Raw genomic sequence first — 57,671 nt, forward strand, 5'->3', positions numbered from 1 at the left:
GGTTGGAAACAAACAGAATGCTATCGCTGCATAGTTGAACAGTGATGTTCAGCAGTGTTCAGCGTAAATGTATCAGCGCCGGACATCCCTATTCTCCTTCAGACGGGAGGGATCCCTCCCCTGAGGGACAGGGATCCAGTGGCGACGGCGGGACAGAGTCCTCCGCTGCTGCAGCAGAAGGGGAATCGGCGCCCGGTCGTGTCAGCAGTGGGGAACTGTCTGCGATCCCGGCTGCCCCGCCAGGGTTTAAGTCGGGGTTTGTGGGGCTGATCGGGCGGCCCAATGTGGGCAAGTCCACCCTACTCAACGCCCTGGTGGGACAAAAGATTGCCATCACCTCTCCCGTGGCCCAGACCACCCGCAACCGCCTGCAGGGGATCCTCTCCCTACCCCAAGCCCAGATCATCTGGGTGGATACCCCTGGCATCCACAAACCCCACCACCGCCTGGGGGAAATCTTGGTACACAACGCCCAGGCAGCCATTGCCGCTGTGGACGTGATCCTCTTCGTGGTGGATGGATCGGTGCCGGCAGGACGCGGGGATGCTTTTATTGCCGAGCGGATCCCTGCTGCTTCCCCCTGCCTGATCGTCTGCAACAAAGCGGATCTGCTGCCTCGGGATGCTGCCGTGCGCCAAGCTCACCAGGAGAGCTACCAAGCCCTGCGCCCCGGCGCTCCTGTCGTTTGGGTGTCTGCCTTGGATCCCAGCAGTTTGACACCCCTGATCCAAGCCACCATCGATCTGCTGCCCACCGGCCCCTACTACTACCCGCCGGATCTGGTGACGGATCAGCCGGAGCGGTTCATCATGGCGGAGCTGATCCGAGAACAGGTGCTGCTGCAGACCCGCGAGGAAGTGCCCCATTCCGTGGCCGTGACCATCGACCAGGTGGAAGAAACCCCCAACGTCACCCGCATCTTGGCCACCCTCTATGTAGAGCGGGACTCGCAAAAGGGGATCCTCATCGGCAAAGGGGGGGAAAGGCTCAAGCGGATCGGCCAGGCAGCCCGCCTGCAGATTCAAAAGCTGATCCTGGGCAAGGTGTACCTGGAGCTGTTTGTCAAGGTGCGGCCCCACTGGCGGCGCTCTGAGCACCTTCTGCGCGACTTGGGCTACAGCGCTACGTCCCCCTAGCGGGAATAAGCCATTTGCGTCAGCAGGACGGAGTTCTTATGCCCCCCTCTCCCCTTGTGGGTAGGAGACTGGGGTATTCGCGCAAGCAGCACGGCGTGCCTGGGGGAAATGCTGCAAAAATGCCCTAGACCTGCTTAGAACAGATACTGACTGGGATCCCTGCGTTAGCTTGGATAGCAAAGCCTCTGGAGTCCCACAGCAGTTTTTCTTATCGCTGCTTTGCCCCATGACCGCTTTCTATCCCGCTACTGTTCAACCGGGCGCCCGCACCCTGCCTGGCCACTACTATGTTTCTTCCAGCCGTTTTGAGGCGGAGATCGAGCGGATTTTTTATCGGCAGTGGTTCTGCGTGGGGCGCAGTGCCGATCTGGCCCAACCCGGAGACTTTTTGCAGGTGCAGGTGCTTAGAGAAAGCCTGATCCTGGTACGGGATCCCAAGGGGCAAGCCCATGCCTTCTTCAACCACTGTCGCCATCGAGGAACCCGACTCTGCAGTGAGCCCCAAGGCCATTTTGCCGATGGGATCCCTTGCCCCTACCACGCCTGGCGCTATGGGCTGGATGGACAATTGTTGGCGGCTCCCCAGATGCACGAGGTGGAAGACTTTCGCCGTGAAGACTATCCCCTCCACTCAGCCGCTTTGGTGGAATGGGAAGGCTTTGTCTGGGTCAATCTCAGCCGCCATCCTCAGCCCTTCGACGAGGTTTTTGCCCCATTGCAAGGCCGCTTCCGAGAGTGGAACCTGTCTGCTTTGCGGCGAGGTCATCGTATTGAATACAACGTTCAGGCCAACTGGAAATTGCTGTTTGAAAACTACTCTGAGTGCTACCACTGCCCCCTCATTCACCCGGAATTGGCCCGTCTTTCGCCGGCTCGCAGCGGTCGCAACGACCTGATGGAAGGCCCCTTTTTGGGCGGCTACATGTTGCTCAACCCAGATGTTACCAGCCTAAACATGAGTGGCCAACGCAGCTTGCCCCTGATCTCCACCGTGCGCGGAGAAAACCAACGGCGAGCCTACTACTACACCCTTATGCCCAATCTATTCTTGAGCCTGCAGCCGGACTATGTCATGACCCACACCCTGTGGCCGCAGGGATCCGACCGGACGCGGGTTGTCTGCGATTGGCTGTTTGAGCCGGAGACCTTGGCGCTGGATGGTTTTGATCCCAGCGAGGTGGTGGAATTGTGGGATCGCACCAATCGACAGGATTGGCACCTGTGCGAGCTCACCCAGCAAGGGGTGGGATCCCGTGCCTATGAAGCAGGGCCTCTTTCCCATGCAGAAGGGTTGCTGCAAGCCTTTGGGCGGGAATACCGCCGGCAGATGCAGGAGTTGGAAGAACAAAGCTGCTAAAAAAGTGTTAGGGACAGAGGGTTTTTGTTGATTGGGTTGCCGTTGGCGTTGTTAGGACGAAGTTCTTTGTAAGGTGCTTTGGGCTGAGGTTAACCACAATGTTGCGACTGTACGGGATCCCAACCTCCGGAAATTGCTACAAAGTGGAATTGCTCCTCAAGCAATTGGGGATCCCCTATGAGACGGTTGAAGTCAACTCCAGGGCCGGAGAAAACCGCCGCCCCGAGTACCTGGCCAAAAACCCCCTGGGCCAGATCCCGGCTTTGGAACTGGAAGATGGAACGGTCTTGGCCGAGTCCGCCGCGATCTTGGTCTACCTGGCAGAAGACACCCCCCTCTACGGCCAAAACAAGTTGGAACGGGCCGAGATTTTGAAGTGGTTGCTTTTTGAACAAACCCGCATTGCCCGCTACATCGCCACCACTCGCTTCTGGGTGCGGGCCGGCCAAGCAGAGGCCCATGCTGACATGATCGCCCAGAACTTGAAATCTGGAACAGAGGCCTTGGAGATCATGGAAGGCCACCTGCAGGGGAAAGCATTTTTTGTGGGCAACCGCTACACCATCGCCGATCTCGCCCTTTTCACCTACACCCATGTGGCGGAGCAGGGCGGGTTTGACCTCAAGCCCTTTCCTCAGATCCGAGCCTGGTGTCAGCGGGTGAAAGCCACCGACCGGTTCTTCCCCCTACCCGGAGCATGAAACATTTTCTCCTAATTGCTGGCTCCCTCCATGCCCTCTAGCAACTGGCCCAGATACCAAATCTCGACCTCGCTGGCCACATCTCCCTCAGCCAAGAAGGGCGTGCCATCTTGAAAGTTGAGCGGCCCCTTGAAGAGCTGAATGCTGCCATTCCCCAAGCCGGCGATGAACTCCTCCAACTTAGCCCTATCTTCTGGCTCCAGGGCTTCTCCCATGATGAACCCTGCCGAAGACGTGTCCGGGTTGTTGATATCCGACCAGTCGATGGGCGGACGTAGGAATTGGCTCTCGAAGGTGCCCGCGCGAGCTGCCTCGATCAATTGCTTGTATCCTGGCCCCCAGTTGTAGTAGGAAACCCCCAGGCAAATTTCGGGCGCAAAGTTACAACCGCTGGCCAGGCCGTAGTGGGTGTAGCGCACTCGCTTTCCGGCCTCAGCAGCCCGCTTGCCTTGCACCGCCGCCTCCGGCGTATCCAACCCCGACATCACCACATCAAAGCCGCTGTTGTAAAAGTCATCGGCAACCTTGCTTGGATCCAGAGTAACCCCTGGAATGTTGAACCAAAAGCCAATCCAGGTCACTCGGAATTGCAACTCCTCGGGACGATCCCGGTAAGTATCCCAGCAGTATTTGGCTCCCAAGTAGGCGGCAGCAGCGTAACGGCGGGTTTCGTCGTTGATCAGAGGCCCCAACAGGCCAATTTTGCCGGTTTCGGATCCCAGAGCCGCGGCACATCCGGCCACCATGCGCATCGCTTCCATCTGGGGCATGATGTTGGCCAAGTTGGGCAGATCGATGTAATTTTTCCCTTCCTTCCAGGCCATGTCCCCAGAAGCATGGATAACTGCGATCTCAGGATGCTTGCGGGCCGTTTCAATCGCATCGTCTTTGTGGTCATCGGAAGTAAAGATGATAACCTTGGCACCTCGGGCGATCATGTCATCCGCCACCTGGGAGGCGCGCACATTGGGCCGATCCGCCGGGTTCACCTTATCCAGGTAATCAAACTCGACACCGGGCAACTTGGCCTTGACGTATTCGCTGCCCTCCACATGCGCCTGGCTCCAGCCGCCATCCTGCATCGGCCCCACCAGCACCATGCCCACTTTGAAGGTCTCCTGCGCCGTTGTGGGGGTGGATCCCAGTAAAGCGGCGACTGCCAGGCCAATAGCCCAGCCTCTCGAGGGAGAAAAAGCGCGGGTAAGATTCCAGTTCACAGGCAGCTCCAACAGAACAGGGATCCAAAGCCGGAAGACTACATCCATCATCGGGATCCCGCTGCAGATCGCTGTATCTGAGAATACAAAAAGGCGCTTGGCAAACGACGTGGAAGCCAGCAGGGGCTCAGGGAGAAATTTATCGTTCCTTCAGTTCCCGCTGAATCTCCCGCTGGGTTTGCCGCTCTTTGATGGCTTGTCGCTTGTCGTGGAGCTTTTTGCCGCGGGCCACGCCCAGATGGGCTTTGATCCAGCCGCGGTTGAGCACCAGCTTGAGGGGAACCACGGTCAGGCCCTTTTGTTCCACCAAGCCCCGTAGGCGGTCGATCTCGCGGCGGTGCAGCAGCAACTTGCGGCGGCGGGTAGGGTCGTGGTTAAACACTTTGCTGGCGGTGTCATGGGGGGAGATGTGCAGATTGTGCAGCCATGCTTCCCCATCCCGAAAGAGGGCAAAAGCGTCTTGCAGGTTGGCTTTGCCCGCTCGTATCGATTTCACCTCTGTGCCGGTCAGTTGGATCCCGGCCTCATAGGTCTCCAAGATGTCGTACTCGAAGCGGGCGCGACGGTTGTCAACCAGGGTTTTGACGTTGGGATCCACAGCCATAGGCTTTCAGTAGACCAGAGGGCCTAACGAGAGGTCAGGGATCCCTCCAATTTTCGCACCGCCCGCCCAACCAAGCGCTCGGATTTGCCGCGCCAGAGAAAGCGAATGGGGGTACCGGTAAAGTCCAGGTTTTGCCGGAAGTGCTTTTCCAGGAAGCGGCGGTAGTTATCCTTAAACAAATCGGGATCGTTGACAAACAGAACAAAGGTGGGGGGCCGATCCGCCACCTGGGTGCCGTAGTAAATTCTGCCCTGCTTGCCCTGGCGGTTGGTGGGGGGCGATTGCCAGGCAAGAGCATCCTGGAGCACTTCGTTGACCACAGCGGTGGGAACCCGTTTGCGGTGGGCGGCCACCACGGTATTCACCTGCTCAAAGATTTTGTGGGTGCGTTGCCCGGTGAGGGCGCTGACAAACAGGAGCGGCGCCCATTCAATAAAGTAAAGCCTGTCGCGAATCTCGCGGGTGAACTCGTTGATGGTGTGGGTATCTTTGTTTTCTACTGCATCCCACTTGTTGACGACGACAACGCAGGCGCGGCCCTCTTCTTCGATGCGCCCGGCCAGCCTCTGATCCTGTTCGGTAACCCCCTCCAAAGCATCGATCACCAGCAGCACTGCATCCGAGCGCTGGATGGCCTTGAAGGCCCGGTTGATGCTGAAGAACTCAATGCCGTACTGCACGCGGTTTTTTTTGCGGATGCCGGCGGTATCGATGAGGCGATAGGGCTGCCCTTCCCAGGTGACCACGGTGTCGATGGCATCGCGGGTGGTGCCGGAAATGGGGCTGACGATGGCCCGCTCGGATCCTACCAGGCGGTTGAGCAGGCTGGATTTGCCGACGTTGGGCCGTCCCACAATCGAGACGGCGATGGGATCCGGCTCACCCACCGTTTCTTCGGTCACTTCGGGCAAGTGAGCCAGCACCGCCTCCAACAGCTCGGCTACCCCATTGCCATGGATGCCGGAACAGGGGATCGGATCCCCCAGCCCCAGCTCCCAAAAGGCTGCTGCCTGAGCCAGGCCCATCTGCCCCGACTCGCACTTGTTTACGGCCACCACCACCGGCAGGGGTTGTTTGCGCAGCCAATCGGCCACTTCTACATCGGCGGGTGTCAGTCCCTCTCGGCCATCCACCACGAAGATCACGGCCTGCGCCTCGGCCATGGCTGCCATCGCTTGCTGGCGAATGTGGGGCAGAAATTCGCTGTCGTCGCCAAAAACCAGGCCGCCGGTGTCCACCACCCGCAAGCGGCGCCCGTTCCACTCCACCTCCTGGTACAGGCGATCCCGGGTCACGCCGGGCTCATCGTGCACAATGGCCGAACGCACCCCCGCCATGCGGTTGACGAGGGTGGATTTGCCCACGTTGGGGCGGCCCACAATGGCCACAAGAGGTAGGGGCACTGTTGGCTCGTCGATAACTTGGGATATCTATCCTAGCTGTTCGGGATCCCGGATGCCCAAAGCCGCCAATCTCGATCATTGCTTTGGATGCAGGTCTGGCGGTAAGTTAGGTACCTATCCTCCCATCAGGCACCGGCTGTGCCCCTTCCCCATTCTTGCCATGAACCGCGCTCTCGTTCCCGCCCAGCGGCTGAACAAGCTGCCCGCCTATGTCTTCGCCCGCTTGGATGAGCTGAAGGCCCGCGCCCGCCAGCAGGGGTTGGATTTGATCGATCTGGGCATGGGCAACCCCGATGGTCCCACCCCACAGCCGGTGGTGGAGGCGGCGCAGGCGGCCATTGCGGATCCCGCCCACCACGGCTACCCGCCCTTTGAGGGCACGGCCAGCTTCCGCCAGGCGATCACGGATTGGTACTGGCGCCGCTACGGGGTGGAGCTGGATCCCAATGGAGAGGCGCTGCCTTTGCTGGGATCCAAAGAGGGGCTGACCCACCTGGCTCTGGCCTATGTGGATCCCGGAGATCTGGTGTTGGTGCCCAGCCCTGCCTATCCAGCCCATTTTCGCGGCCCCATGATTGCCGGCGGGCAGATCTACCCGATGATGCTGCGCCCGCAGAAGGGGTGGTTGATCGATCTGCAAGAAATACCGCCGGAAGTGGCCCAGCAAGCGCGGGTGCTCTACTTTAACTACCCCAATAACCCGACGGCGGCAGTTGCGCCCCGCTCTTTTTTTGAGGAGGTGGTGGAGTTTGCCCGCCGCTACGATCTCATCCTGGTGCACGACCTGTGCTATGCCGAGCTGGCTTTTGACGGCTACCGGCCCACCAGCCTGCTGCAGATCCCAGGTGCCAAGGACTTGGCAGTGGAGTTCCACACCCTCTCCAAAACCTACAACATGGCCGGCTGGCGGGTGGGATTTGTGGTGGGCAATCGCCAGATCATCCAGAGCTTGCGCACCCTAAAAACCAATCTCGACTACGGCATTTTTGCCGCCATCCAAAAGGCCGCCGAAACTGCCCTGCGCCTGCCGGATAGCTACCTGGAGCAGGTACAAGAGCGCTACCGCCGCCGGCGCGACTATCTGATCGGCCGCCTAGCGGAGTTGGGCTGGCGGATCGAGCCGCCACGGGCGACGATGTATCTCTGGATCCCTACCCCCCGCGCTGCCGACGGCACCCCTGAGGGATCGACGGAGTTTGCCCTGCGGGTGCTGGAATCTACAGGCGTGGTCGTAACCCCCGGCAGCGCTTTTGGAGAGGGAGGAGAGGGCTACGTGCGGATTAGCCTAATTGCCGATTGCGAGCGCATAGGTCAGGCTATCGATCGCTGGGCGGAAGCTGGGATCCGCTACTGCTGAGCCTCAGTCTTGCGGGAGTTGGTACTGCTCCACAATCCGCCGGGCAAAGGGGGGCACGTGCTGCTCCAACTTCTGGGGATAGTGGCGGCGCACGTAGAGGTAGTTGCGGGTGAAGTGGGAATCGATGGAAAAACGGGCATATTCCAAACCGCGTGGCCCAAAGCGCTGGATTGCCGCCCCCAAGAGGCGAGCCAGCCACATTGGCAAACTCAGGGCTTGGTCGTAGGCAGGGATCCCCTGTTGCACTGCCGCCCGCCGGGATCCCTGGGAGATCACCGGTTGGGTTTCCAGCTCTTCCCAAACCAAGTCCAGCAGCTCTTGCCCCCGCTGGTTGCGCACCAGCAGCCACTGCCAGCCCAAGGGGGATCCCATGTAGCCCACCACCAGATCCGCCAGAGCATTCACATAATCAAAACAACTGAGGCAGGAGGGGGCAAACACGTCCTTGAGTTCTTTGGTCTTGAGGCCGAAGAAGGGCACCTTTTCCACCGAGCCATCTTCGTGTTTGAAGTGGATGTGGAAGTCTTGCATAAACTCGTAGTGCACCACCGTCTGTGGGGAGCGGCTGGTGGTTTCTAGAAACTTTTTCAGCCCGGCACGGCTGACATTGTCCACACAGGGCGTGCCCAACACGTACAGCTTCTCCAGGCCCAGTTTTTTTTCCACCGCCCGCAAAGCCTGAATTTGGCAGCCCACCCCGATCACCAATAGGCGCTTGAGGCCGCTTTGCTCCACCTGCTCCAACACAGACAAGTTGGGAGAAAGAGTTGGCTTGTTAACTCGCGCCGCCCAGACCGCTTCGGGGGTACGGGCCAGGATGGGCCGTGGCTGAAAGCGATCCCGCTCATCCGCCTGCACGCACACCACCCCTTCCACCAAGCCAGTGGTGAGGGCCTTCATGCCAATGCTGCTGACAATGCCCGTCCACTGGGCCCCCGGGATCGGATCCCGCTTGCGGGCTGTGTACATCGCCTCGTAGACACCGAAGTAATCGGTATCAGTGACGGCAAGGGATCCTGAGCGCAGCGATTCCCGGGATCGCCCGTGGGTCTGTTCTTCCAACTGGGTCAGTTGCTGGTTCAAGAACGCACAGGCTTCTCTGACCTGGGCCACGTAGCGGGTATCGCAAAGGCCACACTGGCTGCACAGCTCTTTGGCCGGATAGTGGCCGGAACGGATGGGCCGGGCTGGACGTGGTGAACGGGATCCCATGATTTCTAGTGTTTGCGTAAGCGGAATGGAGTCCAATGGATCTTTTGAGCTTTGCTATTTAAGCTTTACTTTGAGATCTAAAGACACAGGCACCTCAGGCGTTCGCAGCAACGGCAACCAAGGTGCTCTCTTCAGTTTGCGGCCAAAACGGCAGATAGCGGCAAAGAACTTCGAGGGATCCCTGCTAAAGGAGCGCAAAATTTCAGAGCCTCTATAGATTGCTGTAGCGTTCTTCGGCCCAGGGTTCACCGCCCATGTAGTAGCCGTTGCTCCCCCAAAAGCCCAGCTGATCTTAGGGGGGAAACTCCAGGCATATGGGTGAGGGATCAAAGTGCGCACCGGCCCTACCGGGAGCGGTTGTCCTTCCAGGGTATGAACCAGGTAGTTTTCGGGGCGGGTGAACTCCTCCAGAGTCAGGTTGGTGGTGTAGCCGCCATAACAGTGTTGCATCACCGCCTTGGCCTCAGGAGCAATGGATACCAACTGCAACCCATCCGGGATCCACACCCCTGTCCAGTTGACATCCTCCATCTCCTTTCGGTACAACGCAAAGACTGGAGACACGGCACAGCTTGCCCACTGCTGTCGCCCCCATCTAGCCCCACCACTTGGCCGGTGTACTCCGTCATCCAAGGCTTGGTACTGCGCTGGAGTGGCCTTGAGGAGTTTGGCATCTCCGACCAGCGTGGGTGTATCTTAATTGCAGGTCTAACAGGGCAAAAGTCGTCCTGGAAGGGCGGGGCTTTGGACCTAGCTTTTTGGTAAAGGTATGGGCTCTAGGGTGGAATCTTGTCCGTGACGGGCCTGTAGGATCGGGGCAACTGGGAACGAGGACTGGCGCTGCTTCAGGATCGGGGAGAATGGATCCCTGTTGGAGCCTGTGAATGGCTGCCGGGGATAGGGGAGAAGAGCCCGGAAGGAACTCCGTCCCGCTAACCCAAGCGGGTGAGGTTGATAAGGCCGACTCGTGGAACTGAGTTGAGCAATTTTGGGGTGCAGAGCGTGTTGTCGATGAACCTATGGAGTGCAGGGCTGTTGGGCCTTACCTTCAGCTCACCGGGAGAATTTGTCTTCCGCTTTCCCCCCGGCACCCCGCTGGTGGGAGGGCTGGGCCTACGCTGGTATGGCCTATTGATGGCAGTGGCCGTGTTGGTCGGCTTGATCTTGACCAAAGCGTTGGCAGAATCTCGTCATCTAGAGAAAGAGCCTGGCAAAGCCAGTGAACGAGTGGAGCTACTGGCCCTGTGGTTGGTAATATCTGGGTTTCTGGGCGCCCGCCTCTACTACGTCCTCACCCACTGGTCAGAGTTCCAAGACAACCCCCTCTCGGCCTTTGCCATTTGGCAGGGGGGTCTCATCATCCACGGTGGGGTGTTGGCCGGCGCGCTTGCCCTTTACCTCTATTGCCGCACCACCGGGATCAACGGCTGGAAGTACGCCGATGTGCTCACGCCGGGGTTGATTTTGGGCCAAGCCATCGGGCGCTGGGGCAACTTTTTCAACTCTGAGGCCTACGGTGCCCCTATTCCTCCCGACAGCCCTTGGCCGCTGCGGGTGTACATTCCTCCCCAAGCCCGCGAGCCGGAATACAGCCAATTTGAGTTTTTTCACCCCATCTTTTTTTACGAAAGCGTCCTCAACCTGCTTCTATTTGCCCTCTTGATGGGAATGTTCTGGCGCTTTCCCAAACTCAAAGATGGCACTTGGGTTTGGACCTATGTTGTCGGCTATAGCCTGATCCGCATCCCCTACGAAATCTTGCGCGTGTCGGCGGTGGCCTATCTGCCGGGAACTTCCATCAAAGCCGCCTATGTAGCCAGTGGCTTGGGCTTGGTGATCGGGATCGGCATGTTGATCTACATGTACCGGCTGCGCTTCGACCCCGATTTGGAACAACTGGCAGCGTGGTTATCGGAGCAAGCGGGATTAGCGCCAGAAGCAGCCCAAAACCTTCTGGAACGGGCTTGGGCTATTCAACAGAGACATCGCCGCGCCGACCTGTTGGATCGTGTCACCCTAGCCATGCCCCACTTTCCCAGCGCCCTTGCCCCTCACCTGTCTCTTGGCCAACGGGAGCTGCTCATGCGGCAACTGTTTTGTCGCCTGGAAGGCAGGGATCCCTCTGAGGAAGGGCTGGCCCAAGCCAGTTAGTGCCGTGGCCATCAGGCTGAATCAGGGTCATTCCCTCACCCCCAAGGAGAAAGCAGGGCCAGGGAGCAAAACCTTTAGGCCAGCAGACCTCGGGCCAGCAAACCCGCCCCCCCTCCCATCAACACCAACAGCCAAGTGGGCTGGCGAAAGCGCATCAAGGCAATGAAGGCCGCTACCCCGATCCCCAAAGCCACCAGCGAAGCGGGAGTTGTTTGTTGTAGCAGCGCATTTTGGGCCAAGGGCACTGTAGCCGCAGCAACAGCCCCCAGGGCCGTTGGGGTAATTGCCTGCAGGGATCCCTTCACCCAAGCATTGTGCCGTATGCGCAACAGAACCGGAGCTGCCAGCAAAATAAAGGCAAAAGAAGGGGCAAAGATGGCCACTGTTGCCGTCAGGGCCCCCAGCACCCCTGCCACCTTGTAGCCGATAAAGGCTGCCGTCAGCACCACCGGGCCAGGAGTAAATTGCCCAATGGCCACCCCATCCAAGAACTCTGTCGGCGTCAACCAGCCCAACTGATCCACCACCTCGTCGGCGATGAAGGGGATGATCACCAGCCCTCCCCCGAAGATGGTGCCGCCTACTTTCAGGAAAAACAAGGTCAAAGGCCAGAAATAGGCACCAATCCGCTCCAGACCCCAAAAGCTGCTCAGGATAAGGGTTTCCGGTGGAACCGTGGCCACTACCGTCTGGGCCAACGTCAATACTGGCCAAGGGAGTAAAATCGGGATCCCCGATAGTGGGCCTTTTTTGGGCCCATACAGCAGCAGCCCCACCAGAGCCGCCAGCCCGAACAGCAACAGGATATTCACCCCCCCAATCAGCAGCAGGGCAAAGGCCGCCACCGCGATCAGCCCCCGGCTCCAATCCTTCACAGCTTTACGGCCCAGTTTCCAGCAAAAGGCCAGGATAATGGCGATCACCACCGGGGCCACCCCAAAAAACATCCCCTCTAGCTGCGGCACCCCCTGAAAGCGAAAGTAAAGCCAAGAAAAAATCACCTCGATCACAAAAGCAGGGGCAATGAAGCAAATCCCCGCCAGCACCGCCCCCAACCAGCCTGCCCGCACATAGCCGACATAGATCCCCATCTGGGTAGAAGCTGGCCCTGGCAACATTTCACATAGGCCCACCCCTTCGGTAAATTGTTCCTGGCTCATCCAGCCCCGCCGGATCACCGCCTCATCGTGTTGCATGGCGATGTGGGCTTGGGGGCCGCCGAAACCCAGGGATCCCAGCCGCAGGAATACCACGGCAATCTCTTTCAGGCGCGTTGAAAGGGAGGGCAAGTTGTCGGGGGCGTTTTCCGGCCTGGGGAACTGACCGGGAGCAGACTCAGAAGACATGGGCAAAGCCCGGCAAGACAACCCCGCCTATCCTGCCATCTGTCCGGGATCCCTTCAAGAGGACAACACTCACCCGTTTATCCTTTCACCCAAACTGCCCCCTCAGGTCTTCAGGCTTCGCAACCACTCTTCCAGAGCGCGGATCGGCGCGGGATCCCGGTAGACGCGATCTTGACGTGCTTTCACCTGCTGGCCCATTTGCTCTCGCCACTCTGGATCCAAGCCCAACTGACTGGCAATCTGGACGTATTCATCGAGGGTGTGGGCGATGGTATCCAGGATCCCCATCTGCTGCAGGATGGCGTAGGTGTGGCGGCCCCGCAGCAGGGATCCGGGCAAGGTGACGATGGGCAGGCCGTGGGGCAGGGCTTCCAGGGTGGTGTTGCCCCCTGACCAGCCGAGGCTATCCAGGTAAATATCCCCCAGGGCGTTGTAGGCGGCATATTCTGCAGGCGAGAGTTCCGGTAGGAGCACCACATACTCTTCGGCAGCTAGGTCATAGGCCTGAAAGGCTCGTCGCAGCCGCTGCCAAAAGCGCTCGCGGATCCCTTGGGAGAGACGGCCCCGCAAAAATAGAAATTGACACTTCCCCACTTCCCGGGCGATGCGGGGGAACACCTCGTCGTACTGAGGTAAGTACTTGAATAGGGATTGGGCGCAGAGGTAAAGCACCCTGTCGGGATCCACCCCCCAAGCTTGCCAGTCCACAGGGGCGGGGTCAACTTCTAGGGGAATATAGTAGGTGCCGATGCCAGGCAGGGGCAGGAGCTGCTCGGTGTAATGGCCGGCCCCGTCCGGCGGCTCCATCAGCTCGCTGCTGAGGAAAACGTCTATTGTCGGCAGGCCAGAAGTTTGCGGGTGGCCCCAGGCCGTCGCCTGTACCGGCGCCAAGCGGAGGGCGGCCAGTTGGGCACAGACCGGGTCAATGCCCACTTCCGGGTAGAGGAGCACATCCAGCTGTGCCTCTCGAATAGCCGCTTGCCATTCTTCTATGCTGCGGGATCCGGCCACAAAGTGCTCAAAACGAGGGGGCAGGGAGCACGTGACCTCATCTTGGATGACCGAGGTGTGGAAGCCGTAGAGGGCCACTTGAGCACGATTCAGGGCTTCTACCCAGCCGCGAGTCAGGATCTTCCAAACGGAGTGATCCCGAAACAGGCCGGAGACAATGCCCACCCGCACTCGGCCAGGATGTCGCTGCCAGAGGACGGAGGGCTGGGGATAGCGGGCCGCCATCACGTCCCTCACCAAGGATCCGTAGAGCTGCTGCAGATCGCGGTCGTTCTGGCCTTGGTAGGGCAAAAAGAAGGGTTGGACGGAGCCGATCCCGGCAGCTGCTCGCTCCAGGGTTTCGGGATCCCGCGGCAGGTGTTCCCAGCGGCCCTTCACCTGTTGTAGGGCTTGGCGGTAGCGCTCCCGAGCCACGGAAACTTGGTCTGCCGAGGCGTACAGCAAGGGCAACTGGCTAACACACCAGCCCAGGGCCGCGGCCAAGTCGGCGGGATCCGCTTGCCAGAGTTGGTAGAACAGCTCCGCCGCTTCCTCCTCCCGGCCACAATCCCGCAGCAGGATGGCCAGGGTGTAGGCGGCATCGGCAAAGTCCGGCTGCAGCTCCAGGGCCTGTCCCAAGGGGACAAGGGCCGCCTCCAAATCCCCCTGCTGCCGCAGCACCAGCCCCAACTGGTAGAAGACTTCTGGATCCGGCCCCCCCTGCTCTAGGGCCAGTTGCAGGTGAGTTTTCGCCTCCGCCAGCCGCCCCGCCTGCTTGAGAACAATTCCCAAATTAAAGTGGGCGTCGGGAAACCAGGGCTGGTGGGCAAGGGCCTGCCGGATCAGGGCAATCGCGTCGTCCAGGGATCCCTGTTGCTGCCGACAGACCCCCAAGAGGTGCAGTGCCTCGGGGTGGGTGGGCTGGGCTTGCAGCACCTGCTGGTAAAGTGAGACAGCCTGTGGCCATTGCCCTGCCTGGTGATGGCGAACGGCTTGGGCCAACAGACGCTGCAGGTGCTCTCCTCTGTCCTTTCCAGCTCTGCCTAGGCCAAAGCCTTTCCCCGGTCCAGACACAGTGAGCTCCTCTCGCCGGCGGATCCTGGGCCTCTACCCCATCAGCCGTTGGGGAAATTGAGAAAGCCCGCCAAGGCCGGAGCAATCGGCAACAGGGTCATGACCATCAAAAAGAGGGCCAGCAATGCCAAAGCATCCCGCTGACCGTCGGTTTCAGTAATCTCATCCTGCGGTGGACGCTCTGGCTCGCGGGCGATGAACAGGATCAGCAGCGCCCAGTAGAGGGCCAAGACGTTGCTGATGGCCGCCACCGCCAAGGCAATCAGGGTGATGAAGGTGGCGCGGGCCGCCGTCTTCCGCCCGTACACCGCCTGCACAATGCGACCCCCGTCCAGCTGCCCTGCCGGCAGCAGGCTCAAGGCGGTGATTGCCAGGCCAATCCAGCCCACGGCAACAAAAGGATGAATGGGAACCAGCTCCGCCTGCAACTGGGATCCCAGCACCAGCCGGGCCAGAGTGCCCACTAGGATGGAGCTGCGGAAGATCTCCGTGGGCACATACAGACCCTCGGAGCCGGAGAGCTTCAGGCCAGCCAAGAGCACCAGCAGCGACAGGATCCCGCTCGCTGCCGGGCCGGCAAAGGCAATGTCGAAGAGGGCCTTGCGGCTGGGCACCGGCGATTGGATGCGGTTTAGGGATCCCAGCGTGCCAATCCCCAAGCTGGGGATAACAAAAGCAGGGCTGAGGCGCACGCCGTACTTGCCCGCCATCCAGCGGTGTCCGGTCTCGTGCACCAGCAAGATGGCGAAGATCCCGGCTGCCACCGGCAGGGCTTCCACCCAGCGCCCCGGCGCATCCAACAGCCGGAAGCCCAAGAGATTGGCCCCCACCTCCAACGTGGCGACGAAGCTGAAGACCAGCAACGCCCCCGCCAGGATCTGCGCCCCCACGGAAGCGCGGTAATTGACGATGGGATCCGGCAAGACCACCACCGCCGGCTTTTCCGCCGGATCCTCCACCAAAAAGAGCTGGTAGCGACTGCCCACCTGCTCTTTGAGCTTCTCCACCAGCAGGGGTACCACCACCTCCGCCTCCTGGCGCAGGTTGCCCTTAAAAATCGCCCCTTCCCCATAGGGGACGGTCTCGGTGACGAAAAAGGTATCGAGGCCGAAAATAGACTGAATGGCCTGCAGATCCTCAGCCGAGATCCGCTGCAGAACCGCAGGCGCTTCCAAAGGCGCCTCCCCTGCCGAAGGGGCTTCCCCCTGCTCTTCCAGACGAGCCAACTGCTCGCGACGGGCCTGCAGCTCCTGCTGGGCCAACTGGCGGGTCTTGCGCCCCACAGCAATGTAGAGCCCCGTAAACACCAGCAACAGCAGCAGGAAACCGGCAAAGTTGAGGTAGATTCCCAGCAGCAACAGCCCTAGGAAGACCACCCAGGGCAGCAGCAGCAGGGATCCCTGTAACCACACCCAAACGGCTAAGGATCCCCGTCGACGGGCTCTCCAGAAGCCCCAACCCAAAAAGGCCAGCGTTCCCAGCAAAAAGAGCGGCGTAATCTCAGCGGCAATGTTCATGGCTGACCTATGAGGCTGTACGGGTACCAAGCTGAGGGCAAGACGGCTCAAGCAGAAACAGCCGTTCCTTCAAAACGGGGCTCCGGCTGCTCCCACAGGTAGAAGCCAGCTTTCCGAGGTTTCAGGAGGAACAGCCGCAAAAACTGATAGAAGTTATCCAAGTAGAGGGGCAGCTTGCGCAAACCCTTGAAGGGGCCGGATCCCCGGGCAATCTCCCTCAGCTTAGCGTTGTTGGCCACACACTTCTGCAGCCGCCGCATAAACTCAGGGTTTTCCACATCCAACACCACCGGAAACACCTTGGCCGCCTCGCGGTTGGTCTTGTAGATTACCTCCATGTCATAAGTATGGGGATCCAGCCCGATGAGGCGGTAGAAATCCGGGCGCTCTCCCACATCGTTGAGGTACATAGTGGCGAACACCGACAGCAAGAAGAAACGGCACCACAGCTTGGCCACCCATCCCTTGAGCAGCCGCGGCTGGCTTAGGAGCATGAGCGCAAAGAAATCGCCGTGGCGGTTCTCGTCCTGGCACCAGTTCTTGAAGAAGTTGAAGATGGGGTAAACGCGATCCTCGGGGTGGGCCTCCAGGTGGCGGTAGATGAGAATGTAGCGCCAGTAGCCAATCTTCTCCGAGAGATAGGTGGCATAGAAGATGAAACGCGGCGCGAAATAGGTGTAAGACTTGTGCTTAGTGAGAAAGCTCAGGTCGAAGGCCATGTTGAAGTCGCCCATGGCGCGGTTCAGAAAGCCGGCATGGCGGGCCTCATCGCGGCTCATCAGGGCAAAGCACTCGGCCAAAACGGGGTTAGTCTCTTTTAGCTTGCGCGACAGCTCCTTGTAGAGGAGAAAACCGGAGAACTCGGCTGTACAGGAGCGCTCCAAGAACTCCACAAACAACCGGCGCGCCTGCGGATCCAGGCGGCTTTCCCAGTCTTGGTTGAACTCCTCACCCCGGACGAAGTGATGGCGGTTGTAGTCGGCGCGAAACTCCTGCAGGATGGCCCGGAAATCGGCCTCTCGATCCCCTAAGCCCATTTTGCCGATGGCCTCGAAATCGGTGGTGTAGAAGCGCGGCGTCAGGATGGTCTCGGTGGGCACTCGCGCTTGAGTTTGAGCAGCTTGCAAACTGGGACTCATAGTTGATTTAAAGCGGATGAAAAGGCCAGGTATACTCTCGCAGTTTACCAGCCTCTCTGGCCGTCGTGGGGATAAGAAGTGTTACCGGCAGGCTCTGAGAGATCCTTAAGACTCCACTGCCAGCGGCTGGGATCGCAAGGGATCCGTCAGCTCGCTGCCCTCCTCCGAAGGCGGGATCACCTGCCAAAACAGAGGCAAATAGGATTCCCAATTTTGCAGAATGTGCTCCGCTTTGGGGGAATGGGTGCGGCGATAGTGCTCTTGGATCAGGCTCTTCAGTTGTGCCTCTGCTGCTGCTGTCTGCACCCGCTGAATGCGCACGATCTCCCCGTTGACCTTGGCGGGGAAGTTGCCCTCCTCATCCAGCACATAGGCCAGGCCGCCGGTCATCCCCGCTCCCAGGTTGCGGCCCACCCGCCCCAGCACCACCACCACCCCACCGGTCATGTACTCGCAGCAGTGGTCGCCGGATCCCTCGATCACCGCCTGCGCTCCCGAGTTGCGCACCGCAAAGCGTTCCCCCGCCTGGCCGTTGGCAAACAGGGATCCGCCCGTGGCCCCGTACAAACAGGTGTTGCCCAGGATTACATTTTCCGCCGGATCGCGGGGCGCCTCAGGGGGAGCCAGGATGACGATCTCGCCGCCACACATGCTCTTGCCCACGTAGTCATTCGCTTCTCCTGTCAGGGTCAGGCGCATCCCCGCCAGTGTAAAAGCGCCAAAGCTCTGGCCGGCGCTGCCGACAAAGCGCAGATCCAACTGCCCCCCCTGTTGGGCGAAGCCGGTATCTCCGTACAAGCGGGCCAAGGTTCCGGCAATGCGCCCGCCCACACAGCGGTCGGTGTTGGCGATAGGGATCTCCACCGTGGCCGTGCCGCAGGTTTCCACCGCCTTCTGCACCTCCGGCTGAGCCAGGATCTGCTCATCCAGCACCGGGCCGTTGGAATGCACCGGCTCATGCTCCAACCAGTCGGGCAGGGTGTTGGGATCAAAACCGGGGGGAGTTCGCAGCAGACACTCCAAGTTCAAGGATGGGGTTTTCTGCAGAACGGCATCGGCCCGCGGACAGAGCAGATCCACCCGTCCAATCACCTCCTTCAGAGAGCGGTAGCCCAGTTGCGCTAAGACTTGGCGCACCTCCTCCGCCACAAAGGTGAAGAAGGTCACCACGTGATCTGGCGTGCCGGGGAAGCGCTTGCGCAACTCCTCCTTCTGGCTGGTCACTCCCACAGGGCAGTTGTTGGTGTGGCACACCCGCGCCATGATGCACCCCTCCGCAATCATGGCCACCGTGCCAAAGCCAAACTCTTCTGCCCCCAGCATGGCCGCCATCACCACTTCCCAACCCGTGCGAATGCCGCCATCCACCCGCAGGATGGAGCGCTGCCGTAGGCCGTTTTCCAGCAGGGTATGATGCACCTCCACCAGGCCCAACTCCCAAGGTGCCCCGGCATGTTTGATGGAGCTCAAGGGGGAAGCCCCTGTGCCCCCTTCATGGCCGGAGATTTGGATGATGTCGGCGTTGGCCTTGGCTACTCCTGCCGCCACCGTGCCGATGCCCACCTCCGCCACCAGCTTCACCGACACCTGTGCCTGGGGGTTCACCTGGTGCAAGTCGAAGATCAACTGCGCCAGATCCTCGATGGAGTAGATGTCGTGGTGGGGCGGCGGCGAGATCAAGGTCACCCCCGGCTTGGAGCGGCGCAGCTTGGCGATGTAGGGGCTGACCTTTTTGCCCGGCAGTTGCCCGCCCTCGCCCGGCTTGGCCCCCTGGGCAATTTTGATCTCAATTTGCCGCGCGTTGAGCAAATACTCCGGTGTCACGCCAAAGCGGCCCGAGGCCACCTGCTTCACCGCCGAGCTGGCGTTGTCCCCCATGCGCAGCCCCTTCAGGTGGGGAAAGCGGGCCGAGGTGCCATCTGGGCCTACATCGGTGATGGGGAGGTATCGTTCCGGATCTTCCCCGCCTTCACCGGAGTTGGACTTGCCGCCGATGCGGTTCATGGCAATGGCCAGGGTCTCGTGGGCCTCGCGGCTGAGGGCCCCCAAGGACATCCCACCTGTGGCAAAGCGTTTGAAAATCTCCGACACCGGTTCCACTTCCTCCAAGGGAATGGGATCCCGGTCGCTGCGGAAATCCAGCAGGTCTCGCAACGCGGTGGGGGTGCGGCTGCGCAGGTGCGCCCTGTAGATCTCATAGTGGGCAGGCTGACCCGATTCGATGGCCTTGTGCAGCAGTTTGGCCATTTCTGGACTGTTGATGTGGTATTCGCCTTTGGGCCGCGCCTGGATAAAGCCAAAGTTCTCCAGCTTTTTCGAGGTGAGTTCGGGAAAGGCCCGCTGGTGATTCACCATGCCCTCGCGGGCCAGATCCGCCAGCGTCATGCCTCCCACCCGCGACACCGTGCCGCGGAAGGCCAGATCGATCACCTCTTGGCTCAGGCCAATGGCCTCGAAAATCTGCGCCCCGTGGTAGCTGGAGAGCAGAGAAATGCCCATTTTGGAAAGAATCTTGAGCAGCCCTGCCTCAATGGCGGCGCGGTACTTCAGTTGCACCTCGGCCAGGGAAAGCTGGGGCAACTTGCCGGCAGCCATCTGGGTTTGCGTCTTGGGCTTGTGCCACCACTGCCGCACAGCTTCATAGGCCAGATAAGGACAAACGGCGCTGGCCCCGTAGCCGATCAAGCAGGCAAAGTGGTGGGTGCTCCAGCATTGGGCAGTCTCCACCACCAGGGAAGCGCGTAGGCGCAGCCCCTCCTGGATGAGGTGATGGTGGATGGCGCCCACCGCCAACAGAGGTGGGATCAGAGCCTGCTCGGCATCAAGGCCGCGATCCGAGAGGATTAAAATCTCAGCTCCCCCCCGCACTGCCTGAGCCGCCTGCTGGCAGAGGGCCCGTACCTGGACCTCCAGTCCTTCTGGGCCGGCAGCCACCGGATAGAGAATCGGGAGCGTGTGGCAGGGAAAAGGGGTATGCTGCAGAGCGGCCAGCTCCGCTTCGTTGAGCACCGGGCTGCGCAACTGCAACAGGCGGGCATGCTCAGGGCGGATCTCCAGCAGGTTGCCCTTGGATCCCAGATACACATCCAAAGACATCACCAGGCTCTCCCGCAGGGGATCGATGGCAGGGTTGGTGACCTGGGCAAAGCGCTGCTTGAAATAGTCGTAGAGGGGATGAGGCTGGGTGGACAGCACAGCCAGCGGCGCATCATCCCCCATGCTGAAGGTGGGCTCCTTGCCCGTAGCCGCCATCTCCTCGATGATCATCTCCACATCTTCTGAGGAGTACCCGAAGGCGGTTTGGGCTTGTAACAGTTGTTCTTCCGAGAGGTGAGGGGTATTTTCAAAGCCTTGGGTGCTGAGCTGAACGCGATGGGCTTTGAGCCATTCGCCGTAGGGGTGCTGGGCTGCCACCTGGGTTTTGATCTCCCAGTTTTTGCAGATTTGCCCGCTCTGCAGATCCACCGTCAGCATCTGCCCTGGGCCTAGCCGCCCTTTTTCCAAAATGTCGGTCTCCGGCAGAGGAACCACGCCAGCTTCCGAGGCCACCACCAGCAGACCATCGCGGCTGCGAGCGTAGCGGGCTGGGCGCAGGCCATTGCGATCCAACGTGGCCCCGATGGTTTTGCCGTCGCAGAAAACCACCATCGCCGGGCCATCCCAAGGCTCCTGCAGGCCGCCGAAGAACTCGTAGAAATCCACCACTTCCGGGTGATTCTGCAGTTCTGGCTGGTTGCGATAGGCTTCCGGGATCAGCACCATCATCGCCTGCTGAGTGGAGTAGCCCGACTGAATCAACAGCTCAAACACAGCGTCCAGACCTGCTGAGTCGCTGGTGCCCGGGTCAATAATCGGCTTCAGATCCTCGACCGCTGTACCCCAGCGGGGATGGGAAAGGGTTTGTTCGCGGGCGGCCATCCAGTTGACATTGCCCAGGTAGGTGTTGATCTCGCCGTTGTGGCAGAGGTAGCGGAAAGGCTGAGCCAGCGACCAACGCGGCAGGGTATTGGTGCTGAAGCGGCGGTGGTAGGTGGCGTAGGTGGTGGTGTAGAGGGGGTTTTGCAGATCTCGATAAAACTGGCCCAGAACCGACGATTGCACCATGCCTTTGTAAACGACAACCCGGCAGGACAAAGAGGCAAAATACAGAGCATAAAAGCCAAACCGAGCCTCTACCCGCCGCCGAATGCGCCGCCGCAACAGATAGAGCTGCTGCTCTAGCTCGTCTCCTTCCAGCGTGGGATGGGTGAGGAGCATCTGCCAAATGGAGGGCATGGTCTGCCGCGCCATCGGCCCCAGGCAATTGGGATTGACCGGTACCTGCCGCCAAACCACCCGCTGCCAGTCGGTGGTGGTCAAGTACTCATCGATCACCTGCTGCACCGCCTGACACTCAGCAGGATCCTGAGGCAAAAAGACCATCCCCACCGCGCTGTGAGTGGGATCCCAAGCTCGAATTTCTTCCCTCTCTGCCTGCAACAGCGACCAGGGGATTGCCGTTGCAATGCCCGCCCCATCACCGCTCTGGCCGTCGCCGCCACAGCCACCCCGATGTTCCATACAGGTGAGGGCCTGAAGGGTTTTCTGCAAGAGGTCGTGGCTGGCTCTCCCCTGCTGATTCACCAAAAAGCCGACCCCGCAAGCATCCCGCTCTTGAAAGTGCCAGTTTTCCTGCAGGATAGGGGCCGAGACCTGAGAGGGATGGGGATTCATAGGAGTAAAAACAGTTTGGAATAAATCACGCTTTCAGAGGTGGAAAACCAGCATATCGCACTCCAATCCGACAGGAAAAGGGGGGCAGTCTCAAGTCACGGCTGGCTCTTGCCAACAGGGCAACCGTTGGGGCAATCGGCTCAGCGAAGTAAAGACAAAAAAGCTCGCCATGAACAGATTTTTCGAGTTTCTTCTGCAGCTTTCCCCGACGGACTGCGGACGATCTGAGAAAGCTAGGGCGAATGCGCCAGCTCACACCGGCTCCGCTCGCTGGCAACTGGCCCTGTGGAGAACTGCGGTAGGGAGACAGCCGTAGGGTATGTCCAGGAAGAGGGCAACCCCACAGATGTACAACAGATGTACAAAGTCAGGCGTGCAACGGTCTATCGCTGGCTGAACCTAGAAGACCTCAGGCCGACAAAAGTCAAGACCCAGAAGCCAAAGATAGACTTGGCCGCCCTGCAGCAAGACATAGGCCAGGATCCAGGAGCTCAATTGTAAGGATAGAGCTCAGAGATTCGGGTCGCGCCAGCGGGACGGAGCCCTTGCCCTATTGACTATACTGGTGGTGCTCTGGGAGCAATGATACTATTACCCTAGATTTTTCGTGTTTCTGAGTAAGCTCATGCTGACTTGCCCAAGCCGTCATTCTTTTAACTTAGATACGACAAGATCCATAATGGAAAGCAGCATTATCGATGCCAGGATTGTCACAGGCAATTTATACCTGAATCTACTCAAAAGATTGTCTCAGAAGTCAATATATCCCTAGTTAATAAACTTAAGCGACTTTTCATTGCTGCTATATCTTATGTAAATGAACTACCAGAACTCTGGACAAAATTATGTTAATCACAAATCAACTTATCCTTCCCAAATCATGGAGGTCTACCCGTCAAAAGAGGTACTTTGATCCTGCGATGCGACGAGCTATTGCCATTTGTGCTAGCAGGTTGGAGCTTGAAAGCAGGACGAGCTTCCCAAACTTGTTCAGAATGATTGTTCAGAATGACTGTGTCTCCACATGGGTTGGAGTCAGTGTTGCCGAGAAAAGCCATATCCTTGCTAGATTGAAGTCATGGGATCCCTGACTCTACCCGGTAGAACTGAACTTTATGACCGTCCCTCTGATTCACAGCCGTGACGTTCTAGAGAGCCGTCTCAAGGAGATTCCTGCTGAACCCGGCGTATATTTAATGCGAGATGCCACGGATCAGATCCTCTATGTAGGCAAGTCCAAGAAATTGCGCTCTCGCGTGCGATCTTATTTCCGCTTCACCGGCGACCTGTCCCCTCGCATTCAGCGCATGGTAGCTCAGGTTTGCGAGATCGAGTTTATCGTTACCGACAATGAAAGTGAAGCCCTAGCCCTAGAAGACAATCTGATTAAGACCCATCAGCCCCCTTATAATGTTCTCCTTAAGGACGATAAAAAGTATCCCTATTTGTGTATTACCTGGTCGGAGCCTTATCCCCAGCTTTACATCACCCGCCATCGTCGCCTTGATCGGAATCAAGACAAATACTATGGCCCCTACACCGATGTTGGCCTGTTGCGCCATACCCTTGGGTTGGTCAAACGAATTTTTCCCTTGCGCCAACGGCCCAAACCTCTGTACAAAGATCGCACCTGTTTGAACTACGACATTGGGCGCTGCCCCGGGGTATGCCAAGGCTTGATCAGCCCAGAAGAGTATCGCAAAACGCTGACTCAAGTGGCCATGATCTTCCAAGGCCAGACAGATGAGCTGATCCGAGAGCTGCAGGAGAAGATGATCCAGGCCGCCGAACAGGAAAATTACGAGGCAGCCGCACGATATCGGGATCAAATTCGCGGTTTGGAACAATTGGGAGAATCCCAGAAGGTCTCTTTGCCTAACTCTACCGTCAGCCGTGATGCTCTGGCCTTGGCCATGAATGATTCACGAGCCTGCATTCAATTGTTTCAGGTGCGGGCAGGCAAGTTGGTGGGGCGGCTGGGGTTTGTGGCCGAAAACCGCGGTGACGACCCAGGCCTTATCTTGCAGCGGGCTTTACAAGAGCATTATCAATACTGCGATCCGGTGGAAATTCCCTCTGAGATTTTGACCCAGTATGAATTGCCCGATCACGATTTTCTGGAGTCTTGGCTGAGTCAGAAAAAAGGCCGCAAGGTCAGCCTTGTTGCCCCCCAACGGCAGAGCAAAGCCGAGCTGATCGAGTTGGTTGAGCGGAATGCCCAACTGGAGCTAACCCGCACTCAGCGCTTGGCGGATCGGGATGCCGCGGCCTTGGAGCGCTTGGCAGAAGTCTTGGATTTGCCGGATGTGCCCCGCCGTCTAGAAGCCTACGATATTTCCCACATCCAGGGATCCGATGCTGTGGCCAGTCAGGTGGTGTTTATCGATGGCCTGCCTGCCAAACAGCACTACCGCCGCTACAAGATTCGCAACCCTGAGGTGCGCCCCGGTCACTCCGATGATTTTGCCAGCCATGCAGAAGTGGCCCGGCGTCGCTTCAGCAAAATGACCCCTGAGGATCAGCCGGATTTGGTGCTCATCGACGGGGGCAAGGGGCAGTTGTCGGCAGTCATGGCCGTCTTGGCAGATTTAGGGCTGGATCACCTGCCGGTGATTGCCTTGGCCAAACGAGAAGAAGAGATCTTTCTGCCGGGGGATCCTGTGCCCTTGCGGTTGCCGGCCCAAGATCCGGCTCGCTTGTTGTTGCAACGCCTGCGAGATGAAGCCCACCGATTTGCTCTCGCCTTTCATCGCCAGCAACGGAAAGCGCGTCAACATGCCTCTACGCTGGACGAGATCCCCGGCTTGGGCAAGTATCGGCAAAAGCTGCTGATGGAAGAATTTCGGTCGATTGCCCGCATTCAGGTGGCCTCAGAAGACCAGTTGGCTCAAGTGCCCGGCATTGGCCCGAAGATTGCCCGGCAGATTTACCGCTACTTTCACCCGGAAACTCAGGCGGAATCCCCGGAGACAGCGCAGGTGGAGTAGTTGAGAATCCGCGCAGGGATCCCTGCTCCCCCAGCACTCGGTGGGGTGATATCCACAGAAGCCTGAGCGCCCTTCCTCGCCCGTGATTTTACGGGGTTAGGGGGGAACTTGTAGTGCGGGAAACATCGCTTAAGGCAGAAATGATACATAATCCCAAGGACAGGTGTTCTCAGTGCCCTGGTACTGCTTGCCAATAGGGGATCCTGATGCTGGCCGAACTTGATGTGCTCCTGGAAAATGCCCCCATTGGGGTCTTTCGTGTGGATCTGCAGGGACGATACCGGTTTGCAAATGCCAAGCTTGCCGAGATATATGGCTATGCCTCCTCCGCTCATCTGATGCGCCATCTGTCGGATTTTGGCCATCGTCTTTATGTCGATGCTGCCGGTCGTCGTCAGATTTTCCAGGATCTGCTTGCAGGCAAAGTCGGCGACGGGAGAGTGGCGCGAGAGTTTTTGATCCACAGTCGCAAGGGCTTGGACTTGTGGGTGCGAGAACAAATTCAAGTTGTCCGCAATCCGGCAGGGGATCCCCTCTGTTTTGAGGGGTATGTGGAAGACATCACGGCACAGAAGCGGGCTGAACAAGCGCTTGCAGAGAGCCAACTCCGCTACAAAAGGTTGGTTTGTGCTATCCCACAAGCCTTAATGATCTTTAGCCAAGAAGGCAAATGCCTGGAGCTGATTTCTTCCCCGGAGAATGCTTGTGTTGCCTCACTCCCAGCAGAGCACCTTCAGGGAAAAGCAGTGCAAGAGCTGTTCGGCTCTGAGGTTAGCGACCAACTCCGGAGGCTGATTGACCGTTGCTTGAGCAGCGGATCCCAGCAAACCTTGGAATATCCCCTAACCAACTCAGCGGGAGAGCTCCGTTACCAAGAAATTTGCATAGTTCCCTACGGAGCAAATTGCGTGCTTGGCTGCATTCAAGATATTACCGAGCGTAAGCGTCTAGAGCTGGCTTTGTTGGAGATTCAACAGCGATTCTGGGGTATTGTAGAGTCCTGCAATTTGGGCATTTCTCTGCTGCCTCTTGAGCCAGAATCCAAGCCACATGGCATGAACTCAGCCCTCAAGGATATAACAGGATATTCTGCAGAGGAACTGAAAGCTTTGCCTCTGGAGGCCTATATCCCAGATTTGGCTGATGTTGAAACCCTAAAAAACCTCTGGCAGGAGATGATCGAGGGTTGGCGCAGTCATTATGAATGGGAACATCGCTACACCCGAAAGAATGGCCAAATCATCTGGGTAAAGTCTCAGGTTTATGTTGTGAGAGATGAAGAACAAAAGCCTCTATTTGCCGTTCACTTCCTGGATGATATCAGCGAGCACCGATCCATCAAATCTGCTCTTGAGGAAATTCAAAACCAATTGCAGGGGATCTTCAACTTCTGTAGCCAAGGGATTGCTCTGATGAGCTTGGATCCTGATCCCCGGTATCTCAGCCTCAACCCGGCAATGGCAGAGATTACAGGGTACAGCGAGGAAGATTGGTCGGCTCTGAAAGCGGAAGATTACACTCCCTATCCCGAAGACCGAGAACGGGGCGAGATACTCTGGAATGAACTGCTTTCCGGGTACACCAACAACTATGAATATGAAAAGGTGATTTGCCGTAAAGATGGCAGAGAGATCTGGGTTCGCTTACAACTCTTCGCGGTGCGAAACGCTCAAAACGAGCCTCTGTTTGCCATCCAATTTCTAGAAGATATTTCCGAGCGAAAAAGGGCCGAAACTCACCTGCGAGAAAGTTTGGCCGATCTGGCCCGCAGCGAAGCACGTTACCGCGCTCTTTACGAAGCGATCCCAGATATGCTTTTGCAAGTGGATCGGCAAGGGCTAGTCTTGTCCTATAAGCCCCCCAGAGGATTTGCATCCGCCTATCCCGATGACCGCTATCCTAACCAGTACATTCAGGATCTGTTTCCAGAGCATTGGAAAATCTACTTTGCTCCCTTGTTGGAGAAAGCCTTTCAAACGGGAGAAATTCAGGTTATTGAATATCCGCTTCCTCAAATTTCTCAAGACGCGGCGGAAGCATTGCCGGAATATCGCGAGGCCCGTCTGTTGCCCTTTGGGCCGGATGAGGCCATTGTTTTGGTGCGCGATATCACCCTGCGCAAGCGCCTGGAGCTGGCCCAGCAAACACGAGAAGCTGAATTAACAGCCCTGGTGCAACAGCGAACCCAGCAACTGGAACGCAGTCTGCAGTTTGAATCGATTCTGCGCCGCCTTACCCATCAGATACGGGCAACTCTGGACGAAAAGCAGATCTTGCAGACGGTTGTGAACGAGCTGGGGAAATTTTTGGGCGTTCTTTTTTGCAATGTCGGCCTTTACGATAGCCGCCGAACCTACTCCCTGATCAGCTATGAATACACGACGCTTTCGACCTCTGGGGTCGGGGCTCGGGTTTGGATGAGAGATTTTCCCCTCTTCTACGAACAGCTATGGCGAGGCTGGTGCTTTCAACTGTGCGCTCGGGATCGTCAACGGGATCCCGACACTTTGCCCCCTTATTTGACCAAGCTGGCCTGCCCCATTGCCGACGATCAGGGCATTCTTGGGGATCTGTGGCTGGCCCGGCCCCCTGAGGAGAGTTTTAGCGATTGGGAAATTGATTTGGCTCAGCAAATGGCGGCCCAGTGTGCGATTGCCCTGCGACAGGCCAGGCTCTACCTCAGCAGCCAGGCTCAGGTGACGGAATTGAAAAAACTCAGCCAAATTAGGGATAACTTCCTGGCCGCCGTCTCCCATGAGCTGCGCACTCCCCTTACCAGCATTAGCCTCTCGGTTCACCTGCTGAAACTGAGCCATCAAGTTTCTCCTCTCACCCCCAAGCAAATCCAGTATCTTGAGGTTCTGGAGCAGGCGTGCGAGCGAGAGATCTCCCTAATTAACGATCTTCTGGATCTACAAAATTTGTCGGGCAATACGCTCAAGCTGCCCTCTGAGCAGGTTAACCTGCCTCTCCTTTTGGCACCTCTTATCAATCGGTTCCAAGACCGGATGCGCAAGCGGCAGCAAACCCTAGAAGTTCACTGGGATCCCCACCTGCCCTATCTGCACACCCATCCCCGCCTGTTGGAACGCTTGGTCTGTGAGCTTTTGACCAATGCCCACAAATTCACGCCCGCCGGCGAACACATTGTCCTAGAGGCTGTTGCTTTAGGTTCCGACCGCTGGGAGCTGCGCTTGACCAACACGGGCACCACCATTCCCCTCGAAGAACAAGAACGCATTTTCGAGCAGTTTTATCGCATCCCCCACTCGGATCCCTGGCAGCAGGGGGGAACAGGCTTGGGATTGGCTCTGGCCCAAGCCATTGCCAACCACTTGGGCGGCTCTTTGCAGGTGGAAAGCACTGCCCACCAAACCACGTTTATTCTTCGCTTGCCCGCAGCAGAATCTTGTTGACGATTCGGTTTGGGCCACTTATGGTGAGATTTACCATATGGGGGGCAGGGTGAAGGTAGCGCTGTTGCAACTGAACTACATCGTCGGCGATCTAAGCGGAAATGCCGAGCGCATCCGTTCAGCGGTTGAGGCAGTGGCGGCGGCGGGAGCAGAGTTGGCCATCACCTCCGAGCTGGCGTTGCTGGGATATCCACCCCGCGATTTGTTGCTCTATCCGGCCCTGGTCGAGAGGGCAAGCCAGGTTTTGCAGCACTTGGCCAGCCGGTTACAGGCCAGCATTCCGGTAGTCGTGGGATCCGTGCAGCCCAATCCTCTGCCTGAGGGTCGGCCCCTTTACAATGCTGCTGCCTGGCTGGAGGGGGGCCAGATCCGCCATTGGTTCCAGAAGTCGCTCTTGCCCACCTACGATGTCTTCGACGAAGATCGCTATTTTGAGCCGGGATCCCAGCCCCAACCCATCGAGTACCGTGGCCGCCGCCTGGGCTTTACCATTTGTGAAGACATTTGGAACGACCGCGACTTTTGGCAGCACCGCCGCTACCACTGGGATCCGGTGGAAGAGATGGCCCGCTGCGGTGCCGACCTGCTGATTAACCTCTCGGCTTCCCCCTTCAGCCTAGGCAAACAGAAGTTGCGGGTGGAGATGCTGGGCTCCCTGGCCCGCAAGCACGCCCTGCCCATTCTCTACGTCAATCAGGTGGGGGGCAATGATGATTTGATCTTCGATGGGGCCAGTTGCGCCCTAGATCGCTGGGGTCGGGTTGTGGCCCAAGCGGCTGCCTTTCAGCCGGATCAGCTCATCCTGGATGTGGACGAGTTGACCCAGTCTCCCAACCCAGACCAGAATCCACCGACTACGGGATCCCGCTGGCCGACCGAGCCGGAAGCTGAGCTGTACGAGGCGTTGGTTTTGGGCACCCGCGATTACGTCAGCAAATGTGGCTTTCGCGAGGTGCTATTGGGCCTGTCGGGGGGGATCGACTCTGCCGTCACTGCTGTGATCGCCGCCGATGCCTTGGGGCCGGAGCGGGTGCTGGGGGTGCTCATGCCCTCTCCCTATTCCAGCCCTGGCAGCCTGACCGACGCCTACCAACTGGCGCAAAACCTGGGGATCCCGACCCTGAAGCTGCCGATTCAGTCCATCATGGAGAGCTACCACCAGCTTTTGGCAGAGCCCTTTGCCGGCCTCCCCCCAGACATCACGGAAGAAAACCTGCAATCTCGCATTCGCGGCACCCTCCTCATGGCCCTTTCCAACAAGTTCGGGCGGCTGCTGCTGACCACAGGCAACAAATCAGAGCTAGCAGTGGGCTACTGCACCATTTACGGGGATATGTCCGGCGGCCTGGCGGTGATCTCCGATGTGCCCAAGACCTGGGTGTACCGCTTGGCTCGCTGGATCAACCGACAGCAGGAGCGGATCCCGCTTGCTACTCTGACCAAGCCCCCCTCGGCAGAATTGCGACCCGGCCAACAAGATAGCGACAGCTTGCCCCCCTACGATTTGCTGGACAAGATCCTGCAGCGGCACATCGAGCAGCATCAATCCAGCCCCGAGTTGGTGGCTCAAGGGTTCGATCCCGACACGGTGCAGCACGTGCTGCGGCTGGTTCAGAATGCCGAGTTCAAGCGACACCAAGCTCCCCCTGGGCTACGCATTACCGATCGCGCCTTCGGCACCGGCTGGCGCATGCCAATCGCCAAGCGGCAGGAAGGGATCATCTAATGGAACTAGTGGGATACCCTCACACCAGCTCCTCCCTCAGAGGGAGAAAGGGAAAGATTCGGCGCTGTCGGAATTGCTTGGAGTAGTTGGTGCCCGCTCAAGCCTTGTTGCCATTCAGAACGGCTACAACTGGTGCAGTCAAGCTTCCTGCTCAATACAATAAAGGGCCTGCAAGCCAGCAGACCCAAGGAAAAGCCAAAAGGCGGTAAGTTGAGGTCTCTTAGATCAGGCCCAGCCAGGAAGCAACGCCTTGGCCCGTCACCGCTTCGATGACAATGGCCAACACGAAGCCAATCATGGCAGCCCGACCGTTGAGGCGCTCGGCATACTCGTTAAAGCCAAACTTGGGCTCAGACAAATTGGGATTAGACATGAGAACCTCCAGGGTAAATGGGAACGACGGGGAGTGGGATCCGTAAAGAACGAAAACGAGAACGGCACTTGACCTTCAGTATAGTTTGCATTTCTTCATGATCGCAAGCAAGGTGGTCACCCGCTGCCGATGGCGGCGATGATCTGCCGCGCCAGGGGAATGGCCGCCTCATAGGCTTTGCCCTGATGCAGGTGCAGCACCAGCGTCCAGTTGGGATCCGGCAGGGGCCAAAAGGCCAGCAACCAGGCTTGAAAATCTTCTGCCCAGAGAATTGGTCGTCCTCGTCGTTGAGGATTGAGGATGGTGCCAGACTTGGCTGCCACTGGGATCCCTTCTGGGGCAATGCCGCGACAGGTGCCCGCTGTTGCCGCCAGGCTCATGCCGGCATGGAGAGCCTCCCAAATCCAAGCCGGTAAAGAGAGGGCAGGCAGGGAGACCTCGCCAGAAAGGGGAACACCGCGGCGGGCAATCACGCCCCCATAAACCAACAGCTCCCAGGGATCTACCGGCCCAGCCAGACCGGTCGCCAAGAGCGGAGCCGGAGTTGTATTCTGCACACTCCCTAGGCCGAAGCGCCGCAGCCACTCCACCAGGGTATCGGCCCCCAGCTCCCAGCCCAACTGGTAAAAATGCACGTTGCAAGAGTGGGCCAGGGCCTGGCGCAAGTTCAAAGCCCCATGGCCGCGGGGATCCCAGCAGGGTAGGCGGCCCAACCCCAGTTGCGGCGGCGGATCCCACCAACCCGGGCAGTGGATCAAGCGCTCGCCGGAGCTGATCCCGGTCTGCAGAGCAGCAGCGGCAACGGCACACTTGACGGTTGAGCCAGGGCTGGCCCTGATTCTGGAAGCCTGCTCCGGCTGCCAAACCCTTGTTAAACGACCGGTGTTCAGGTTGAGGACGGCGGCAAAATCGCGCGGATGGGGCAGCCCTGCAGATTTCCCCTGCAAGCCCCAGGTCAAAGCAGAACCCAACAGCCAGGCTCCACAGGTGCGACGGTTCATCTGCTGTTGGCCCCGAAAACCCAGCCAGACAAAAGCGGATCCCTGTTACAAAAATTCGGAAATCGCAGCCTTCTCACGGACTAGGGTAATCTGAGTTCAGGTCAATGGAGATAACCCTCATGGCAATTCAGCGTGGTGCCAAAGTCCGTGTGCTGCGGAAAGAATCCTACTGGTACCGGGATGTGGGAACGGTTGCGGCGGTGGATACCAGCGGCATTCTCTACCCGGTGATCGTCCGCTTTGACAAGATCAACTACTACAACATCAACACCAACAACTTCCGCGAAGATGAACTGGAAGTGTTGGAAGCTCCCAAAGCCAAGGCCAAAGCCGCTCCGGCCAGCTAAACCAACAAGGGTTCTGATGCCGGGGACTGTGTTCTTGAGCAAGTCGTTCTGTGCCTGAACTGCCGGAAGTTGAAACAGTTCGGCAAGATTTGCAACGCCTCACCCTGGGGCCGCGGATACTTGCGGTGGAGGTGCTCCTGGCCCGCACCATTGCCTACCCTGCAGGGGAGATGTTTGGGCGGAGCTTGATTGGCACCCGTTTTACCCAGTGGCAGCGGCGAGGAAAGTATCTCCTGGGATCCCTGGATTCGAGAGCTGTTCTGGGCGTGCATCTGCGCATGACCGGGCAGTTGCTCTGGGTGCAGGGATCCACCCCTTTATCAGCTCACACTCGTGTTCGTTTGGCCTTCGAGGAAGGGTGGGACTTGCGCTTTGTGGATCAGCGCACCTTTGGCCAGATGTGGCTGGTGCCTGCCGGTGTTGAGCTGGAGGCGGTGATCCCCACCCTGCAGACTTTGGGGCCGGAGCCCTTTTCGCCAGCTTTTTCTGAGGCCTATTTCCAGGCTGCCCTGCAGAAGAGCCGCCGTCTTATTAAAACCGCGCTGCTGGATCAATCGCTGGTAGCCGGGGTGGGCAACATTTACGCCGACGAAGCCCTGTTTCTGAGCGGCATTCACCCTTTGACGCCAGCAGTTCAGCTTTCGGATGTGGCCAAGGCACGCCTGCGAGAAGCTTTGATCGAGGTGTTACGGGCCGGGCTGGAGCAGCGGGGCACCACCTTGCGGGATTACCGGGATCTGCGTGGGCTCAACGGCAACTATCAAGGGCAAGCGTGGGTGTACGGTCGGGAAGGGGATCCCTGTCGCCTCTGTGGCACCCCAATTCAGCGGATGAAGCTGGCAGGTCGGTCGGCTCACTTTTGCCCCCACTGCCAGCCACTCAAAACCCCCCTCTCCCTTGGGGAGAGGGGTTGGGGGTGAGGGGGAGCGCTTGGGCTCCGGAGCAGCTACCATCGCCAGTGCAGGGGATCCGGTGAAAAGAATGGCATGGCTCCGGTTCACAAAGCTCTGGGGTGGGGCGAGTTTGCTCGGCTGGGTGGTCTTCCCAGGGGCTGCGGCCTTTGCCCAACTGGAGTTGGATGCCCAACTGGGCCGCTCCCAAATTGTTTTTCCCAGCAAAGATTGCCCCGCCTGCAACCTGACGGGGGCAGAACTGCCGGGAGCTGACCTCAGTGGGGCCAACCTGAAAGAAGCGATCCTCAGACAGGCCAATCTCCAAGCTGCCGACCTCTCCCAAGCAATCCTCAATCTGGCCGATTTGAGAGGGGCCAATCTGAGTGGCTCAGCTCAGGCAGGGGCTTTCTTGTGGGAAGCCGATCTGGCGCAGGCCAACCTGCAGCAGACAGATCTGACGGGTGCCAATCTGCAGGTGGCCAACTTAAGCGGGGCCGACTTGCGTCGAGCCATCCTCACCGGCGCCGACCTCACAGGGGCCAAGTTACACAATGCCGATCTGCGGGGGGCCGACCTGCGAGGCGCTTTTCTGGAGGGGGCGGATCTGACCGGCGCCCTGTACAATGCCCAAACCCGGCTGGATCCCACCTTTGACCCCCAGGCCCGCGGCATGGTCTTGGTGAAGCCATAACCCCCCTCTCCCCAAGGGAGAGGGGCTGGGGGTGAGGGCGCTTTATTTGGGATCCCCCCTTGGGCAGATTAAAACCAGCACCCCCTCGGCTGGGATCCCCTGCCATGACTTCCCCTGTCCGCGTTCTCATTGCCGACGATCATCCCCTCTTCCGGCTGGGGCTGAAGTTTGCCCTGCAAGCCCAAGGATTTGAGGTGGTGGCCGAAGCCGAGACGGGATCCCAGGCCGTTCAGTACTGCCGCAGTTGCCCCATCGACGTGGCCATTTTGGATGTGCGCATGCCGGATGGGGATGGGATCGCCGCCTGCCAGCAAATCACCGAGCTGGGCCTGCCGGTGGTGGTGGTGATGATGACCACCTTTCAGGAGCCGGGTCTGATTGAGGCAGCCCGCCGCGCCGGGGCCAAAGGCTACCTTTCCAAAGAGACCGACCCGGCGGAATTGGCCCGCGTCATCCGTCAGATTTTGTCCAACCCCGAACGAGACTGGCTGCCTGCCCGACAGGAGCTGCCCAAGCTCACCCCCCGCGAGCTGTGCGTGCTGCAACTGATGAGCGAGGGCCTGGCCAACAAACAGATTGCCCGCCGTCTGGGCCTAAGCATCGAAACCGTCAAAGAATATGCCAGCACCGCCTACCGCAAGCTGGATGCTAGCGACCGTGTCACCGCCCTGCTCAAGGCGCAGCAACTGGGGATCTTGTGAATTGGAGAAAGGGCTTGGGGATTCCCCCCAGAGGTGGGGATTTGCGGCGGCCATGATCACCGCCATACTGTTGCTAGCTTGGCATCTTGACAAGGGATCCCCTGGGTGCCGCCTTCCTCTTCACGTTGTCCGAGATACGGTATGTCTGCTCCTTCCACGCTGCTGCTCAAGCTCACCCTGCGCTTGCTCGCCTCTTTGAAAGCACGGGTAGATCGGCGCAAGATTCGAGAGCGGGGCTTTGTCCTGCCGGTTGCCATTTTGATCGTGCTGGTCTTGAGCTTGGTTACAGTAGGCCTCCTGACCCGCTCTACCCAGCGCAGCATCCAAACCCAGGTGGAACGGGCAGGGCAAACCGTCAGCCGGCAACTGAATGCCGCCATCGACCGGGCCAGGGCCAAGATCGAATATCTGGTACGGGATCCTCGCCTTCCCGCCGGTACCCCCACCGATGCGCAGCTTGTCGCAGCCTTGATTAATGACGGGGAGGAAGAACTAATCCCTAGGGATGAGAATAATCCCTACATCCTCCCCGATGAAACTCAGTTTGTGATCGGAGGCAACATTCAGCAAGTGCGGGCGCCAGCCTGGTGGTTTTTGGCGGACACCGACAACAACGGCGTCAACGACTCCGTAACCGCCTATACCATCCTTAACACCCGTCGGGCTGCTGGCGCCGGCTTTGAGGATAGCCAGCTAACGGATACGGAGCGGGCGCGGCGCCTGATGATCCGCAGTGGCCCCCTACAGGGCTCCGCTCTGGGCCCTTGTACCGATAACCCCGCTCAGCAGACGATTAACCCCAACGTGGGGGACTGGTTCCAGGTGGGCACGGCGCTGTACAAGCCCTTTCAGGTCTTTGCCGTTACCTTGCCGCTTGAGGGGGCCGACTCCACCACCCGCGCCGTTTCGGCTTTGCAATTCCAGCAGGATCGGAAGCGGGATCTGCTGAACAAGTGGGGGGCCTTCAGCCGCGGCGACCTAGAGTTTTTCTTCACCCCCGGCTACAACTGGAACGGCGCCATCTACGCCGGCGGCAGCCTTTTCTTCCGCTATGCCCCCAACAACTTGTTCCGGGCTTTCACCATCAGCTCGGAGCAATCCTGCTTCTACATGCCCCCCGACAACTCCGAAATCACTGCCTTTGGAGAGCTGGTGGCTGGGGCTATTGGCTATGCCGGCCAGCAGGTGAGCGATACCCTGATTTTCGATGTTCACTCTGGCCAGCAAGATAGAGAGCCGACTGTGTTGGCTCGGTTGAACAACTTAAATTTTGACTCGGTGCAAAACCAGGTAGAGCCAGAAAATGTGGCTTTGGATCCGTTGGAGCTCCACCTTTTCGGTCGCATTCGCACCCGGGGATCCTATGCCCAAGATGCATCGGGATGGGCGGCTTCTCCCCTCAACGCTAAGCGCGATCCCAACCCCGGACGGATTAAGGCGGGCGGTTTTCAGGCCGGGGCCGACCAGACCTGCCCTCCCTACGTGGACGATGTGTATCGGGCCGACAACCGCTTTGGGCCCAAGGCCAGCTACGACCGTCCGCCTGTAACTCCTGACCCGCAGAGGGGCTGCGATGTGGACACCTTTGCTCAGAGGTTTGGTGTCGGTGCCGGTAGCCCGATTCCTGCTGATGCCAGGAACAACCAGAATGAGTCTTTGACCGAGGACAACCCACCCCCAGGCGCCCTTTCCGAGGTGGGCTTGGATGGCTATTGGGAGCGGCGGGCACGCGTGGAGGGCTTGCGGGTGATCGTGGGCCAGCGGCTGGAGCTAACCCGCACCGATTCTTTGCCTTTGCCTCTGGTGCCGCCCGGGGATCCCAACGATCCCACCAAGTTGCAGCCCATTTTCATCAGCAACGAGGCGCGGCAACGCCTGACGCTGCGGGATAACCCGGCGGCGGTGCAGGCCACTGCCGTTTACCACTACAGCCACCGAGATGGGCGCTTCCCCATTGCTTGCCTGGCCACGGTAGCCCACCCCGGCTCTCCCTGGAGCTTGCAGCGGGCTTCCACCTTCCCTACCGGCGACCAGCGCACTCAACTGGGCATCAACTTCTTTACTGGAGAGGGCACCAACGTTTGGGAGTATGACCCCGAGCCGATGCGGGAGCAACTGCGGCCTGGCACTCCTTTGTGGACAGCGCTCACCAACCTGGCCAATTTTGCCGGCGATCCCGATGGGGCCTATCCGCCGCGTCAAGAGGCGGGCCGCATTCACCCGGATCCGTTTATTACGGCTTTTGGCAACTTCTCGGAGCTGCGGCGGGTGATCGATACCGTTAACCGAGGTACCCCCGTTAGCCAACTGAGCCTAGCCGACCAGACCACGCTGCAAACGGCAGGCTGCATGTTGGGCATGCTGGCCGACAACATCCTGCGCATCGAGGAGGCTGCCCGTCAGCAAGGTGGCGGCAGTAGCAGCATCGGGGGCGGTGGTTCTGGTGGCACCAGCTCTGGATCTGGGAGCTCGTCCCCAGTTCTCGGCAGCCTCTGGAACGACATTCAAGCCAGCCGTGCCGGGAACCGAGAGGCGGCCAATCGGTTTTATCTGCCGCTGCGCTACATCTTCCCGACCACCAGTTTCAACCAGACGGATACCCTGGAAACGGAGCGGCGCAGCGCTTACTCCTTCCTTCCGAGCACAGTCAGCTATCAGGCTGTAACCAACTTAAACGAGGTTGCTCTGGAGCCCCGTTCTGGAATTGGCAACTGGGCTTTGCCCTATGCCCCAGCCAATTGCACTGCTGCTGGCCCCAATAGCAACCAATTTGATCTCATTCGGATTGGCGACCAGTGCTACCGCGTGCCCTTTAAGGATTCCGTCTTTTACGATGGCCGCGAGGCGATGGCGGTGCGGGCCCTCAACATCGACCTGGCCCTGCTGACCAACAACGTCAACGGACAGGCCAGGGGGTTGATTAACGGGGACACTTGGCTGCCTGCCGGCATTGGCGAGAACCGAGAAGGGGGGATTTTCTACGCCTTCCGGGAAGATGCCGTGCGGGAAGATGCCATTGCCCGCCCACCCTTGGGCACCTTTGCTGCCTATCAACAAGCTTGGCGAGCGGCAAACGCCCGTGGCACGCTGGGCAGCGCCGGCATCATGAACGCTGGTCAGCCAGGTCGCGGCACGGCGAATGGTCAAACGGTCTGGGATCCCCCTGTTTCTGATCAAAACCTCAGCCCCAAGCCGGTGGACTACTATGCCGATCCGGATCGGCGGCCCTATGGCTTCCGGCTGCGCAATGGGGCAAGGCTGGCTCGCGGCGGGTTTAACCTCGATGAGGCTGTCTTTGGTCTCTCCTTTGTTTCTGATAACCCCGTCTACATCCAAGGAGACTTTAACCTGCACCAGACGACGGGAGGCCAGCGGCTGGAGGAGTTCACCACTCTCCTCAACTTTGGGGGAGACGGCCTCTACAGCAACTTCTACGGGCGGCTGCGGCGGGATGAAGATCGGCGCTTTGCCCGGGCAGCCCAGGATCTCTGGCGGCCCAGCGATGTGTTGGGCGACTCGGTGAACATCCTTTCTGCCGATTTCTGCGACGGCAGCATCGACGACGGCTTTGTCCAGGATGGCACCCTCAACGGCGGCGGCAGCAGCTTTGTGGCTAACCGGAACTACCAGGGCAGCCCAGAACGAGCCTCGGCTCCTCGCCGCAACGAACACTACGGCTGCAGCGGGCCAAACCTAGGAGCCAACACTTCTTTCCTCAACCAAGCGCTGGTGATCCGAGGCAACAACTGGCCGGCTCCGGATCCGAATAGCGCTGGTGCTGGCGTTCTGCGCTTTGACAACACCAACGGGGCCCAGAACCTGGGCGACAACCTCAACCAGCCGGGTTGGCCGGATGTGTTTGCCCGCGACACCATCTTTGCCCGCCGCAACAGTACCGATGCCAGCTCCGGTCAAGCTGACCGAACCGCAGGGCTGGGCGTGCCCGAAGTGCGGCTCTTGCGGGCACCCGATACGGGCTATGCCAACTTTGGGGTGCGCATCTCGGCTTTGGGCAACCCGGTGCTGGATACCTCCCGCTGGCTGCTGGTGGCTCCACTTGGGCCTTGCCCCGAGCCTGAAGGAGGCGGTGGCCTATTGGCCGAGTACTACAACGGCTGGCTGAGCAACCCGCAGAACCGGTACAACCGCAACACAGGGTTTGCCACCAACCGTATTGACCAGGTAGTAGGCCCCCTGCCTTCAGACGCTCAAGATGCCAACCTGCCCTACCTGCGGGCAGTGCGCTGGCCCGATCCGGTATTCCCGGCGCAAGGAGTACCTGACGCCATTGGTCAGTACAACAATGGCTATACCACCAGTGCGCCTACCTGTAATCCAAGTGGCACCAACGACCAACGCTGGGCCTGTGTGCGAGATGCCATCAATAATCCGAGCAACCTAGCCCCCTTTGCCCGCAGCGGTAGCGGTTTCCCTTGGTGGGGCGGCTTCCAGTACTTTTTTGGCACTAGCACATCGCTGGACTCTCGCTCGCCTTTCAAACGGCGGCTGTACAACAATCCCCCCAGCTGCAACGGCACATTGGCTGACGTTCTGCAGCCCGGCTGCCGTTTGTCACAACCGCCTGGCAGCTCCGATCGACGGGATCGCGGCGACTGGTTCTGGATGCCCAGTTGTGGGGAGCCCGATGGCAACAACCTGCCCATCGACGCGGATGACCTCAACTTTCCAAGTCACTTCAACTTCCAGCGCTCCTGCTGGCGGCGTAGAAGCGGCTCAGGGCCGAATGGCAACAGCAACGGCAACGACTTTTTCGCGGTGCGCTGGGTAGGGGAGCTGTATCCGCGTTGGCCGGGCCTACAGAGCTACCGCATTCTCAACGGCGACGACGGCGTGCGGCTGATCATTCGACGGCGGGACGGCTCCAGTGCCACTTTTGTCAACAATGGAGCCTGGAACGGAACTCCGCTCAGCCTAGGGCCCAATGCTGCGGGTGCCGAAGCCTGGCAGGATGGCGGCGGTAACCTGGTCACCCTGCGATTAGAGCTGGAGTGCGCGGATCCATCCCAGCCCTCGCCCTACTTGGTGGAGATCCAAACTTACGAAAATACCGGCAGTGCCTCCCTGCGCTTTGCCACTCGCGATGACAGCGATCTGGAAGACTACGACCTGCGGTACCTGAAGCCGCTGCAGGGGGTGAACCAACCTTGCCAGCCGGATCGGAATAAACCTCTGTTATCCAACCAGAAGTACTGCGAAGCCCCTCTCAATTGCAATCCCATCTGGGGAGTCTGGACTCCTGCATGTGACCCCAACATCTGTCAGCAAACCACTATTACCCAAACCAGAACTGCCACCTTGCCTGCCGGTTGCCCTGGCAGCGCGCCAACGCCGGAAACTCGGCAGATCACCTGCCAGCCGCAGTACAACTACGGGCCTTGGTCGGATTGGACGCCTCAGTGTACCCAGCAGCAGCAGTGCAGCCGGGCTACCATTACGCAGAGCCGCAGCCGCACGGTTACGCCGCTGTGTCCCAGCCAAAGCCCCTTTACTGAAACCCAAAACCAAACCATCACTTGCCAACCTCCGGGGGCTACCTGCACCTATACAGACTGGACTCCTGCGTGCACGGTGGCCAATGGCGGCCTGACCATAACTCAGACCCGCACCGAAACCTGCACCTCGATTTGCGGAACCACCACCAGGCAGCAAACCCAGACGGTCACCTGCCAGAAGATCTGCAACTACAACTGGGGCCCTTGGTCACCGGCCAGTTGCGATGAGGTCATCGACCAAATCGCCTGCGGCACAACCAAAACCTTTACCCAAACCCGGACGGGCACCCTCATCGCCAGCACCAGCAGCCCCACCTGCTCGCCCACTACAACGCAGACACAATCTTTAACCTGTCAAGGGCGGCCTTGCGGGTCGAGCACCTTTGCCCCAGAAGCTCCTTCCAAGAGCCCCTTGGGCGAGTGGATGGCAGCCAAGCCCAACACGGTGGAGCTGCGCCCTGTCCACGAAATCCAAGCCGATCCAGAGCCGGAGACGATCGGCGTGAACACGGTGGCCAAGGCTTCTACTGAAGGCGTGACCATTGCTCTGGAGCCGCAGCTCTCGCCGGTGCTGGAGGTGAAGGCGGGAGTGCCCAAGCCGCCCAAGTGGCCCAACCCTGCCGAGGCTCTGCAGGCGGCCTTCAATTGGATGTTTGGTGAGCCCGCCTATGCTGCCCGCGCCGGACTGAGAGGCAATTTGCTCTCCAGCCAGATCGCCAACCCCAGCAAAGAACCCGGCATTCGCCCTGCCGAGAGTGGTGCTTCTCCGATTTCCGGAACTCTTAGCCTAGGCACCGACGACTGGGCGCGGCAACTGCGGCGGCGATTGCTCAATCCCAATGGAACTGTTCGCTGTGACTCAGAAGAAAAGGTCACTCCCACCGACGGTGGCTTCTGGGTACCGGGGGTGTTTCGCCCCAACTTCAACGACCGCTTCAAGTACACCGCCTACACGGGTGCCAGCCGACCCAGCACTCTGCGTACCATCGGAGGTGCTGATCCCACCTTTGAGGATCTCAACGGCAATGGCGCTTGGGATCCAGGCGAGCCGACGAACGTTTTGGATCGGGATCCACTGTTTGGGTTAGACTTGCCGGATCGGCCAGAGCTAGAGATCCAACCCCAGATGGCGCTCAACCCTTACGCCCGCGTCAACAAAAGCGCCGCGACCCAAGCCTACACTCCCGCGTCCAAGTATGCGGACGGATACTACATTAACCACAAGGGCAGTGAAGATATTCGCAATGGCCTCTGCTTCTACGTCAAGCCCAACGGCAACACCATCCAGGTTCAGATCGACCGTAACGGCGGCGATGGCGATGGCCTGGTCTGGGTGGATGTGGAGCCGTTCACCCTGGACCTGAACAAGACTCCCACTGGCTTTGCCGGCAGCAACCCCGTGCTGGGGGTGATCCTGGATGAGGTAACGCGGCGGCCCATTCCCATTCCCCGCTTCCAGGAGCTGGCCTCAACCGATGTGAACCAACGCCGTCGCAACGACGATGGCAGCCAGAACCGGCAATTGCAGCCGGCCAGAGAAACGCGGGTCAACGCGGTGGCCGTTAGCAGCGTGATCCCGTCGCGGCTTGGTCAAACCGCCGGCGGCATGCATAACTTCCTGCGTCTCAACGAGCTGTGGAGAAATACCAACCTCTTCTTCAGCGGCTCGATGATCCAGCTCAACTACAGCACCTACGCCACCGGCCCCTTCCTGCAGCACAGCTTCGAGCCGCCCAACTTGGTGGAGGATCCAACCTTTGTGCGGGGCTACGACTACTACTCCCCACCCAACCGCCGCTTTGGCTACGACGTGGGCCTGCAAATTGCCCGCCGACCTAGTCCTGTGTCGGCCCGTTTCCAATTCCCCTCCAACACGCGCACGGAGTTCTTGCGGGAGTTGGATCCTCAGGATCCGTATGTGCGGCGGCTGCGCTGCGAGCTGCAAGCTCAGCCAGATGTGCCCCTGCAGGCGGCTGCTCGGATTGGAGGCTGCAACGAATTCAACTGATATTGACTTCCCATGCCAGGGGTAGATTCAAGGTAGGAGCAGAGTGGGCTAAGGGAGGGATCGATGAGCAAAGGACGGCTTTGGCGGCAACAAGAAACAGGGGGCTTTACCCTCATTGAGGTCTTGGTGTCGGTGGTCATTGTGGCTTTGGCCATGGCTGCCCTTGCTCCTGCCCTTACCTTGATCGCCTACCGGCGCGCCATGAGCGAGCGGGTGGAGCTGGCCAACCGCCTAGCCCAGGAAGAGGTAGACCGCATCCGCACTCTGGTGGATATCGAGCTGGCTGCCAACCCTCGCGCTTTTCAGGATCGGGCTCAACTGGCCCGTCTGCCCAACGTGGGAGCCAACCCGCTGGCAAATACCCCACCTCCCACCAACATGGACACAGAGGGGAACAACTATTCCATTCGCGTGGCTCGGGTTCAAGTGCCGGGGCGTAACCCCGAAGAATACGTCATCCAAACCTTCCGCGACGCAGGGGCACCTTGCATCGACCGGCGCGAAAACAGGGTCATTCAGGGGGTTCCCTGCAGCTTTCGCATGGGGGTGAGGGTTTACCATCGCTTTTCTTTCGACCCGACCACTCGCCAAGCGCTGCCTGGATTGGGAACGGAGTTGGCTTCGGCCAGCCAGAACTTGGCCAATGCCGATGTCTGGCTCTTTCCCATGGCCACCTCATTTGTAGAAATTAACCCCGCCGCCAACTTGGGAGATGTTTGCCGGCAGATAGCCATTGCCAGAGGCGAGAATCCCATCGAGAGGTGCCGGGCTTTCCCCCTGCCTGTTAATCCTGTTGCACCGTGAGGTAGAGCCTAAGTTCCTTCCCGCAAAACCTGTTGAGAAGATGGGGGTGTTTCCCTATGTTTTTCAAGATTTTTCGCCGCAGACCCAGTAAGAGCAGAGGGTTTACCCTCATTGAGCTGTTGGTCTCGCTGCTGATTGCCTTCATCTTTCTCTTGGCCACGGGGAGGATCGTCGTTGAGACGATGCGGCTGGATCGGGAAGAGACGGGCCGCACCCAGGTGCAGGCGGAGCTGACCCAAGCCATGGAATTCATCCAGCAGGATTTGGCGGAGGCTCTTTACATTTACAACGACACTGAGCAGAACCCACAGCAATCTGATCGACTTGGGGACGGGATCCCGGATGTCATTCAACGGCTCTACGCGCCGGGCTGGATCCGCCGACCCGATGACGCTATCCCGGTTGTTGCCTTTTGGAAGTTGGAGCCGATCCCGCAGGGATGCTACGCGGGCAACCCCAACTTGCAAGATATTCGAAGAGGCAATGCTACCCTACCAGACCAGCCACCTCCCGAGTTTCCGCGCGATCAGAACGGTAGAAATGCGGATTGGGACACTCTTGTCAGCCGCCGCGGCATCTACACCCTGGTGGTGTACTACCTACGCCGCAACTACAACAACGCCGGCAACCCAACGGGGCGCACTCCCTGGGAAGGCAACGCGCGGATCGACCGTTTTGAATTGCGACCCTTCAACATTCAGGGTCAAAACAACTGCGCCGGTCGCAGCCCGTTCTTTGTTGAGGATCCCGATCCGTTCCGAGATGGTTTCCTTGCTTGGCCTTCCGAGCAAGCTCGAGCGCGCCAAATCCCCATTGCCGGCAGGGCAGATGGCCCCCGCCTGGCAACTTTGGTCTCCAACATCTTCAGCAGCCGGGAGGGAAGTCCGCAGGTTGCGCCCCTCTGCCCGCAGGGCTATGCCTTTGGCGGCGGCAGACCCAACGGCGTCACCTTCTCGGGGTTGGGAAATAACCAAAACGACGTGGGCTTCTACGTTTGCGTGCGGCAAAGCCCCGGTGCTGACCGACCGCAGGATGTGATCATCAACATCACCGCCACGGCCATGGAGCGGGCCAACCCTGGCCTTTTCCGTCGCTACATCCGAAATGCCACCAGCGTCGATATCTCAGAGGTGTCGCGCTACTTGCTGCCAATGCAAACACGGGTTCTTGCCCGCGGTGTTATCAACCGTCCGCTCTCCTAGGGGGAATGTCCACCATGTTGGCCTTGGAGAAAAAAGCAATTGGCCGAGCTCAGCCTTTTCGATCCCGGGGCTTTACGCTGACAGAAGTCCTAGCGGTGGTGGTCATCATCGGCATCTTGGCTGTGCTGGCCGTTCCCTCTGGGATCAACATCTGGGCGCGGATCCAGCTTGAGGATGCGCAGAACAGGGTGGAGCGAGCCTTGCGCACTGCCCGCACTAACGCCAGAGCCTCTCTCCTGGGCCGAGCTTGGGTGGTGGGGGTGGACAATTCAGAGCCAAACGTGCTGACTCTGGTTATCCAGGATGAGGAGGGCCTCTGCGATGAACCTACCCCCTGTCAGCGGCTACGCCTGAACAATTTTGTAACTGTAGCCAACACCTTCAATGACGGGAGGCCAGTTTTTGAATCCGATGGCCGCGCCCGTCAACTGGGTCGCTTTGTAGTTAGCAGCACCTACTCTCAGGGGGAAAACCGCTGCGTGGTGGTGAGCACCTTGATAGGCACCATCCGCAAGGACAACGACCCGGCTTGTGCGGGCGGAGCAGATGCGGAAGACTAGCCAGCCTTGCAACCTCCTTGAAAGGGGGTAGGATGGTCAGGCCGATGTTTTTGGGTAGCGCATGGCCCCTTCTTCCCCAATCCTTCAGGAAAAAACCTTTCCTTGGCAATCTCGTCAGCCTGCCCTGCTGATGCTGGCGGATGGTGCTTCCTTTGCCGGTTGGTCTTTTGGGGCGCCGGGCACGGCAGTGGGCGAGGTGGTGTTCAACACGGGCATGACCGGCTACCAGGAGGTGATCACCGACCCTAGCTACCGGGGGCAGATGGTCACTTTCACCTGCCCTGAGCTGGGAAATACCGGAGTCAATGAGCTGGATGAAGAATCGGCTCGGCCCCAAGTAGCGGGGGTGATTGCCCGCAACGTGTCTCGCTTGGTCAGCTCTTGGCGGGCTACATCCACCCTCCCCGAATACCTGCAACGATATGGGATCCCGGCCATTGCTGGGGTAGATACGCGGGCTTTGGCGCGGCGGCTGCGCTCTCAGGGGGTGATGAACGGGGCCCTTTCCACGGAGACTTTGGATCCCCAGGTTTTGTTGGAGCGGGTGCGCCAGGCTCCTTCCATGCAGGGGTTGAGCTTGGTGGCGGAAGTTACTACTCCCCAACCCTACGAGTGGCTGGAGCCTACGCCTGCCGACTGGGACTATGGGCGCAGCCAAGGGATCCCAGTGCCGGAGCCGCCCCTGCGGGTGGTGGCCTTGGATTTTGGCGTTAAGCGCAACATTCTGCGCCGCCTTACCCGCTATGGCTGTCGGGTGATGGTGTTGCCGGCCAATGCCAGCCCGGAGCAGATTTTGAGTTACAACCCCGATGGGATCTTCCTCTCCAATGGGCCAGGGGATCCGGCGGCAGAGACCACGGCCATCCGCACCACCCAAGCTCTGCTGCAAACCGGGAAGCCCCTATTTGGGATTTGCCTGGGCCATCAGATCCTCAGCTTGGCCCTGGGGGGATCCACCTACAAGCTCAAGTTTGGCCACCGCGGCCTCAACCACCCTTGCGGGTTGGAGAAGCAAGTGGAGATCACCAGCCAGAACCACGGATTTGCGGTGGATGCCGCTTCGATCCCCGCCGATGGGGTGGTAATCACCTACCTCAACTTGAATGACCGTACCGTGGCCGGGATCCGCCACCGTCACCTGCCCCTGTTTTCTGTGCAGTATCACCCGGAGGCCAGCCCCGGCCCCCACGACGCCGATCACCTCTTCCGCGAGTTCGTGGAGCTGATGCTGCAGCACCGCTCCCGTTAGCCTCACCCCCGGCTTTTTTCCCTCAGGGCCAGGGCGGCGCGGGCTTCTTCTCGGTCGTCGAAGTGAATCTTCTCGGTGCCCAGGATCTGGTAGTCCTCATGGCCTTTGCCGGCAATGACCACCGTATCCCCTGGCTGGGCTGCGAGGATGGCCAGGCGAATGGCCTGCCGCCGATCCACCTCCACCGCCCTGGGGGATCCAGGGATCCCGGCCAAAATATCCCGTAGGATCTGCTGGGGATCTTCGGTGCGGGGGTTGTCGGAGGTAACGATCACCTGATCGGCCCAGGTGGCGGCAATGCGGCCCATCTGCGGTCGTTTGCCCCGATCCCGATCCCCGCCACAGCCAAAGACGCAGATAAGTTGCCCTTGCACCTGGGATCGCAGGGCCTTGAGCAGGTTTTCCAGGCCGTCGGGGGTGTGGGCGTAGTCCACAACTACCGCGATATCCTGCCCCGGCAGGGTCACCCGCTCCATCCGCCCCGGTACGCCCGGAAAGTGGGGCAGGGCCGACTGGATGATCTCGACAGGGATCCCCAAGTGCAGGGCTACCCCCACCGCCGCCAGCAGGTTGGCCAGGTTGAAGGATCCCACCAGGGGGGCCTCCACGGCAAAGGCGCCAGAGGGGGTGTGGAGCGTCGCCTGTAAGCCGTTGGGGTGCAATTGAACGTTGCTGGGCCAGAGGCCGGGGATCCCTTCCAGAGGCTGCAGCGAGTAGGCCCAGGGCTGCAGATCGGGCCGAATGGCCTGCAAAAGCCGCCGTCCCCCGGCATCGTCGGCGTTGATCACCGCCCGCCCTTGGAGATACTCCTGTCGGAAGAGGGTGGCTTTGGCCTGCCAGTAGTTCTCCATGCTGCCGTGGAAATCCAGGTGATCCTGGGTAAGGTTGGTCCAGACGGCAGCGGCAAAGGAACACCCCCACACTCGATCTTGAGCCAATGCGTGAGAGCTCACTTCCATCACGGCCACCTCTGCCCCGACTTGGTGGGCCTGCCGCAGGCTGCGCTGCAGCTCTAGGGGAAAAAGGGTGGTGTGGGAGGCCACTTCGCTATAGCCAGGCCAGCGGTTGTACAGAGTGCCCAGCAAAGCGGTGGAGCGGCCGGCAGCTTGTACCAAATGTTCAATGAGATGGGTGGTGGTGGTTTTGCCATTGGTGCCCGTCACCCCCACCAAGGTCAGTTGGCGGGCGGGAAAACCATAGAAAGCCGCCGCCACCTGGGCCACGGCCTTGGGGAGAGCCTCGCGCGGCATAAGCAGGATAGGCTGCTGCGACAGCAACTCCTGAGAAGACAAGCTCTCCCACGCCTCTTGGGAAATGAGGGCCGCCACTGCCCCTGCCGCCAGGGCTTGGGCCACGAAGCAACCCCCATCCACGCGGGATCCCGGCATCCCCAGAAAGAGATCCCCGGCCTGCACCTGGCGGGAGTCGGCACACAGGCTCCAAACTTGCACCCCCTCCAGGGATCCCTGGGCCAATTGAGGCTGGATCCCAGCTTGGTGGAGCAATTTGGACAAAGTGATCCCAGCAGTTTCCATCGTTGCCACTCCCCACAGCTTTGCCGGTTAGGGTAGCGGCCAGGGATTGCCGCCGTCAAATTAGGCCAGGGCTTCCTCCAGCTTTTGCTTGGCCCACAGAGAAGCGTAGAGGCCCTTCTCGTCCGCCAGCAATTCGGCATGGGATCCCTTCTGCACAAGGCGGCCCTGGTCCATCACCCAAATCTGATCGGCCTCCACCGCAGCCGTGAGGCGATGGGTGATGAAGATCACCGTTTTCTGGGCCGTGGTCTGGCGCAGATGGCGAAGAATGGCCTGAGCCGTCTGATTGTCCACGCTGGAGAGAGAGTCATCCAGGATCAAGATGGGAGCATCCACCAGCAAAGCCCGGGCCAAGGCCACCCGCTGTCGCTGGCCACCGGAGAGGGTAATGCCCCGCTCTCCCACCAGAGTGTCGTAGCCCTTGGGAAAGTTGAGGATCTCGGCGTGGATGTGGGCGGCTTTGGCCACCCATTCCACCTCCCAATCTTCGGCATCCGGCTTGCCGTAGCGAATGTTATCCCGGACCGTGGCGCTGAACAGGAAGCTCTCCTGGGGCACATAGGCAATGGCCCGCCGCAGGGATCCCAGTTGAATCTGGGTGATATCCTGCCCATCCAAAAACAGTTGCCCCGGCTGGATCTCCAGCAGCCGAGGCAGGGCATTGGCCAGGGTGGACTTGCCCGCCCCAATGGGCCCTACCACCGCCACCATCTGGCCCGGTTCTATGCAAAAGTGCAAATCCTCTAGAGCCGGAGCTGCCGCAGGGCCGGCGAAGGCAAACGCGAGACCTCTGGCCTCGAGGCGACCCTGCACCCTCTCCAGAGGCAACGGCAAAGCGCCTGGGGCGTCTCGGATGGTGGGTTCTACCCCCAACAGAGCATCGATCCGCTCCAAGCTGACCTGCCCCCGCTGGTAGGCCGTGATGGTGAAGCCCAGCAGGGCGGTGGGAAATACCAACCGTTCCACGTAGAGGGTGAGGGCCGAAAAATCCCCGATGGTCAGCGTCCCTGCTGCAATTTGCGGCCCCCCCACCGCCAGCAGTAGCAACAAGCTTAGGCTGACCAGCGCCACCAAAGAAGGGAAAAGCAAGTTGCGAGTGAGGGCCAAGCGCAAATTGGCCTGCAGCAGCCGCTGGTTCTGGCGGCGAAACTCCCGCTGCTCGTGCTGTTCCTGGCTGTACACCTTGATCAGGGCAATGCCGTTCAGGTCCTCTTGAATGAGATCGCTCAGATCCGCCAACTCCTGCTGCACCTGGAGCTGCTCCTGCTGCAGGCGGTTGCTGCTCAACTTCACCAGCACCAACATCACCGGAAACACCGACAGCGCCAAGGTGCTCAGACGGGGCTCGATGCCAAACATGGCGGGCAAGGTGGTGGCATAGGCAAAGATCGTGTTGGCCAAATTGAGTAGGGCGAACCCCAACAGGCGGCGGATGTTTTCCACATCGCTGGTGATGCAGGTGAGAATGTCCCCGATGGTCTGCTGGGCAAAGTAGGAAGGCTGCAGGGTGAGCAAATGCTCGAAGATGGCTTGCTTGAGGTGAAACTCCACCTGCCGTCCCACCCCAAACATCCACACCCGCGAGGCAATGCGAATGCCCATCATCAGGCTGGAGACGACCAGCACCGTTAGGGCGTAAAGGGCAATGCGCCGGGCCGACAAAGTGGCCAGGTTCTGGCTCAGGTCATCGATGACCAGCTTGACGTACCAGGGCAGGAACACCCCCAGGCCATTGACCAGGAGCAGGGATCCAATGCCCAACCCCACCTGTCGTCGATAGGGGCGCAGATAATGGGCCAACTGTCGGAGATGGGATCCCGATCCGGTCACTCACTTGCTCCCTGCATCCTCTCCCACTCTAGCGCTCAGCCGGATCCCCCCGGTAGGGATCAGACCAGAACCTGAGCCGGGGCTTGCTGGGCCAGTTGCGCCGTTTCCCGCCGCGCCCAGGCATCCGCCTGCAAAATATCCTCCAGGCTGGGATCGGCGATAACTTGATGCCGCTCACAAACCCGCTCCAAGAGACGGGGAATATCCAAAAAACGGATGCGCTCCTGCAAGAACAGGGCCACCGCCGCTTCGTTGGCCGCATTCAACACTGCCGGCAGCGTTCCCCCCCTCCGTCCAGCGGCATAGGCCAACTCCATGCAGGGGTACTTGCGGTGATCCGGAGCCTTAAAGGTGAGGGATCCCAGCTTGACCAAATCGAGGGGATCCCAGGGGGTGGCCAGGCGTTCCGGCCAACTGAGGCCGTAGAGGATGGGCAGGTGCATGTCCGGCCAGCCCAACTGGGCCAGAACCGAGGTATCGGCCAGCTCGATCAGGGAGTGGACAATGCTCTGCGGGTGGATGAGGATGTCGATGTGGTCGTAGTCCAGGCCGAAGAGCCAGTGGGCCTCGATCACCTCCAGGCCCTTGTTCATTAGGGTAGCCGAGTCGATGGTGATTTTGCGCCCCATCACCCAATTGGGATGCTTGAGGGCATCGGCCAGGGTGACCTGATCCAATTTTTCGGCAGGCCAATCCCGAAAGGCGCCACCCGAGGCAGTCAACAGGATTCTTCGCAGGGATCCCGCGGGCACCCCCTGTAAACACTGGAAAATGGCCGAATGCTCAGAGTCGACGGGGATCAGGTTCACCCCGTACTGCCGCACCAAGGGCAGCACCACCGGCCCCCCTGCCACCAGGGTTTCTTTGTTGGCCAGGGCAATGTCTTTGCCGGCACGGATGGCCGCCAGGGTTGGCAACAAACCGGCGCAGCCGACGATCCCCGTCACCACCCGCTGGGCCGCCGGGTGAGCCGCCACCTGACACAGCCCCTCCGTTCCGGCCACCAACTCCGGCAGCGGTCGGATCCCGGTCAGCAGCGACCGCAGCTCCGGCAGCAGCTCCTCCCGGCCAATGGCAACCATCTGGGGCCGAAACCGCCGTACCTGCTCGGCCAAGAGGGCGACGTTGCTGTAGCTGGTCAGGCCAACAACCTGAAAACGCTCTGGATACTGGGCCACCAAGTCCAGAGTTTGGGTGCCAATCGAGCCGGTGGAGCCGAGCAAGGTGATGGCTTGCATAAAGGATCCCTTTACCCCTGAAAGAGCGTGACGTCCTCCCAACGCAGACTTCCCCTCGCGCAACTTGCCCAAGGACTCCGTCCCGCTATTGCGAACGGCCCCACCTCGCGTTCGGGGATCCCTGCCTCACGCCCCTTCATCTTATTCCTATCTGGTTCTGATCTGGAATCTGTGGGCTCCCTCCGATCCCCGACAGCGGGATCCTATGCGGCTGTGGGGTCCGCGATGCCCCCCTTCCCCAGATTTTGGTTTCAAACCTTTCCCGACTGAGAACGCAGCCACTGGCTGAGCAGCGCCTCGATCAGCTCCGAAAGATCTTGATCCGATTCCAACAGGATGCGCTTCACGGCTCGGTGAGTCTCTTTGGGGATTTGACATACTCCCCTGCCTAAAGACAGGGGATTCTGGTTCCTGGTTCTGCGACAGCGCTTACCGTGTCAGGCTTCCCCTCCACGGCAGCGGCGCTCGTCTCCCCAGGCGTTCCCCCTTGCGGGGCGGTTCCCTTATGCCCTAAGGTACCGTTGTTCCACTCCTCACCCAACAACTCCAGCCCTTTGCGTAGGATGTTGACGGCCGCATTCTCATCCCGGTCAATCACCGTCCCACACCGCGGGCAGCGGTGGGTGCGAGTGGACAGCGTCTTCTTCACCCTGTGACCACACTGAGAGCAGTCCTGACTGGTGTACTGGGGCGGCACTGCCACCACCACCTTGTTGAAGACCTTCCCGTAGTAGTCGAGCCACCCGGTGAATAAACTCCAGCCGGCATCATGAATCGACTTGGCCAGGTGGTGATTCCGCACCAAGTTACGCACCTGCAAGTCCTCGTACGCCACGACGTCGTGAGACGCCACCACGCACCGGGCCAACTTGATGACCCAGTCTCTACGCTGGCGCTGAACCTTCAGGTGTACCTTGCCCAGCCGCTTCCGCTGCTTGTGGTAGTTCTTGGATTGAGGTTTGACTCCTCTCCGAAACTTCCGACTTAGCCTGCGTTGCTCTCGCTTCAACCTCCTTTCGGCACGACGCAAGAATTTTGGGCACTCTACCTTGTGGCCGTGGCTGTCGGTGTAGAAGTACGCCAAGCCCATATCCAGCCCCACCGCCTTGCCGGTGTACTCCGCCTGCTCGCGACGCTCCACGTCCAGGCAGAACTGGGCGTAGTAGCCATCAGCCCTGCGTATGACCCGCACCCGGTTGATTTTCAGGGTGAGGATGTCCCGCCGTGCCTCGCCGTTGCAGTACAGGGCAAAGGTGCCTGCCTGGAAGCCGTCCGTGAAGGTGATGGACATTCCATCTTGGGAGAGCTTCCAGCCGGAGATTTTGTACTCCACGGAGCGGCAATGTTTCTGGAACTGGGGATAGCCTTTTTGGGCTGCCTGGTTCTGGCAGCGGCGGTAAAAGTTGGAAATAGCAGACCAAGCTCGCTCGGCACTGGCTTGTCGGGCAGAGGAGTTGAGCTTCTGGGCGAAGGGGAACTCCTGAGCCAAGTCCTTGCAGAGGGAGTACAACGTGGCCCTGTTCACCCCCTGATGATCCATCCAGTGGCGCAGGCACTTGTTGCGCACGAACTGGGCAGTCCGGATGGCCTCATCCAGGGCTTGGTACTGCTGGGCTGTGCCGTTGAGGAGCTTGGCTTCGAGGACGCGCATGGGCCCACTCTAGCGCAGGTTAGCAAGATAAAAGCCGCCCTGGTCGCGTCAGCGGGCCGTAGGCCTTAGGGCGGGGCTTTAGACCCAGTTTTTTGGTAACTGTTCCGGGGTGGGACGGGCAGGGGTGTCAATCACCGTGTGCTGAAAGCCTGTGGGCGTGGGAGTGGTGGGATCCCCGGCCAATACCTTGATAGGAAAGGATGATCCCCGTTCTGCCCAGCGAGAGGCCGAGCGATTGGGATCGGCATCGATCAACAGGGCCATCCCCGACCCACCCGCAGGAGCTGCCCCTTGTTTTTGCTGAAGGTAGAGGGCCAGGTGTACCGCCGTGGTGGTTTTGCCCACGCCCCCTTTGAACCCCAAGACCGCGATATTCATCTGCCACACACCCTCCCACCCTGGTTTTACTGCCCAGGTGCACGGGCGGCAAGAGGCAAAAGTGGGCATTGGGGTCTTGGGGCAACTCGGGAGAGCCGGCCGCGGGGAGAAGTTCTCCCGGTTGCGCAATCTTTAGGCTTCGCCGGTAGGATATCCTTGGCTGGCATAACCGGCTGGCTTTGGAGAATCTGACCATGCCTCATCTCTCGCGATCCCATTCCCCCCTTGGCTTGGCTCGCTCTTGGTCTATTCCGCTGGGGTTGTGTCTGGCCCTGAGCATAAGCGCCTGTGGCGGTGGCGGTTCCAGTCGCCCGCTTCCCCCAGTCTCAGCTCCTCCCACAGGACGAATTGAGGGATCCCATTTCGACGATCTCAACGGCAATGGGCTGCGGGATCCGGGGGAGCCGGGGCTGCCGGGCATCGCCACCTTTTTGGACTTAAACGGCAATGGCCGCCTCGACCCGGGGGAGCCCAGCACCGTCAGCGATGCCAGCGGTAACTTTCGCTTCTCCAACTTGCCCCCTGGCACCTACCGCGTCACCGCCCTTTTGCCGCCAGGGCGGGTGTTCACCACGCCGCGCTCAGGCTTGGGGCTGGAGCGGATTGTGGGCGGCAGACCTGCTCCCGAAGGGGCCTTTCCCTGGATGGTGGCTTTGCTGGACGCGGCTGAGCCAGATCCTTTTCAAGCGCTGTCTTGCGGCGGATCCCTGATCGCGCCGGAGTGGGTAGTTACCGCTGCCCACTGCTTTTTCGACGATCAAGGCAAGCAGGTAGTGAGTGCCCAAAATCTGGATCTGCTGTTGGGTACCAACCGCTTGCAAATCGGTGCCGGCCAACGCATTCGCGCCGCGCAAATTGTCCTCAACCCCAACTACGACCCCCTACGAGGGACAGAGGGGGGGAATGACATTGCCCTGGTGCGCCTCTCTCGGCCAGTGCACCTGCCTACCCTGCCGCTGGTGCAGCCCAACCAAACCAACCTGACTGCCCCTGGTACTCTCGCCACCATCCTTGGCTGGGGAGCCACCTTCCCCAGCGCCCTGGATCAAGAACCCAGCGGCCCTACCCGAGATTTGCAGCAGGCCACCGTTCCCATCGTCTCCAATGCGGTGTGCAACGCGCCCCAATCCTACGATGGCACCATTTTAGATACCATGCTCTGCGCCGGCTTTCCCCAGGGAGGAGTCGATACGTGTAAGGGCGATAGTGGTGGGCCTTTGATTGTGTCCAGTGGCACGGGTTTTGCCCTGGCCGGAATCACCAGTTTTGGCTTCGGCTGCGCCCAGCCCAATTTCTATGGGGTGTATACGCGGGTGTCTAGCTTCGCCGGTTTTGTGCAATCGGTAATCGGCAGTGCCCCCAGCCCAACTCCAGCACCACCCTCCCCTCCACCCCCCACCGGGACAACTGCTTCATTCGTTGTCAATTTGAGGGAAGGTGAGGTGGTTGCGGGGCTCAACTTTGGCAGCCGGCTACAGTGAATAGGAACTGTAGCAGCAAGCAGCGGGGCGGAGATGGTTTAGGATAGGGATCCCTGTTGTAACCGAGTCCATCCCATTGATTGACGGAGGAGATGTCTTGCTTATGACCCAAGTGACGATTGGCGAAAACGAAGGGATCGAATCGGCGCTGCGCCGCTTCAAGCGCCAGGTTTCTAAGGCGGGCATTTTGCGGGATTTGCGCAACCATCGGCACTTTGAAACCAACCTAGAAAAGCGCAAGCGCAAAGCGGTAGCCGTCCGGCGCAACCGCCGCAAATCTATGGCCTAGGCCATTGCCGACACTCGGAAATCTGAACCCCTCTGAACAGGGCTTGTGGCCTTGCCTGAGGTTCTGACGTTAGTTTCTCGGAATCTGGGTTGGGCCAGCCTGCAGGGAAGCCCCGCACTCTCTGCAACAGCAGGAGGGTCGGAATGAAAGGCGGATATATTCTGTGCTATAGTAATGATGCGGACACCAGAAACGGTTGTTTAAGGCACTGGTAACGGTCGATTGGGGGTGCTGTAAACCATCCCAGAGGTCCGTGGTTAGTTTACTAACTGCAGGGCTACTAAAAGCCCTCTCTGTACTGCGAAGCAGTCAGGGTCGGGTAGTTTACTTCTTCGCCAACATAGCTCTCGGGCAAAGGAGCAAAGGGGGCTGAGCGCTGGATGGCACTGAGCACGGCTGCATCCAACAGGGGATCTTCTGAGGGGGTTTGCAGGCGCAGTTCCCGCAGGGATCCCTGTCGATCCAGACGCACCTGCACCACTGTTACGTAGGAGCCGGATGCCCGCCGTACCATCCAGTGTTGGCGAACCCTTTCTTGGAATTGAGCCAAGTAGTCTCCCCAATCCGGATCGGCGGTGGCATTTAGGCTGGGTGGGCCTGCCCGCGAGGACTCTATCCCACTGGTGCGACCAAGGCTGGAGCTGTGGGATCCGGTAGGAAAAGTCGGGGGCAAGGTGGGAGAAGGCTCTTCCAACGGGGCTGCGATCGGCTCTGGAGAGGGCAAAGTTGGATGCGGATCCGCTGGAGCCGACAGGTAGGGTTGTGGCAAAACCTCAGGAGAACTTGCTGCTCTTTCGGGTTGAGGCTTGAGGGATTGAGCAGGAGAGATCTGAGCCGATTTGGTCTCCACTGCTGCTGCCGAGGAGGTAGCCAGTAGGCTTTGCAGATGCTGACGATAGTCCTGCAGTTGCTGGCGCTGTGGAGAGGACAGAGGCCAGTGATCCAGCCATTCTTCCGTCAGATGTAGCGCCTCCGCCCAATTGTGATCGGCAACTGCCTGCTCCAGAGCTGCTAAACCCGCTGACAGATTTTCTAACCTGGCCTTTGGCTGCTGCTGAGGAGAGGCAGAGTCGCGGTTGGGTTGGGGCATCTCAAGCTCCCTTGGGGATGGGGGGAGGATCCCAGGGACAGGACTCCCTGCGGCTGAGGCAACCAAAGGCTGTGCCGCCGCAGAAGTGGCCTCTTCACTTGGGCTGGGCACTTGCGACTGCCGCACCGATACGTGATCCCGAGGTTCAGAGACACCGGACTCACGGGCGGAGACGGGCGCAATCCACTGCGGCTCTGGGGGCGGCTCATCCGCCATCTCCACCCACTGAAAGGAGATTATCTCCTCCTCTTCCCGGATCCTAGGCTGCCAACCCACCCAGCTCATCGCGATGAAATGCAACCCTGCCGAGAGCACGTTGGCCAGCCCCAGACGCCAAGGTAAGGAGCGGCGTTCCTGCTCTCGTTTTTGTTGAGAACAGCTGAGGCGAGGATCTGGATCCGTCAGTTGGTTTGGCCGGCTCTCAGCAGCCGGTTCTGGTTTGGGGGAGGTGGACTCTGCAGTAGGTTGGGCCGGGATCCCTGTGTTACGGAGATCTCGGTTGGGGTTCAATTCGTTTTGCACCTTTCCACCTCTCCCCACAGCCACATGCCAACAGAAGCCCACTGACACTTTTCTACTTCCCTCAATCAATAGCCCATCTCTGGATAGAGGGGGAGTTGTCGATGTCCAAACGCGACCGCTGTGGCAGGGCAAAGCTGTGTTGGCTTATACGGACTTCGGGTATTTCGACGCCTACTCTTTTTGCTGAGGGCAATGCTTTGAGTCACCTGGGCTCACGAAAAGCCAGCTCATGATTCTCCGAACTAGAGCTTGTGGAGCGGGTTTATGCTTGTTACCCAGCAACCTGTCCTGAGGCGGTTTTGGTACCCCGTGATCCCGATGTCGGCCCTGGAAACCGGCCCACAAGCTTTCACGCTGCTGAAGACTCCTCTGGTGCTTTGGCTCAATGAGTCAGGGCAGCCTTGCGCCGTCTTGGATCGTTGCTGCCATCGCTCGGCCCAACTTTCCAAAGGGGTTGTTTGCAATGGCCACATCCGCTGCCCCTATCACGGCTGGGAGTTTGACGGCTCCGGCACCTGTGTGAAGGTACCCCAACTTACAGACAACTTCATCCCTCGCACCTACAAGGTAGAGGGGTTTCGCTGCCAAGAGCGCTATGGCTATGTTTGGGTGGCATTGGCGGATCCCTTGACCGATATTCCCGAGATCTCAGAGGTGGCGGATTCCCGGTTTCGCCAAATTCATCAGTTCTATGAGGTCTGGAAATGTGCTGGCCTGCGCCTGATGGAAAACTCCTTTGACAATGCCCATCCCCACTTCGTCCATCACCAGAGCTTTGGGGTGATCTCCGAGCCTGTACCCCCAGATCTGGACAGCCTTGAAGAACTGGAATATGGCCTTCGGGCCACCTCTGTTTTGCCGGTGTTCAACAGTGACTTGCAGAAGCAAAACTTGCGGATGTCAGAGGATCGCACAGTGCGTATCCTGGAGGGCACCTGGTTTATGCCTTTTGGTCGCAAGCTCAAAATCACCTACCCCAACGGCCTCATCCACATCATTTTCACAGCGGCTACCCCCATCGACGACCAAACCTCGCAGGTGGTGCAATTCTGTTTACGCAACGATTCGGAAGCAGAGGTGAGTGCTGAGAGTATCATCGCCTTCGATCGGCAGGTGACCCTTGAGGATCAACGGGTTCTGGAAAGCACCGACTATGACGTTCCCCTCGATATCAAGGCGGAGCAGCACATGTTTACCGATAAACCCAGCATCGTCATGCGTCGCAAGCTGGCTGCCCTCTTGAAAGCTCACGGAGAGGTGGAAGCGCGGCGGAGCAGGGATCCCGAACCCACGCCAATGGTCGGGCAGACCCAAAAGAGGGGCCGGAGCAGCCCCCCTTGGGTTTGAGAGTCTTGATTAGATTCCTCGTCAGAGCAGGGAGAGGCGCTCCCCTCGTAACTGGAACTACTTGATCTTGACGGTGGCGCCGGCTTCTTCCAGCTTTTTCTTGATGTCGTTGGCTTCCTCCTTGGGAACTCCTTCTTTGACAGGCTTGGGAGCCGCCTCGACGAGATCTTTGGCATCCTTCAGGCCCAAGCCGGTCAACTCGCGCACCACCTTGAGGATGGCGATCTTCTTGTCGGCTGGCACAGCCTCGAGGATGACATCAAAGGCAGTTTGCTCTTCCACCGGCTCAGGGGCTGCCGCCGGAGCTGCCGCCGCCGCTGCCACAGGAGCTGCCATGACCATGCCGCCGGCTGGGGCTGCTGCACTGACGCCAAAGGTTTCCTCGATGGCTTTCACCAGCTCGGAAGCTTCCAGCAAGCTCAAGGCTTTCAACTCTTCCAAAATCTTTGCAACGCGCTCTGAAGACATGATGGTTTCTCCTTAAGGGGTAATGGAATGGATGACATAGGTTTGGGCTGATGAACCGAAGCCCTTTAGGCAGCCTCCTTGTCGGCAATGGCCCGGATGGCCCGCCCCAGAGAGGCTGGGATCTCGTGGATACCGCGCGCCACTTGCGTGGGCACAGCATTGAGCCCGACCGCCAGGCCGGTGGCCACCGACTTGAGGCTGCCCGCCACTTGGGCCATGAGCACTTCCTTGGGCGGTAGCTCGGCGATGGCCTTGGCCTGCTCCAAGGTCAGGGATAGCCCTTCAATGCCAGCACCGCGGAACTCGGTTTTCTTGGTTTGCTTGGCAAAATCTTGATACGCCTTCAGGGCTGCCGAAATGTCGCCCCGAATCAAGATAAAGGCCGTCGGCCCCGCCAAAAAGGGAATGATCCCTGCCCAAGCTTTTTGGTCGGCGATGGCCCGCCGCATCAGGG

41 protein-coding genes (1 of these 41 running past the window's edge) are annotated in these 57,671 nt (G+C 59.5%); 21 read left to right on the forward strand and 20 right to left on the reverse strand.

What is annotated here, in order from left to right:
* Positions 1-44: 44 nt before the first annotated feature.
* The 3 genes from era to NW834_RS01270 all read left to right on the forward strand — a co-directional run bounded on the left by era (position 45) and on the right by NW834_RS01270 (position 3,194).
* Positions 45-1,136 carry a GTPase Era gene (era, locus tag NW834_RS01260; RefSeq protein ID WP_414418772.1) on the forward strand — a complete coding sequence of 364 codons (1,092 nt, stop codon included), beginning with the start codon at positions 45-47 and terminating at the stop codon, positions 1,134-1,136.
* A gap of 226 nt (positions 1,137-1,362) precedes the next feature.
* Complete coding sequence (locus NW834_RS01265; protein WP_414418773.1) at positions 1,363-2,493, forward strand: aromatic ring-hydroxylating oxygenase subunit alpha; 1,131 nt, start codon at positions 1,363-1,365, stop codon at positions 2,491-2,493.
* 98 nt (positions 2,494-2,591) lie between these two features.
* Positions 2,592-3,194, forward strand: a complete 603-nt coding sequence (locus NW834_RS01270; protein WP_414418774.1) for a glutathione S-transferase family protein — start codon at positions 2,592-2,594, stop codon at positions 3,192-3,194.
* An 11-nt stretch (positions 3,195-3,205) separates the two neighbouring features.
* Here NW834_RS01270 and NW834_RS01275 read toward each other — a convergent pair whose 3' ends face one another.
* The 3 genes from NW834_RS01275 to der all read right to left on the reverse strand — a co-directional run bounded on the left by NW834_RS01275 (position 3,206) and on the right by der (position 6,418).
* Positions 3,206-4,459 carry a BMP family lipoprotein gene (locus NW834_RS01275; protein ID WP_414418775.1) on the reverse strand — a complete coding sequence of 418 codons (1,254 nt, stop codon included), beginning with the start codon at positions 4,457-4,459 and terminating at the stop codon, positions 3,206-3,208.
* A 91-nt stretch (positions 4,460-4,550) separates the two neighbouring features.
* On the reverse strand, positions 4,551-5,015 hold the full coding sequence (gene smpB, locus NW834_RS01280; protein WP_011432891.1) for an SsrA-binding protein SmpB: 465 nt from the start codon (positions 5,013-5,015) through the stop codon (positions 4,551-4,553).
* Positions 5,016-5,038: 23 nt separating this feature from the next.
* Positions 5,039-6,418 carry a ribosome biogenesis GTPase Der gene (der, locus tag NW834_RS01285; RefSeq protein ID WP_414418776.1) on the reverse strand — a complete coding sequence of 460 codons (1,380 nt, stop codon included), beginning with the start codon at positions 6,416-6,418 and terminating at the stop codon, positions 5,039-5,041.
* A gap of 160 nt (positions 6,419-6,578) precedes the next feature.
* On the opposite strand from der, the gene NW834_RS01290 reads away from it, so the two are divergent.
* Entirely contained in the window at positions 6,579-7,775 is a 1,197-nt protein-coding gene (locus tag NW834_RS01290; RefSeq protein ID WP_414415961.1) for an aspartate aminotransferase, read from the forward strand.
* A 3-nt stretch (positions 7,776-7,778) separates the two neighbouring features.
* On the opposite strand, the gene NW834_RS01295 is transcribed toward NW834_RS01290, so the two are convergent.
* Positions 7,779-8,987 carry a Coenzyme F420 hydrogenase/dehydrogenase, beta subunit C-terminal domain gene (locus NW834_RS01295; protein WP_414418777.1) on the reverse strand — a complete coding sequence of 403 codons (1,209 nt, stop codon included), beginning with the start codon at positions 8,985-8,987 and terminating at the stop codon, positions 7,779-7,781.
* Positions 8,988-9,041: 54 nt separating this feature from the next.
* Positions 9,042-9,551, reverse strand: a complete 510-nt coding sequence (locus tag NW834_RS01300; protein ID WP_414418778.1) for a molybdopterin-dependent oxidoreductase — start codon at positions 9,549-9,551, stop codon at positions 9,042-9,044.
* A 447-nt stretch (positions 9,552-9,998) separates the two neighbouring features.
* Here NW834_RS01300 and lgt point away from each other — a divergent pair, with 447 nt between their 5' ends.
* Complete coding sequence (gene lgt / locus NW834_RS01305) at positions 9,999-11,138, forward strand: prolipoprotein diacylglyceryl transferase (RefSeq protein WP_414418779.1); 1,140 nt, start codon at positions 9,999-10,001, stop codon at positions 11,136-11,138.
* Positions 11,139-11,212: 74 nt separating this feature from the next.
* Here the strand turns inward: lgt and chrA are convergent, their stop codons facing one another.
* The 5 genes from chrA to NW834_RS01330 form a co-directional block, all read right to left on the reverse strand.
* Positions 11,213-12,484, reverse strand: a complete 1,272-nt coding sequence (gene chrA / locus NW834_RS01310; RefSeq protein ID WP_011432884.1) for a chromate efflux transporter — start codon at positions 12,482-12,484, stop codon at positions 11,213-11,215.
* A gap of 102 nt (positions 12,485-12,586) precedes the next feature.
* Entirely contained in the window at positions 12,587-14,548 is a 1,962-nt protein-coding gene (locus NW834_RS01315; protein ID WP_414418780.1) for a tetratricopeptide repeat protein, read from the reverse strand.
* Between the two features lie 41 nt (positions 14,549-14,589).
* On the reverse strand, positions 14,590-16,065 hold the full coding sequence (locus NW834_RS01320; protein WP_414418781.1) for a site-2 protease family protein: 1,476 nt from the start codon (positions 16,063-16,065) through the stop codon (positions 14,590-14,592).
* A gap of 47 nt (positions 16,066-16,112) precedes the next feature.
* Entirely contained in the window at positions 16,113-17,204 is a 1,092-nt protein-coding gene (acsF, locus tag NW834_RS01325; protein ID WP_414418782.1) for a magnesium-protoporphyrin IX monomethyl ester (oxidative) cyclase, read from the reverse strand.
* Positions 17,205-17,309: 105 nt separating this feature from the next.
* The gene (locus NW834_RS01330) at positions 17,310-21,917 is read right to left on the reverse strand and encodes a glutamate synthase-related protein (RefSeq protein ID WP_414418783.1); all 4,608 of its coding nucleotides are present in this window, start codon (positions 21,915-21,917) and stop codon (positions 17,310-17,312) included.
* 285 nt (positions 21,918-22,202) lie between these two features.
* Here NW834_RS01330 and NW834_RS01335 point away from each other — a divergent pair, with 285 nt between their 5' ends.
* The 4 genes from NW834_RS01335 (at position 22,203) to NW834_RS01350 (ending at position 30,046) form a co-directional block, all read left to right on the forward strand.
* On the forward strand, positions 22,203-22,418 hold the full coding sequence (locus tag NW834_RS01335; protein WP_414329292.1) for an IS630 transposase-related protein: 216 nt from the start codon (positions 22,203-22,205) through the stop codon (positions 22,416-22,418).
* A 614-nt stretch (positions 22,419-23,032) separates the two neighbouring features.
* Entirely contained in the window at positions 23,033-24,904 is a 1,872-nt protein-coding gene (gene uvrC, locus NW834_RS01340; RefSeq protein WP_414418784.1) for an excinuclease ABC subunit UvrC, read from the forward strand.
* A gap of 206 nt (positions 24,905-25,110) precedes the next feature.
* Complete coding sequence (locus tag NW834_RS01345; RefSeq protein WP_414418785.1) at positions 25,111-28,320, forward strand: PAS domain S-box protein; 3,210 nt, start codon at positions 25,111-25,113, stop codon at positions 28,318-28,320.
* Positions 28,321-28,357: 37 nt separating this feature from the next.
* Positions 28,358-30,046, forward strand: coding sequence for an NAD+ synthase (locus NW834_RS01350; RefSeq protein ID WP_414418786.1), 1,689 nt, complete (start codon positions 28,358-28,360; stop codon positions 30,044-30,046).
* 220 nt (positions 30,047-30,266) lie between these two features.
* Here NW834_RS01350 and NW834_RS01355 read toward each other — a convergent pair whose 3' ends face one another.
* Both NW834_RS01355 and NW834_RS01360 read right to left on the reverse strand, forming a co-directional pair.
* Positions 30,267-30,419: a chlorophyll a/b-binding protein gene (locus tag NW834_RS01355; protein WP_011429120.1), complete on the reverse strand. Its 153-nt coding sequence runs from the start codon at positions 30,417-30,419 to the stop codon at positions 30,267-30,269.
* 116 nt (positions 30,420-30,535) lie between these two features.
* On the reverse strand, positions 30,536-31,420 hold the full coding sequence (locus NW834_RS01360; RefSeq protein WP_414342748.1) for a penicillin-binding transpeptidase domain-containing protein: 885 nt from the start codon (positions 31,418-31,420) through the stop codon (positions 30,536-30,538).
* Positions 31,421-31,539: 119 nt separating this feature from the next.
* On the opposite strand from NW834_RS01360, the gene NW834_RS01365 reads away from it, so the two are divergent.
* The 9 genes from NW834_RS01365 to carA all read left to right on the forward strand — a co-directional run bounded on the left by NW834_RS01365 (position 31,540) and on the right by carA (position 45,388).
* Complete coding sequence (locus NW834_RS01365; protein ID WP_414329200.1) at positions 31,540-31,767, forward strand: photosystem I reaction center subunit IV; 228 nt, start codon at positions 31,540-31,542, stop codon at positions 31,765-31,767.
* Between the two features lie 50 nt (positions 31,768-31,817).
* Positions 31,818-32,687 (forward strand): DNA-formamidopyrimidine glycosylase, encoded by an 870-nt coding sequence (locus NW834_RS01370; protein WP_414342749.1) that lies wholly within the window; start codon positions 31,818-31,820, stop codon positions 32,685-32,687.
* 61 nt (positions 32,688-32,748) lie between these two features.
* Positions 32,749-33,351 (forward strand): pentapeptide repeat-containing protein, encoded by a 603-nt coding sequence (locus NW834_RS01375; protein ID WP_414418787.1) that lies wholly within the window; start codon positions 32,749-32,751, stop codon positions 33,349-33,351.
* Positions 33,352-33,455: 104 nt separating this feature from the next.
* Positions 33,456-34,052, forward strand: coding sequence for a response regulator (locus tag NW834_RS01380; RefSeq protein ID WP_414418788.1), 597 nt, complete (start codon positions 33,456-33,458; stop codon positions 34,050-34,052).
* Positions 34,053-34,193: 141 nt separating this feature from the next.
* On the forward strand, positions 34,194-41,573 hold the full coding sequence (gene hpsA, locus NW834_RS01385) for a hormogonium polysaccharide biosynthesis protein HpsA (RefSeq protein WP_414426199.1): 7,380 nt from the start codon (positions 34,194-34,196) through the stop codon (positions 41,571-41,573).
* Positions 41,574-41,636: 63 nt separating this feature from the next.
* Positions 41,637-42,377 carry a prepilin-type N-terminal cleavage/methylation domain-containing protein gene (locus NW834_RS01390; protein WP_414419049.1) on the forward strand — a complete coding sequence of 247 codons (741 nt, stop codon included), beginning with the start codon at positions 41,637-41,639 and terminating at the stop codon, positions 42,375-42,377.
* A 56-nt stretch (positions 42,378-42,433) separates the two neighbouring features.
* The gene (locus NW834_RS01395) at positions 42,434-43,579 is read left to right on the forward strand and encodes a type II secretion system protein J (RefSeq protein ID WP_414419048.1); all 1,146 of its coding nucleotides are present in this window, start codon (positions 42,434-42,436) and stop codon (positions 43,577-43,579) included.
* A gap of 14 nt (positions 43,580-43,593) precedes the next feature.
* Complete coding sequence (locus NW834_RS01400; protein ID WP_414419047.1) at positions 43,594-44,139, forward strand: Tfp pilus assembly protein FimT/FimU; 546 nt, start codon at positions 43,594-43,596, stop codon at positions 44,137-44,139.
* Positions 44,140-44,200: 61 nt separating this feature from the next.
* A complete protein-coding gene (gene carA / locus NW834_RS01405) occupies positions 44,201-45,388 on the forward strand; it encodes a glutamine-hydrolyzing carbamoyl-phosphate synthase small subunit (protein WP_414419046.1) in 1,188 nt (395 codons plus the stop codon).
* A gap of 2 nt (positions 45,389-45,390) precedes the next feature.
* Here carA and NW834_RS01410 read toward each other — a convergent pair whose 3' ends face one another.
* The 5 genes from NW834_RS01410 to NW834_RS01430 form a co-directional block, all read right to left on the reverse strand.
* A complete protein-coding gene (locus NW834_RS01410; RefSeq protein WP_414419045.1) occupies positions 45,391-46,923 on the reverse strand; it encodes a UDP-N-acetylmuramoyl-L-alanyl-D-glutamate--2,6-diaminopimelate ligase in 1,533 nt (510 codons plus the stop codon).
* Positions 46,924-46,983: 60 nt separating this feature from the next.
* Positions 46,984-48,753: an ABC transporter ATP-binding protein gene (locus tag NW834_RS01415; protein ID WP_414419044.1), complete on the reverse strand. Its 1,770-nt coding sequence runs from the start codon at positions 48,751-48,753 to the stop codon at positions 46,984-46,986.
* A 59-nt stretch (positions 48,754-48,812) separates the two neighbouring features.
* The gene (locus NW834_RS01420) at positions 48,813-49,991 is read right to left on the reverse strand and encodes a 1-deoxy-D-xylulose-5-phosphate reductoisomerase (protein WP_414329119.1); all 1,179 of its coding nucleotides are present in this window, start codon (positions 49,989-49,991) and stop codon (positions 48,813-48,815) included.
* A gap of 388 nt (positions 49,992-50,379) precedes the next feature.
* Positions 50,380-51,642 carry an RNA-guided endonuclease InsQ/TnpB family protein gene (locus tag NW834_RS01425; protein WP_414419043.1) on the reverse strand — a complete coding sequence of 421 codons (1,263 nt, stop codon included), beginning with the start codon at positions 51,640-51,642 and terminating at the stop codon, positions 50,380-50,382.
* Positions 51,643-51,720: 78 nt separating this feature from the next.
* Positions 51,721-52,020 carry an AAA family ATPase gene (locus tag NW834_RS01430; protein WP_414350991.1) on the reverse strand — a complete coding sequence of 100 codons (300 nt, stop codon included), beginning with the start codon at positions 52,018-52,020 and terminating at the stop codon, positions 51,721-51,723.
* A 194-nt stretch (positions 52,021-52,214) separates the two neighbouring features.
* Between NW834_RS01430 and NW834_RS01435 the strand changes: the two genes are divergently transcribed.
* Both NW834_RS01435 and rpsU read left to right on the forward strand, forming a co-directional pair.
* A complete protein-coding gene (locus NW834_RS01435; protein ID WP_414419042.1) occupies positions 52,215-53,501 on the forward strand; it encodes a trypsin-like serine protease in 1,287 nt (428 codons plus the stop codon).
* A 103-nt stretch (positions 53,502-53,604) separates the two neighbouring features.
* Positions 53,605-53,790, forward strand: a complete 186-nt coding sequence (rpsU, locus tag NW834_RS01440; RefSeq protein ID WP_011432857.1) for a 30S ribosomal protein S21 — start codon at positions 53,605-53,607, stop codon at positions 53,788-53,790.
* A 280-nt stretch (positions 53,791-54,070) separates the two neighbouring features.
* Here rpsU and NW834_RS01445 read toward each other — a convergent pair whose 3' ends face one another.
* On the reverse strand, positions 54,071-55,402 hold the full coding sequence (locus tag NW834_RS01445; protein WP_414419041.1) for a TonB family protein: 1,332 nt from the start codon (positions 55,400-55,402) through the stop codon (positions 54,071-54,073).
* A 264-nt stretch (positions 55,403-55,666) separates the two neighbouring features.
* Here NW834_RS01445 and NW834_RS01450 point away from each other — a divergent pair, with 264 nt between their 5' ends.
* The gene (locus NW834_RS01450; protein WP_414419040.1) at positions 55,667-56,749 is read left to right on the forward strand and encodes a Rieske 2Fe-2S domain-containing protein; all 1,083 of its coding nucleotides are present in this window, start codon (positions 55,667-55,669) and stop codon (positions 56,747-56,749) included.
* Between the two features lie 57 nt (positions 56,750-56,806).
* Here the strand turns inward: NW834_RS01450 and rplL are convergent, their stop codons facing one another.
* Positions 56,807-57,217: a 50S ribosomal protein L7/L12 gene (rplL, locus tag NW834_RS01455; RefSeq protein ID WP_414350999.1), complete on the reverse strand. Its 411-nt coding sequence runs from the start codon at positions 57,215-57,217 to the stop codon at positions 56,807-56,809.
* 65 nt (positions 57,218-57,282) lie between these two features.
* On the reverse strand, positions 57,283-57,671 hold the 3' portion of the coding sequence (gene rplJ, locus NW834_RS01460) for a 50S ribosomal protein L10 (protein WP_011432851.1). 175 nt of this gene lie beyond the right edge of the window; the window shows 389 of its 564 coding nt (coding positions 176-564); the start codon falls outside the window, past its right edge; its stop codon occupies positions 57,283-57,285.

This window comes from Synechococcus sp. R60.1, from assembly GCF_047461835.1.
Classification (GTDB): Bacteria; Cyanobacteriota; Cyanobacteriia; order Thermostichales; family Thermostichaceae; genus Thermostichus.

Excerpts from the sequence above, each read along its gene's own strand:
- NW834_RS01420 (WP_414329119.1), bottom strand. The coding sequence starts at position 49,991 with ATGCAAGCCATCACCTTGCTCGGCTCCACCGGCTCGATTGGCACCCAA.
- NW834_RS01380 (WP_414418788.1), top strand. The coding sequence starts at position 33,456 with ATGACTTCCCCTGTCCGCGTTCTCATTGCCGACGATCATCCCCTCTTC.
- NW834_RS01410 (WP_414419045.1), bottom strand. The coding sequence starts at position 46,923 with ATGGAAACTGCTGGGATCACTTTGTCCAAATTGCTCCACCAAGCTGGG.
- rplL (WP_414350999.1), bottom strand. The coding sequence starts at position 57,217 with ATGTCTTCAGAGCGCGTTGCAAAGATTTTGGAAGAGTTGAAAGCCTTG.
- NW834_RS01435 (WP_414419042.1), top strand. The coding sequence starts at position 52,215 with ATGCCTCATCTCTCGCGATCCCATTCCCCCCTTGGCTTGGCTCGCTCT.
- NW834_RS01395 (WP_414419048.1), top strand. The coding sequence starts at position 42,434 with ATGTTTTTCAAGATTTTTCGCCGCAGACCCAGTAAGAGCAGAGGGTTT.
- NW834_RS01265 (WP_414418773.1), top strand. The coding sequence starts at position 1,363 with ATGACCGCTTTCTATCCCGCTACTGTTCAACCGGGCGCCCGCACCCTG.
- NW834_RS01275 (WP_414418775.1), bottom strand. The coding sequence starts at position 4,459 with ATGGATGTAGTCTTCCGGCTTTGGATCCCTGTTCTGTTGGAGCTGCCT.
- NW834_RS01360 (WP_414342748.1), bottom strand. The coding sequence starts at position 31,420 with ATGAACCGTCGCACCTGTGGAGCCTGGCTGTTGGGTTCTGCTTTGACC.
- NW834_RS01355 (WP_011429120.1), bottom strand. The coding sequence starts at position 30,419 with ATGTCTAATCCCAATTTGTCTGAGCCCAAGTTTGGCTTTAACGAGTAT.
- NW834_RS01450 (WP_414419040.1), top strand. The coding sequence starts at position 55,667 with ATGCTTGTTACCCAGCAACCTGTCCTGAGGCGGTTTTGGTACCCCGTG.
- NW834_RS01295 (WP_414418777.1), bottom strand. The coding sequence starts at position 8,987 with ATGGGATCCCGTTCACCACGTCCAGCCCGGCCCATCCGTTCCGGCCAC.
- acsF (WP_414418782.1), bottom strand. The coding sequence starts at position 17,204 with ATGAGTCCCAGTTTGCAAGCTGCTCAAACTCAAGCGCGAGTGCCCACC.
- NW834_RS01365 (WP_414329200.1), top strand. The coding sequence starts at position 31,540 with ATGGCAATTCAGCGTGGTGCCAAAGTCCGTGTGCTGCGGAAAGAATCC.
- smpB (WP_011432891.1), bottom strand. The coding sequence starts at position 5,015 with ATGGCTGTGGATCCCAACGTCAAAACCCTGGTTGACAACCGTCGCGCC.
- rpsU (WP_011432857.1), top strand. The coding sequence starts at position 53,605 with ATGACCCAAGTGACGATTGGCGAAAACGAAGGGATCGAATCGGCGCTG.
- NW834_RS01290 (WP_414415961.1), top strand. The coding sequence starts at position 6,579 with ATGAACCGCGCTCTCGTTCCCGCCCAGCGGCTGAACAAGCTGCCCGCC.
- NW834_RS01400 (WP_414419047.1), top strand. The coding sequence starts at position 43,594 with ATGTTGGCCTTGGAGAAAAAAGCAATTGGCCGAGCTCAGCCTTTTCGA.
- NW834_RS01425 (WP_414419043.1), bottom strand. The coding sequence starts at position 51,642 with ATGCGCGTCCTCGAAGCCAAGCTCCTCAACGGCACAGCCCAGCAGTAC.
- era (WP_414418772.1), top strand. The coding sequence starts at position 45 with ATGTTCAGCAGTGTTCAGCGTAAATGTATCAGCGCCGGACATCCCTAT.
- NW834_RS01320 (WP_414418781.1), bottom strand. The coding sequence starts at position 16,065 with ATGAACATTGCCGCTGAGATTACGCCGCTCTTTTTGCTGGGAACGCTG.
- lgt (WP_414418779.1), top strand. The coding sequence starts at position 9,999 with ATGAACCTATGGAGTGCAGGGCTGTTGGGCCTTACCTTCAGCTCACCG.
- chrA (WP_011432884.1), bottom strand. The coding sequence starts at position 12,484 with ATGTCTTCTGAGTCTGCTCCCGGTCAGTTCCCCAGGCCGGAAAACGCC.
- NW834_RS01430 (WP_414350991.1), bottom strand. The coding sequence starts at position 52,020 with ATGAATATCGCGGTCTTGGGGTTCAAAGGGGGCGTGGGCAAAACCACC.
- NW834_RS01345 (WP_414418785.1), top strand. The coding sequence starts at position 25,111 with ATGCTGGCCGAACTTGATGTGCTCCTGGAAAATGCCCCCATTGGGGTC.
- NW834_RS01375 (WP_414418787.1), top strand. The coding sequence starts at position 32,749 with ATGGCATGGCTCCGGTTCACAAAGCTCTGGGGTGGGGCGAGTTTGCTC.
- carA (WP_414419046.1), top strand. The coding sequence starts at position 44,201 with ATGGCCCCTTCTTCCCCAATCCTTCAGGAAAAAACCTTTCCTTGGCAA.
- NW834_RS01350 (WP_414418786.1), top strand. The coding sequence starts at position 28,358 with ATGGGGGGCAGGGTGAAGGTAGCGCTGTTGCAACTGAACTACATCGTC.
- NW834_RS01270 (WP_414418774.1), top strand. The coding sequence starts at position 2,592 with ATGTTGCGACTGTACGGGATCCCAACCTCCGGAAATTGCTACAAAGTG.
- NW834_RS01330 (WP_414418783.1), bottom strand. The coding sequence starts at position 21,917 with ATGAATCCCCATCCCTCTCAGGTCTCGGCCCCTATCCTGCAGGAAAAC.
- uvrC (WP_414418784.1), top strand. The coding sequence starts at position 23,033 with ATGACCGTCCCTCTGATTCACAGCCGTGACGTTCTAGAGAGCCGTCTC.
- NW834_RS01390 (WP_414419049.1), top strand. The coding sequence starts at position 41,637 with ATGAGCAAAGGACGGCTTTGGCGGCAACAAGAAACAGGGGGCTTTACC.
- hpsA (WP_414426199.1), top strand. The coding sequence starts at position 34,194 with ATGTCTGCTCCTTCCACGCTGCTGCTCAAGCTCACCCTGCGCTTGCTC.